The organism is Jannaschia sp. L-14R (genome assembly GCF_056857695.1).
Map to the genome: position 1 here is coordinate 337,884 of NZ_JBSXNP010000009.1, position 55,118 is coordinate 393,001.

Consider the following 55,118-nt stretch of genomic DNA (forward strand, 5'->3'; position numbering starts at 1 on the left):
GACCTCGGTCCGACATGCCAGATGGTCCGCAGACATCGAATGGAAGCCCGGATACGTGGTGTGCTTGGCGATGTCGTAGATGCCCAGCCCGACGTTGTTGGCCAGAGATGAGGCATCGGCGCCGTCGATGATGCCGGTTTCCAGTGCGGTGAAGATTTCGGTGAAATCCATCACGATGGGCGATGCACCCAGCTTGGCGAAAATTTCCGATTCCATCCCCGGAGGCGAGCGGAACTTGAACCCCTCCAAATCCGCGGGCCCGTTCAGCGGACGTGTCGAACTCAGCGATTCCTGCCCGCCGACAGCGGCCCCGATAAAGGTCATTCCAAAAGGATTATAGAGCGCATTTATCTGTTCCCGCCCGCCACCGACGTTAACCCAGGCTTGATATTCCAACGGTGAGTCATAGCCACCCATGGTGTCGGCGACAAACTGGAACGCCGGGTTCTTGCCGGTCTGATAGCTGCCGTTAGTCATGTCGCAGTCAAGGATGCCGGTCGCGGCGGCGTCGAACGTCTCGGCCGATTTCACAACCGAAGCCGAGTAGAACATCTCGATCTCGATGTCGCCGCCGGACATGCGGGTTACGTTTTCGACAAAGTCGGCGATCATCCGGCCCGATGTCGATTCGGGTGCCTGGTGGTTCTGAATGCTGAGTTTTGTCGTCTGCGCCGCAACGCCTCCCGCGGATAGCACAAGGCCGATGGCCGTGGCGGCCGCCAAACTATGTCTGGTCATGTTGAAGTTCCTCCCTTGGTATGAAGCATACGCACCATTCACTATCGGGGCGATGCAGGTTCGGACGGCAGGACGCCGCCCAATTCGTCGTCCACGTAAATCTGGATGATTTCGCGGAACGAGGTTTCAGCCTTGAAGCCCATGTCGCGGGCACGGGCAGTGTCGAGGTCACGTGGCCATCCGGCGACGATTCGGGCGATTGTCTCGTCGGGCTGACGTCGGATGTGGGCGACGGCCCCGTCACCCGCGACCGCGCGCAGCGCCGCGATCTGGTCGCCTACGGTGGCTGATACACCCGGCATCGTCAGGTTGCGCGCATGACCCAGACGCGCCGTATCCATGCTGGCAGCGTGTTCGATGAAGCCCACGGCGGCACGCGGGCTGGCGTGCCAATGGCGGACGTCGTCCGGGACAGGCAGCACTGCGTCCTGTCCGTTCAGCGGCTCGCGCAGGATTTCCGAAAAGAAACCGGAGGCCGCCTTGTTCGGCTTGCCCGGTCGGATGCAGATCGTCGGAAAGCGGATGCCGACTCCGTCGAGAAAACCGCGCCGCGAATAATCGTCCAGCAGCAACTCGCCTATCGCCTTTTGGGTGCCGTAACTGGTCAGCGGCGTCAGGTGGAAGTCATCGGGGATACGGTCCGGAAACGGCGCCCCGAAGACCGCCAGCGACGAGGCGTAGACGACGCGCGGGACATAGCCTTGAGTCAGCCGGATGGCGTCGAACAACATCCGCGTACCGTCGAGGTTGATGCGGTAGCCCTTGTCGAAATCCGCTTCCGCCTCGCCCGAAACGATGGCGGCAAGATGGACCACTACATCGGGCTGGTCCGCGATCAGGCGCCCTGCCGTACCATCCTGGGACAGATCCACGGCCATTGCCCGACGCTCACCGTCGAAGTCGGTCGCCGCTTCGGGTTCGATCACGTCTGCCAGGGTCAGTACGTCGACCTTCCGATCCCCGATCATTCCCGTCACCGCGACTTTTTCTGCCAGCTTGTGACCGATCATCCCAGCCGCTCCGATTATCAACAGGTGCATATCAGTCCTCCACCCGAATCCGCACCACGGCAAAGCCGTCGAGCGTGATTGGGCCCTCATGTTTCGTCAGATTGTCCATGTGATCGCGCGCGCGGGCTGCCTCCGCGAAACTGCCGGCATCCAAGACGGCGACTGTTAAGCGTCCCTGCCCCGCGATCGTCACCGTCGTGGGGTCCGCCCCGGCATTGGCGAGCCAGATTTCAGTCGCATCGGAAACGCGCAAGGCCAGTCCCGTCACCGGATCGGCGGGGCGCAGGTTCAGCGACAGGATCGGCACTTCCCGCTGGTGGGCCAACCCGCGCAGAACGTGAAATACCGGGTAAAGCCCGCCGTCGCCATCGTACCACGGTTCCGGATCGTCGGTCGGCGACGACAACACGCCGAACGGGCCGGTCGGTGCGCCCAAAGCGATGCCTGCCGCGCCCCCCCGCGCAAAATCGGCGATATATCCCAACGCCCAGGCCGCCCCCAGCAGGCCACGCTGGCGCGGATCGTTGCGGTTCATCGCCTGGCGGATATTGTTCGGATTATCCTTTGCCGATGCGCCATAGGGATTGTCCCGCACACCGATGGCCGACGGCCCGACCGCCCATGGTGTGTCCGCGGAAATGGCGTTGACCGATGCGACAATGGCCGGATGCGCCTCGCGCGTTTCCATCACCGACCGATCATCGCCCGCGTGCACCATCGGAGACGTGGTGAAACCGATCAGATCCAGCTCGTCCAGCGGTGGCCGCTTTCGGTTGAGTTCGGTGAAATAGCTGAACATACCTCCGCCGATACGAACGCCCGGAAATGCCGTGCGGGCGGCGGCGTAGAGCGTTGCCGCATCGGGCGCGGGCGGCCAGACCGATCCCGGCAACGTGCATTTCAGATCGGGCGCAGGCGACAGCAGTATCGTCCCGAATGGACGGTTCACGGCCTTTGCAAGCGCACCTAGGGCGCTCACCTCGGCCACAGCCCCAGCATCATCCGTAGACGTTATTACGGCTTCCAGCCACGGCTCCGCGCCGATTGCAGTTGCTGCCTCAAGCTGGCGTTCCAGCATGGCGCGGTCGTGCCCGGCGCGCGGGTCGTGGTGCAAAACCAGATAAGCGGGCCCCAGATCGCGGACCGCATCGGCGGCATTCATTGTTGTCTCGGCATTCTCGGGCCGAAGGCCCAGCCCCAGCGGCGGCATGCGCCCGGCAATCGCGCCAGGAGTCAGGATCAGCACACCACTGGCATCCACCGCCGCTGTCGCACCGGAGACGGTCACCGTGATTGTCTGGTCGATGATTTCGCCCGGCTCGATCCGATATGGCCACGGTAGCGCCAGCGGTCGCACATATGTCTTGTAGGAGGCATCGGTCCAGTTCCGCTGATCCTCCATCTCATAGGTGTCGCCCTCCATCAGGGTGTCGACATGCAGGCCGCCGGGTGTGGTGTGAGCCAGCGCGCGCAGGCCCATCATCGGCTGCACCGGGTCGATGATCTCGGGAAAAACCGTTTCGACCGTCATGCCGTCGGTATGGGTGACCGTCACCGGCGCACCGGCGATGCCATCGATCGGGTGAAGGATGACGAAGCCGGTGCGATTGGTCAGGAACCCGCTGTCCGTACCGCCCCGTCCGTGGAAGGTCAGCGTGCCGTCCGCCCGCCCTTCGATCCGCGCGTCATAGGCAAAGGCCTGATCGGCGTCGCCCGCGACGGCATGCAGCGTCACGACGAAGCGATCCGCCTCTTCCGTCACTTTCAGCCCGGAAATCTCGGGATTGTAGGTGCCCCAATCCTTGTCGCGCACGATGAAGGATACGGCACGCAGCACTTCTTCTCCGTCCCAGCGAATATAGCGCAGGTTGCCGGCCTCCAGCTCCGCCGAGAGCTTTCCTGCGCGTAGCACGCGCGGCGGCTTAATTGCTTCCTCGGTTCCATAGAGCGCAATGGCCCGCGATGGATTGTCCGTCATCCCCCTACCCCCGTGCCGACCGCATGTTGATCAGCCGTTCGGCCAAAAGTGCGATGATTATGATCGACCCGATGGCTGTACCCTGCCAGAATGGCGACACCCCCATCAGGTTCAAACCGTTGCGGATCATCACCATGATCAGCACTCCAAGCAGCGTTCCGATGATCGACCCGCGCCCGCCATATAGACTCGCCCCGCCGATCACGACGGCGGCGATGGCATCCAGTTCCAGCCCGTTACCCGCGAGCGGATCGGCGGACATCACCTGTGCCAGACTGAACGTCACGGCCACCGACGCCAGCGCACCGGACACCACGTAGGGCAGGATCGAATAGACCAGCGTCGACAGGCCTGCCGCGCGCGCTGCCTCGACGTTCGATCCGATGGCATAAATGGTGCGTCCGCCCTTGGTGTAGGTCAGATAACCCCAGGCTGCGAGATAGAGCGCCAGCAGGAACAGAACGTTCGCCGGGATGCCAAGGAACGTGGAATAGACGATTGCGTCCAGATCGGGTGGCAGACCCGATATCGACCTCTGCCCCGACAGGATGAAAGACAGGCTGCGCCCGATCGCCATGATCCCCAGCGTGACAACGAAGGGTGCCAGCCCGAATACCGCGATCAACACGCCGGAGAACAACCCGATCCCCGCCCCCGCCGCGACCGCAACCGGCACCGCCAGAACGATCGGCATCGCCTTCAGTGCCAGCGCCAATACGATGCCCGTCAAGCCGAACACCGCGCCCACCGACAGGTCGATGCCCCCGGTCAGGATGACAAACGTCATGCCTACCGCAACGATCCCGATGACGACAGACTGATCCAAAATGTTGAAGATGTTCCGTTCCGTCAGAAAGTACGGTGACGAGAGCGACAGAATGATCGCCAGCAACAGGGCCAGCCCCAGCATCCGGAATTCCAGACTGCGGACAATCCCGCCCAACGGGTTGGGACGGCGCGGCGTCGGGATGGTGTCAGTCATGCAGTCTCCTCTTCTGGGCCACGGGTCAGGGCACGGACGCGGCCACGGATTCCATCCGGCGGTGGCGGCGGCACGTCCCCCGGCAACGTTAGCCCGATCCAACCCAAATCGTGTCCGCGTCGGTCGGTCATCTGCACCAGAAGGGTTTGTCGCTGGCCGTCGGCCTCGGTCACAAAGACTCCGTCGCGCGCTGTCAGGGCTGCGGGAATATGCGTCTTCTGCGCCTCCGCCGCCTGTCCGGGGACCAGGCCTGCCAGCTCCGCTCCGGCCTGCGCCAGACAGATGATGCCGTCACCGTCCAGCAGCGTCCAGAAAGCATCGCCGCCGTGTTCCCGCGCCAGTTCGCGCAGAAGCGCCTGATTGCGTGCAGTCGAGGTGCGCGGCGCGGCGAGCAGTGTCAGCTTTTCCTCGGTCAGGCGGTCGGCGGGCAGATCGGCGATGGTGATACCATCGCTGACGACGATGATCCGTTCGCAGATGCCCAGCAATTCCTCGAAATCCGACGAGATCACGATCACCGCCAGACCGGCGTCGGCCGCGTCCTGTAACATCCGGTAGACCTGTGACCGGGTGCCGATATCCACCCCCTTGGTCGGTTCGTCCAAGATCAGGATTTCCGGTTCGGTCAGAAGCCAGCGGGCGATGATGATCTTCTGCTGCATTCCACCCGAAAAATTCAGAAGGCTCTGATCCAGCCGGTCGGCGGGCAGGCCAAGGTCGCGGAGCAGATCGGCCACCCGGTCGGCGCGCTTGCCGAAGCCGCGTCCGAAGCCGCGATGCTGCCCCATCTGCGCCAGCATCAGGTTCTCCCGCACACTCATGTCGGGGACGATGTTCTGGGCCCGGCGGTCTTCGGCGACGAACCCGATCCCCGCCCGCACCGCGTCGGCGGGGCGGCGCAGCGGCACTGTCTGGCCGCGCACAAGGATTTCGCCCGCCTGACGGACGCGCAGGCCCCAGATCGCCTCGACCGCCTCGGACCGCCCGGCCCCGACCAGCCCGCCCAGACCGAGAATTTCGCCCTTGCGGACTGAAAACGATACCTCGCGGACCCAGGGCATCGCACGCAATCCGCGCACCTCGAACACAGTCTCGCCGAGATTTTCAGTCGGCGTGCGCGCCGAATAGATCGCGCCGATGTCACGGCCAACCATATGCTGGATGATGTCGCCCTGAGTCAGGGTCGACGTGGCGATATCCTCGGCGACGCAATGCCCTTCACGCAGGACTGTAACGCGGTCGCAGATCGCAAAGACCTCCTCCAGCCGATGCGACACGAAGGCCAGCGCCCGGCCACCGTCGCGCAACCGTGCCATGATGTCGAACAACCGATCTACCTCAGTCGCGGACAGGGATGCTGTTGGCTCATCGAAGATCACCAGCCGCGCGTCCAGCGCCAGCGCCTTGGCAATCTCAACCAGTTGACGCTGCGCCGCCGACAGTCCGCGGACTTCGGCGTCGAGCGGAAGGACATGCTCGTGGCCCAGCATCCAAAGCAGGTCGGTCGCCTTGGACCGCATGCGGGCGAAAGACAGACGTCCCGGCGTCGCCAGATCGGGCAGGAATATGTTTTCCAGAACCGTCAGATCGGGTGCCAGTGACGTCTCCTGCGCCACAAGCGCGATACCTCGGCGCAATGCTTCGCGCGCCGACGTCAATGTCAGCGGTTCCCCGGCAAAGCGAACCTCGCCGCCCGATGGCTGGATATGGCCCGAGATGATCCGCGACAGGGTCGATTTGCCCGCGCCGTTGGCACCCAGCAGACCCACCACCTCACCGGGACGCAGGGTCAGCGCCGCATCGCTCAGCGCCTGTGTTCGACCGAACGCCTTGGAGACGCGGCGGGCGGTCAACAGCGCTTCGGCGCGGGTCTGGGCATTGGATTGAAGCATCAGATTCCGAATCGGCAATGGACCGGGGCGAACGCGCCGCCCCGGCCGGATGTCAGCGGATCATTCCATTTCGTTTGCGAAGACCGTCTCCTTGATCGTGGGCAACATCTCCTCGATGTTGTCCTTGGTCACGATCAGGATCGGCACGGTGATCTCCTTCTCGGGGGTGCCACCGGACAGATGCTCCACCATTGCCTCAGCGGACCGCACACCCATCAAGTAGGGCTGCTGCATTCCCGACACGACCAACTCGCCCGATTGCAGCAGGGGCACGAACTCCGGGATACCGTCGAACGCTCCGACCAGAATGTCGCCGTCCATCCGCGCCGCCTTGATCGCGCGCAGCGCGCCCAGCGTCGGCCCGTCGGTCTGCACGAACATGCCGGTCATGCCTGGGTTCGCTGTGATCATATCCTGAGTGAACTTGAAGGTCTCATCCGCGGTATAGGCCTGCATCTGCTGCAATCCCGCTTCACCGGTGATGCCCGCCTCGTTCACCGCGTCCTTGAAGCCCTTGGTCCTGGCCTGACCGTTTAGCCGTGCCTGGCTGATGCCGACGATGCCGATAGTACCGTCAGCCTTGCCCTCCTCCTGCATCGCTGCGGCCAATGCTGCGCCGACGCCGTTCGCGCCTTCGTAATTGTTTGACCCGATGACCGAAACGAACTCGCCCGAGTCGGTGCCGATATCGGCAATCACCACAGGAATTCCGGCGTTCTGCGCCAGCGTCAGCACCGCCGGGGCGGTGGAACTATCGGTCGGCGACAGCACGATGCCCGCCACGCCACGCGCGATGGCGTCCTGCGCGTTCTGCAACTGGGTCTGCGGATCATTGGTGCTGTCGAGCGCTGAAAAGCCGTAGCCATTCTCCTCTGCAACGCTTTTCACGCCTTCCGAAACATATCGCCAGAAGGCAAGGTCAAGGCCGGGCGTCATATAGACCAGCTCTCCCTTGCCCTGTGCGGCGGCGGGCGCAGCCAGTCCCAAAGTTGCGACAGTCAGCGTGGCCGTGGCCATCTGCGTGAATGTTCTGCGATTGATCATTTTCGGGGTCCTCCTCCGGTTGCTTCAGTTGTCGCCGGTCCTGCATCGACAAGGATCTGACGAGTCGTTTCGTAGATACGGTTTTCATGGACCTGAAAGGCCGCGACGGCCGCATCGCCATCGCGGGCCTCCAGCGCGGCCAGGATGGCGCGATGGTCTGCGATACTGTTGCCGATGGCACCGGGCTTCGAGACGACGCGGCGGCGGTGATCAAGCAGATGCGAATAAAGTGTAGCGGCAATGTCCGAGAAAACCGCGTTGCCACACGCGCGATAGATGCCGAGATGGAATTCCCGGTCCGAGATCAGATACCGCACAGGGTCATCGATCGTGGCTTCCTGAACATCGATCTGGTTGTGCAATCGGGTCAGGGTCGGCGTGTCGATACGCTCCGCCGCCATTCGCGCAACCCGCGCCTCGATCAGCAGGCGCGCATCGTGCACATCCCCCAACACCCAACCCGTCGCCCTCGCCGGCACCCCCGCCAGTGCCATGTCGCCCAGGTCGTCGGAGATCACGACTGTCCGTGCGCCCTGCACGACCGAAAGCACACCGCGCGTGGACAGGATCAGCAGCGCCCCCCTTATGGTCTCGCGACTGACACCCAAGGCCGCAGCCAGTTCACGCTCTGCCGGGAGGGCATCGCCCACCGATAGCACATTGGTGGCGATGAGCGTGGCCAGCTTGTCGGCAATAGTGTCCTTCATCGACTGGCGCGGGACGCGTCCCAGTCCGGGCCCATCCTTCGACAGAAGGGTACGTACGTCCATGCTCCCTCCTCCCCAGGCTGGCGCGACACCGGACACCGGCGTCGTTTGGACTACTGGTCTGGACAGTGGACCAATCTGAAATTCGAGTCAACGACCTCGCTCTGAACCGGGCTAAAGCGTCAGTGAGACAGCAATGGCAGTGCATTTCAGGTGGCTTGAGCCCACGCGTCGGCCCCTTGCTGCGCGCTTGACCGACATATGGCGAATATTCGGATTCGTGCGGTGTCTTTCAAAGAATTCCATCACGCATGGCATCGCCCGCAGCTTTGGCGCAGGATAAATCAGTAAGACAAACCGACACTAAGGGGGTTTCGTGGAGCGAGATGCCACGCTCAACTGGAGCACATTCGTCAATGTCGGCGCAGAGCAAGAGGGTAAATAAGTTACCTCTTCAGTGGCATCTGAATCAGAACATTTGCAGATTTCCACTCCATTTAATATGGCTTCCGCTTGGCTCCGGTGAAGGCGACCCCGGGCCACAAGCAGGCCAAGCCATACGGGGGCCGCTCTCGCGGCGATCGGCGCACAAGATCAGGCAGGAGTGAACCCAATGGCGCAGACATCGACCCTTTGCGTGAATGAGATTGACGTACTCGTCCCTAATTTCAAACGCCGCCTTTCCGGCGTCACGGCGACAATTGTTCGGCTCATCCCGCTTCAGGCCCGCGTGATGCGTGTCGCCGTTGTCGCCCCTGCGATGCCGCCCGAAATTCCGCAGGTTCCGGCCTTCGCATTGCTCACCATGTCGCGCCAGGGCCCATCTGGACAGCGCATCTGGCATGCCCGGCGCAATGTTGAGATGATTGCCGGCCTGGCCCTGCGCCATTTGCTGCGCAAGCGGCTCAAGTTGATCTTCACTTCCGCATCCCAGCGAAACCATACCGGGCTCACCCGCTGGCTCATTCGCCAGATGGACGCGGTCGTCTCCACGTCCGAAAAAACGGCCGCATATCTCGAACGCCCCTCACAGGTGATCTACCATGGTATCGACAACGCTACCTTTTCGCCGCCGGAGGACCGCAGAGCTGTCCGCGAAGCGCTGCGCCTGCCCCCCGATGGCCTGCTGATCGGCTGCTACGGTCGCATCCGGGCACAAAAGGGCACGGACCTTTTTGTCGAAGCTGCAATCGCGCTATGCAACCGAATCCCGTCCTTGCGGGCGGTCGCGGTTGGCCGTGCCGTGCCAAAGGATGAAGCTTTTCTCGCCGGGCTGATTGAGCGCGTGCGTGCGGCAGGACTGGAAGATCGCATCCTGTTTCGCGATGAAGTGCCGGTCTGGGAGATGGCGGATTGGTACCGGGCGCTGGACGTATACATTGCCCCGCAACGCTGGGAAGGATTTGGCCTGACCCCGATCGAGGCGATGGCCTGCGGCGTACCCGTAGTCGCCTCAGACGTCGGTGCGTTCAGCGAACTGGTGGTGGAGGGCAAAACAGGTTTTGTTGTTGAGCCAGGATCGGCGTCGCAGCTTGAGCAGGCGACGGCGGGGCTGCTTTCCGACCCGACCCGCCTTCATGCGTTTCAAAACGCGGCCCGCACGCATGTCGAACGACACTTTGATATCCGAACCGAAGCGGATGCGTTGATCCGCCTTTATCGAACGCAACTCGGGCATCCAAACGCCTGATCATTCAGGTGGTATGATGACTGACAGGCCGGTTTTTGGCCTGAGCAGGCCTGCGGTACACTGGTAATATTCCACATCCGCAGCCACCCTGATGATTATCCCCACGCCTCACCCAGGTGGTGGCGCGAGACCTTCCGCCGGACCGGCTTTTCGGTCCTGCAGCTTGTGCCACTGGCCTGGGGGGTTCCGCTCCACTGTGTCAGTCTTACCCGGCTTGTATGGACCCTTTCCACGGTTTCGGTTGCATATCGCGGTGCCAATCGACATCTTGGCCGCCAAATTGCTGCTGCGTAGCGATACGACTTTCAGGTCGCCGTGGGGATAACATCTGCGGAACATCGCCCGGCTGGTTCATGAGTGGGATGAAATGATGGCTGACGTGCTTACCGCCCCGAAGCCGCCTTTTTGCAACTTGCGCTTGCTTTGGCATCGGATGATAGGGCGCAAGGTGACAAAACTTGATGGGCTGCGACTTGTCTGTGACCCGGCCCTGGTGCATCGCTCTGTTTCCAGAGCCATCATTAAAGGCAGCTATGAGGCGCCGGAACGCGTGTTGGTGCGTGCGGCCTTGCGCCCTGGCGACAAGGTTGTTGAAGTCGGGACTGGCGTTGGTGTCGTCAGCCTTTTGTGCAATCATTTGGCGGGTGCGGGCAATGTAACCTCATTTGAGGCGAATTCCGCACTTGAGCCTATAATTCAGAGGAATTTCTCTCTAAATAGCATGACCCCACGCTTGCGATTGCGCGCGGTCACGGTTGATGGGTTGCCAATTAGCTTTTATCAGAATGAAAATGTTGTCTCATCCTCAATCTATGACCGGGGGTTGGAAGCGGAAAAAATAACAGTAGAAAGCGATCCAATTGATCAAATCCTTGCGGATGAATGTGCGACTGTGCTGGTGATGGACGTAGAAGGTGCCGAGATAGACCTGCTACGTGCGGCTGATCTATCCGGCTTGCGCGAAATCATCGTCGAGTTGCATCCCCACATCGTCGGCGAAGAGGCCACGCGAGCGATGATCGATGATGTCTGCGCAAGGGGTTTTGTCGATGCCGGGCGCATACGCAAAAACGTTCGACTGAGCCGTGTGCAATAATATGTGGCCAGTCTACGTCATCAACCTGGCAGACAACACGGCTCGTCTTGATGCAGTGAACGAAATACTTGGCGCGCAGGGCATTTCGTTTGAGCGTGTCGATGGGGTTAACGGTTGGGCGTTGCCAGAAGATGAGATCGCCCGCGTATATGATACCTCGCGCAACGCGAAGGATGGCCGCTACCCGCTCGTTCCCGCTGAAATCGGCTGTTATCTCTCGCATATTGCGGCATGGCAGCGCATAGCTGAAGGCGACGCGGCAGGCGGCTTCATTTTCGAAGACGATTTCGCTGCAACGTCCCAGCTTGCAAACGTAATGGCGGCCCTGAGCGCGGATACCGTGGGTGATTGGGATATGGTCAAGCTCTTCACGCTGGACGATCAGGTTTCCCTCGGTGCGTCACGTGCACTGCTGGATGGCGTACAGATCGGCATTCCCTACCGGGTGCCGACCTGCCTGATTGGCTATGCACTGACAAAAGACGCTGCCGCGCGGCTGGTGGCGCGGGTTCCGCCGTTTTTTCGCCCTGTGGACGAGGACCAGAAGTTTGTCTGGGAAACCGGGTTGCGGGTCGCCCTTGTCCTGCCTTCGCCCGTAGTGCTCGGTGATCAGCAAGCCGCAACTGGCACTGTTGGCGGCGCGCGACGCAGCGCACGGCGCAGCGGTTTCAGGCAGTTCCTGCACCAGGTTCTCTATGCGCTGGACTATCGCCGGGCCCTGGCGCGCCACCGCCGCCGCGAAGGCTGGGATGCATGACAGTAGAACGTGTCCTTCATATTCACTTCGGCAAAGAAGGCGGGGCAGAGCGGTTCTTCGTGAACCTTGCCCAGGCCTTTGCTGCCCGTGGTGTGGAGCAGCGTTTTGTCATCCGGCCCGGTCGGACGTGGGATGCGGACGTCGCGGCCCTGGGCCCGGTGATCCACAATAATTTCGGTCGTTTGTCGCCAATGGCCCTGGTTGCGCATGTCCAGGTGGACCGCATGGTGAAGCGTTGGAAACCGAATGCCGTGATGGCATGGATGCCACGCGCGGGTCGGCTTTTGCACAGATGGCCCGGTGTGGTGAAACTCGCCCGAATGGGTGATTTCCCTAAAAGTCTCAAGCATTTCGGAAAATGCGATACGCTTGTCGGCAATGTTCCTGGTATCGGCACACGCTGCCGCGATCTTGGCTGGACCAGACCGATGCTGACGATTTCGAATTTTCCACGCCAGATTGCCCCTGTACCGATTGATCGCGCCAGCCTTGATACCCCGGAAGATGCCTTCGTGGTGGCTGCCAGCGGTCGCTTTGTACATCGCAAGGGCTTTGACGTGCTGATCCGCGCAGTGGCCCAACTGCCCGGAGCTTACCTGTGGTTGCTGGGCGACGGACAAGAACGCGGCGCTTTGGAAGCCCTGACACATGAACTTGGCATTTCCGACCGCGTACGTTTTTCAGGCTGGGTAGCTGAACCCATTCACGCCATCGCAGCAGCCGATGCCTTCGTCATGCCCTCCCGCCACGAACCCCTTGGAAATACACTGCTGGAAGCATGGCAAGCCGGAGTGCCAACCGTCTCCAGCCGATCCGAAGGCCCGGAATGGTTCATGCGCGACGGTATTGATGGAATTATGACCGAGATTGACGATCACAACGCGATAGCCGCAGGTTTGGCCCGTATTCGCGATGATAAGGCCCTCGCTGCATCCTATGTGGCAGCCGCGCGCGAACGGCTGGAGCAATATTTCAGTAAAGATGCCGTGGTCGATGCGTATCTGCGCGTCTTCTCCGGAGATTTCGGCCACTAAGCCGATGCGCGCTCTGGTCATAAACCTTGCACATGAAACGAAGCGTTTGGCTTTTCAAACCGCTCAGGCGGAAAGCCTGCGGCTGGAATTGGAGATCGTGCCAGCTGTATCTGTGTCCCAGTTGCCAGGACTTGCCGGGGAAATGAACTGGGACCGCTGGCAAAGGCCATTGCGTGAGTCAGAAAAAGCCGCGCTCCTGTCGCACCGTTCGGCATGGCATCGGGTGATCGCATTGGGTGTACCCACCCTTGTACTCGAAGATGACGCTTGGCTCATGCCTAATGCGGTGCCGCTGCTTTTGCAGGCGGAACGGCTGCCCGGCTTAGAACACCTTAGTCTTGAAACGCGCGGTCGCATGAAACTGCTGGGCGCCCCGCATCCGCAATTGCCAACCGTGCGGCGACTTTGGCTAGATCGAACCGGCGCGGCCGCCTACCTGCTTTGGCCTGAAGGTGCGCGCAAACTGATTGACCGATCCAGCCAGGTCGCAGCACTTGCCGATGCTGTCCTGGTCGAAACACCGGGTCTTCTCCGCTGGCAGGCAGCCCCTGCGCAAGCCATCCAGATAGATATGGCCGCGCATTACGGCCTTGCCCCGCCGATCCCCATCAACAGCGCGATTTCCAGCGCGGAACGCCCCCAGAACAGCAGCCGACGTCAGCGCTTCACGCGCTTTGCACGTCAGGTTCAAATGGGGGTTGCCCTGTTGCGCCCCGGCACGGAACGCGTTGAGCTGCGCCCGCAAGTCGACTGATTCATCCGTCAAACCCCGAGCCCTCACGCTCGGCATCAATCGAAGGAGTCCAAAAATGACAGGTGCCCGTCCACAACAGGCCCTTTTGTCCCGCGACACGGATTTGTCCAGAACCGAATCCACCCGCGCGGTGATCGAAGGTATGGTGGACGGCTTGAACGACCACAGGATCGCCGACATCGGAGAGTTCTTTTCCGAAGGCTTTGGCTGGCACGGCAATCAGGGCTGCGGAAACAAGACCGGGCTGCGTGAATTTCAGGACAACTGGCAGAAGCCATTTCAGGCGGCCTTTGGCGACAAGGTCTGCATCGATGAGGCGCGTCTCTATATGGGCGAATGGGCCGCCGCTTTCGGGCGACAGGAGGCGACGCATCACGGGCCATTCATGGGCATTGCCGCAACGGGCAAGCGCGTCACGATCCGATACATGGATTTCTGGAAGGTGGTCGACGGCAAGATTGTCGACAATTGGGTAATGGTCGATTTCCCGCATGTTCTGGCGCAATTGGGTCGGGATGTTTTCAACGACGAGGGATGGGAAGCGTTCGACAGGGGCGAGAAGGTGCCGCCTGCGCCCTGACCGGCATCAACCCAATACGATTCCCACAATCAGAACCATCAGTCCCAGGCCTGATAACGCCAGCGCCCCTAGATTCAGTGCGACAAGGCGGCGCAGTTTCGCTTCCATCGCAGTCCCTTCAAGCCCCTGACGCCTGGCGCGGACGGCCACGACGATACAATACAGCAAAGCCAGTACGCCCAGGCCCGCCAGCAGTGCGCCGATCCAGATCATTGCGGCCATGTTCCATCCTCCCGATTGCATCACCTTCGCCCCGGCGGTAGCGAAGGCGCCAGACCCCGACAAGAGGAGCAGGGAAAAATGGCAGATCTACACGTCATCGCAGAAGGGGCCGACAGTGGTCCTGCGGATACCTATCGCGTTACCGCCGACGAGCTGCGTCAGTTCATCGAGCGGATCGAGCGGTTGGAACAGGAAAAAAAGGACATCGCCGAGCAGGTGAAAGAAGTCATGGCCGAAGCCAAGGGGCGTGGCTACGACACCAAGGTGATGCGCAAGGTCATCGCCCTGCGTAAACGCGAAGCCGATGACATCGCCGAGGAAGAGGCGATTCTGGACATGTACAAGGAAGCGTTGGGCATGAACTGACCACGCGGTCGCGCCTGCGATCAGGGGGCGATGAATGTGACGTCGCCCATCGCCTTCAGCCGGGCGATGTCCGCTTCATAAAGGTCCGACAGACCCGCGATCATCCCGTCGGTCCATCCAGGCAGGTCAATGTCGGGCGCGACGGCGGCCTCGTCGGCATATTTTCCCAGGAACGCCGTTACGACCTTGCGCCACGTCGGAAGGCCCTTGGCTGGATTGTCGCGCAGATATCCCTTGAGCCGCGTAAACCCGCCCGGTGTCATGATCTGACGCAAGATTGCATCCTCTCCCGTCATCTCTGCCTCGACACCGGAAATGATGCGCAGGACATCGGGCCAGATCAAAGGCAGATCCTCGTTACACCAGATTGTCAGTGGCACGTCGGGGCAGGCTGCGCGCAGAGCAGCGACGGGTTCGGACCACGTGACCTGCGACAGATCGTGGCCCGCGATGAAGCTCTTGAAATCCTCTATGGATGAGGCCTCGAAGATTGCGGGAATGAACGTGGCGGGGTTCCGGATGCCCAGAAAGAACTCGACCGTATGACCCGGAAACAGATCGCGCAGCATCTGAGCCCGTTTTCCGGCCCCCTCGTAGATCGATGCCCCGGACAACACCTTGGCATAGACGCCCAGAAACCCTTCGTAGCTCAGCACCAGACGATCCGCTGTTACCTTGCCCAGCAGGTCCGCGATCAGCGGATTGCCCATACCCGGCACCAGATTGCCGCCGCTCTGCAACGCTTTGCGGATCGCCGGACGGGCCTTGCCCGCAGGCGGAATGGCGACCGAATGCTTCTGCATGAGTTCCTGATTGTCTGACAGGGTCTTGAGGATCAAATCCTCGTCGGTGCAATGCGCTCCGAGATGAATGGCGATGTCCAACGGCCCAATTCCCTTCAGGTCTTTTAAAGCACGTTATCGTTCGGGCGCTGGACAGGCAAACGGCAATGATCTAGCGCAGTTGTCATGTCCGACGGAAACGCTCAGGCTCGTCTCTTGCGCTGGCCCGACCTCTGGTCTGCCGGGGCCTTGGCAATCGCGGGTCTGGTGCTGGTCCCGATCCTTGCAGTCATCTGGATGGCCATGAACCCGTCCGAAAACATCTGGCCGCACCTGATGGCGACTGTATTGCCTCGCTATCTGGCAAACACGCTTATCTTGATGACCGGGGTCGGAGCCTTCGCTGCCGTAGTCGGAACCGGCACTGCCTGGTTGGTCGCCATGCACGAGTTTCCGGGCCGCCGCTGGCTATCCTGGGCGATGCTGATGCCGCTGGCAATTCCGGCCTACGTAGGGGCTTATGCGCTGGTCAACTTCCTGGACTATGCCGGGCCGGTGCAGGTCGCCTTGCGGTCCACCTTCGGTTGGACGAACGCCGCGGATTATGCTTTTCCTGCAATACGATCCCTGCCCTTCGCAGTCCTCGTCATCGGTCTGTCGCTGTATCCGTATGTCTTTCTGCTGGCCCGCGCAGCCTTCGCCGAACAATCCGGCGCGGGCTATGAAGTCGCGCGCGCTCTGGGCGCTGGCCCATGGCGGCGGTTCGCCTCGGTCGGCCTGCCGCTGGCCCGGCCTGCGATCGCTGCGGGCGTAGCCGTCGTGATGATGGAGAGTGTGAATGATTTCGGTGTCGTCGATTTCTTCGGGGTGCAAACGCTGACGACCGGCATCTTCACCGTCTGGCTTCAGGGCGGCAACGCCGGTGGTGCGGCACAGATCGCCTGCGTTATCCTTCTGGTCATCGCCGGGCTGGTTTTGCTGGAACGAAAATCCCGCGCCCGTCGCCGGTTCTGGCAGGCCGCGCGGTCACAGCGCCCGGTTGAGCGGACGGCGATCACCGGTCCCAAGGCATGGCTGGCGACGCTCGCCTGTGTTCTGCCGCTGAGCTTGGGTTTCGGGTTTCCGGTCATGGTGATGGGCTGGCACGCTGTGTTTCAGGCCAACGGCTGGCTGGCACCAGGTCTGGCCGGTGCCCTGCTCAACACGCTGACGGTTGCAGGGACGGCAGCTATCCTGACAGTCGGCCTGGCACTGTTCATGACCTATGGAGTGCGCATGACGGGTCGCGCCCTGCCACGCCTGTTGCTGCCGGTCACGACAGTCGGCTATGCCGCCCCCGGTGCAGTATTGGGCTTGGGTGTTCTTATTCCGCTGGCGGCATTGGACAATCGTGTGGCCGACGGTATTCTGGCTGTTACGGGATGGGATCCGGGGCTGATCCTGACCGGAACGTCAATCGCCCTGATTTTTGCTTATGTCGTCCGGTTCTTCGCGATCGGACAAGGTGCCGCGGACGCTGCTCTGGGCCGCATCCCCCCGTCTTTGCCACTTGCCGCGCGATCCCTGGGACAGGGACCCGGCGGTGTATTGCGCAGAATTCACCTGCCGCTGATGCGCGGATCGGTGATGATGGCGCTGCTTCTGGTGTTTGTGGACGCGATGAAGGAGCTGCCGGCCACTTTGCTTTTGCGCCCTTTCGGTTTCGATACACTGGCCACCCGCGTCCATGACCAGGCCTCGCTGGAACGCCTTTCGCAAGCTGCTCCGGCGGCACTGGTGATCACAGCAGTCGGTCTTGTTGCTGTCCTCTTGCTTGCCCGCGCTGACGCCGCTAGATGATCGCCTGTGTGCCCCTATAGCTCAGCTGGTAGAGCAACTGATTTGTAATCAGTAGGTCCGCGGTTCGAGTCCGTGTGGGGGCACCATTTTTTGAAATAGACAATGACTCCGTCATACAGCCCGTCCAGAGCCATGGAGTCACGATGCGACTCCTCAGTGGGCCGACTTCTGCAATAACGCTGGTGTGATCCATCTGGTCGCTGCCGCGGCGATCTCCAGAAAGCTGATCTGTTCCCGTCACAAAGCGGATACCTGCCGCCCTTTCGACGTATCAAACCAGACGTTCGCCAGATTTGGCGTGGAACAAGTGACAGATCGAAGCTGGCACATGCGCGCCAAACGGGGCCTTTATCTCGGTTCGGTAGTCTTTCGCGGCCTTCACCGCGATCAATGCCCCTCCCGCGCGGACTGTTACCATCGTAGAATCGCCAAGCAATTCCATAGAATAGACCGGGGCCTGGATGTTCCCTTGCCCATCCCCGGCGACCCGCGCATCCTCGGCACGGAAGCCCAGCGTGACGCTTCCATTGACACCCGCGACACCGGGGATTTCCACACCCCCCGCATGGAAAGTTCCGTCAACCACCTCGCCATCAATCAGGTTCATCGCGGGATTGCCGATGAACCCGGCAACAAATGTATTCGCCGGGCTGTCGTAGATGTCAGTGGGGGTCCCGACCTGCTGCACGATCCCCTGTTTCATCACGACAACGCGGTCAGCCAGCGTCATCGCTTCGATCTGGTCGTGTGTCACGTAGATCGTGGTGACCTGCAATTCATGACTCAGGTTCTTGATCTGCGCACGGGTCGAGACCCGCAGCTTGGCGTCCAGATTGGACAGCGGCTCATCCATCAGGAACACCTTGGGTGTCCGTACGATAGCACGGGCCAAGGCAACCCGCTGCCGTTGACCGCCAGACAGGGCAGCGGGTTTGCGATGCAGGAAATCGTCCAGTTCGACCATGGCCGAAGCGCGCTTCACTCGCTCCTCATGTTCCGCTTCAGGTACCTTTCGGACCTTCAGGGGGAAGCGGATATTCTCCCAGACGTTCATGTTCGGATAAAGCCCGTAGGACTGGAACACCATCGCCACATCACGGTCCTTCGGGTCCAGGTCGTTGACGCGCTTGCCGTCGATCAGAATGTCGCCTGAGGTCGGATCCTCCAACCCCGCGATCATCCGCATCGTTGTCGTCTTGCCGCACCCCGAAGGCCCCAGCAGCACGAGGAACTCGCGATCTGCAATCTCCAGATCAAACTCCTGAACTCCGACAAAATCGCCCCAGCGCTTCGTCACCCGTTTCAGTTGAATTTCAGCCATTCGATGCCCGATCTGCAGCCAGTGCCCTCTTACCCTAGACACCGCCACGCCTCTGCGGCAAGCATTTTGCAAGCGTATGCAAGGAGAGGCCGATGCGACCTGACGATGCTGCTTTCCGGTTGCATGCCATGCAACGACTGAACGATCTGGCTCGGGGCCAGACCGATGTGATCGCGCCCGATGCGACTGCGGACGTCTCGCAGCCGTTCGGTCAGTCAGACGCGGCGGGTTATGCCACGCTGATGTCTGACCTGCGCCACGCCCTGCCCGACCTGGAACGGCGGGACGACATCTTTCTGGCGGGCGCGAACCGCGACGACGCGCGCTGGACCGCCTCACGGCCCGCGCAAATGGTTGCCGCGACCGGTGCCTATGTCGGCACGTTCCGCGCGCCCATCGCCGGGATTCCGCCGACCAATGGTGTCGTCACCCTGACTTATGGCGAAGCGCATCACATCGAGGGTGGACGCATCCGGCAATCCTGGCTGGTATGGGACATCGCGGGCCTGATGATGCAGGCCGGATGCTGGCCGATGGCCGCGCCGCTGGGGCACGCGGGTCTGTGGCCTGGACCGAAGGGGGGGCAAGGTCTGCGGATGCTACCGACGGATGACACCGACAGTCTGGACCGCGTTCTGGCGATGCATGATGCATTGCACCGCTTCGACGGGCGCGACCTGAATTCCATGCCGATGGAAGCTTGGGCCAAGGATTTCATGTATTATGCGGCAGGCAATATTGGCGCCAGTCGGGGGCTGTCTGGGTTTCGAGCGCATCATCAGATCCCCTTTCTGCGCGCCTTTCCCGATCGTGTCGGCGCAGGCCATTTCGTGCGACTGTCCGATGGTCCCTTTGCGGTGACCGGGGGCGACGTGGCGCTGACGCATACCGGCGCGGATTACATGGGCATCGCGGCAACCGGGCGGAAGCTGCGAATGCGGGTGATGGATTTTTACCGCCTCGACGACGACGGCAAGATTGTCGAGAACTGGTTGCCCAACGATACCATTGGGTTGATGAACCAGATGGGCGTCGACGTCATGTCCCGGATGCGACACCTGACCGGAAACCCAGACACCAGCCTGAGGTAAGGCACGCGCCTCAGGTCCAGCTTTCGCCCAGCGCGATCAACTCGGGCACCAGCGCGCCATAGGCCCTGCCCTGTTCCGGGTTCGAGGCATTTCCCGCCGCTGCCCGCGCGCCGACCCCTGCAAGGATTGCAGCCAGCCGATAGGCGGACAGAACAAGCCACGCTGACCAGTCGTCGACCCCCACCATCCCCCGGCGGTCACAATACCGCGCGACGTATTCCGCATCCGAAGGAAGCCCCAACGCCGCACGATCGCATCCACCGAGACCGCGCAACGGGCCGTCGTGTGGCAGATGCCACTGCATGCACTGATAGGCGAGATCGGCTGTCGGGTGCCCCAGCGTCGAAAGCTCCCAATCCAGAAGACCGATGACGCGGGGTTCGGACGGGTGGAAGATCATGTTGTCGAGGCGGAAGTCGCCATGCACGATGGCCGGTTGCGCCGGTTTGACTCGTTGCGATGCCAACCATTGGCCAAGGGCGATCATGCGAGGATCGGGCGTGGCAACGCTGGCTGCGTATTGCCGGGACCAGAGTGCGGTCTGGCGTTCGAAATATCCATCGGCGCGACCGAAGCCCGACAGGCCGACCCCGGCGGGATCAACCCGCGCCAGATCGGCAAGCACGCCGTTCATCGCATCATAGATCGCCCCCCGCTCCGGCACCTCTGGCAAGGTCGGGTCCCAGAAAATACGGCCCTCCAGACACTCCATAATATAAAAATCGCGGCCCATCGGGTTGGCCTCCTGATCCAGCAGGATCATCCGGGGCACTGGCACGGCACTGCCTGAAAGGGCGCGCATAACCCGGAATTCGCGATCGATCATATGTGCCTTGGGTAATAGCTTGCCAGCCGGTTTGGCACGGAGAACAAGAGGTTCCGCATCCGTCAATAGCACCCATGTCGGGTTCGACTGACCTGTGCCGAACCGGCGCGCGCCGGTGATACGGGGATGCCCCGGCAAGCGTTCCGTCAGATAGGATGCAAGGGTCTGAGGCAATCCGTCCATATTCGCAGGGTTGCGCGCCGCAGCGCCGCTGGCAAGAGTGGCGGCGAGGAGAACACACCATGGACCTTGGACTGACACCGCGCGGGCGGGAGCTGCGCGATGCCGTGGCGACGATGGTGCGCGAGGACATCGCACCGCTGGACGCACCGTTTCATGCCGAGACCGGGGGCACCGGCGATCGGTGGCAGCATACACCGCGCCAAACGGAAATTCTTGAATCTCTGAAAGAAAAAGCGCGCGAACAGGGGCTTTGGAACCTGTGGCAAACACATCTGCCGGGTGGGCCGGGGATTACCACGGTCGACTACGCCTGGATCGCCGAGGAGATGGGCCAAAGCTGGCTGGCACCCGAGGTCTTCAACTGCAATGCGCCCGATACCGGCAACATGGAGGTCTTTGCGCGCTACGGCACCGAAGATATGAAAAGCCTTTGGCTGGAACGCCTTATGGCAGGTGAAATTCGGTCTGCCTATCTGATGACCGAGCCGGAAGTGGCATCGTCGGATGCGTCGAACATTGCCCTGCGCTGCGAACGGGACGGCGACGAATGGGTTCTGAATGGCGAGAAGTGGTGGGCGACGGGGGCGGGGGATCCTCGGTGCGCGGTGCATATCGTGATGTGCCGCACTGCGGTAGACGGGCCGCGGCACAGGTCGCATTCGATGGTGGTTGTACCGACGGATAAAAAAGAGATCACCGTCTTGCGCGGGATGCAGGTCTTTGGCGATGACGAGGCGCCCCACGGACATATGCACATCCGGTACGATGATGTTCGGGTGCCGCTGGATGCGATGCTGCTGGGCGAAGGACGTGGCTTCGAGATTGCCCAAGGCAGGCTGGGTCCGGGACGTATCCATCACTGCATGCGGGCTGTGGGAATGGCCGAAAAATGCCTGACACTGATGGTCGAACGTGGCGCGGCACGTCAGGCGTTCGGAAGCGATCTCAATAGCTTGGGCGGCAATTCCGAACGGATCGCCGAAGCCAGGATCGGGATCGAGGCGTCGCGGTTACTCTGCCTCAAGGCGGCTTGGGCGATGGATCAGGGCGACATGAAAGCCGCCGCTCCGTTGATCTCGCAGGTCAAGATCATGGCACCCCGCGTGGCGCTGGAGGTCTGCGATGCGGCGATCCAGATGCATGGCGCGGCGGGGGTCAGCCAGGACACCGATCTGGCGCGCATATATGCCCATCTTCGCACGCTTCGACTGGTCGATGGGCCGGACGCCGTGCATCTCAGGACAGTGGCACGGGCGGAGATGCTAGCGCGCGGCTTGCGGTAACGGATGTATTATTCCCGTATTACCTCCGTATTATACGCGTATCACGGAACGCGGGGGCGGCGACCGGCTGCCTCCGCCCCCGCATTCCCAGGATCATGCATAGAGTATTGCCTCGATTTACGACCCTGAGAAGATGAGGGCGGCGGTTTCTCGGGTGGCCATGTGTGAAGCCTGTAACGGACGCCCCCGACGGATGCGAATTGGTGAGATGCGGGACAAGCGGTCGTTCGTGGCGGCGCTGAGCGTGTGCTTGTTCCGAGAACCGACCTTTCCGGAACTTTAACGGACCTTGGCCTGTTTGCTTCTTATCCATCATGTTTCGGTTGAAACGAGTTTTACACGACGCGGTCCCACAGATCTTGCCGCACAGTTCACAATAAAACGACGTGTATGCAGACGGTAAATGAACTTAGACAGGCCCATCTTACATTCCGTCCGTCCAGCGCATGTACAGGAAAAAGGAGATGTCCCATGATCCGAACCACCACCACTCTTGCCTTTGCGCTGATCTCAACGATGGCGACCGCACAGCAGCATACCGGCCGCGATGAAAACCGTGTCCTGTCGAGCGCGGGACCTATCCAGATCGAGGAACTCGCCACGCTCGAATTCCCATGGGGCATGGAAGCGTTACCCGAGGGCGGGCTACTGATCACCGAAAAGGTCGGCGCACTACGCCGCTGGTCCGAGGCGGACGGCCTGTCCGATCCCATCAGTGGACTGCCGGAAATCGAATATCAGGGCCAAGGCGGCCTGCTGGACGTAGCACTGCACCCGGACTTCGCCGAGAATGGCCTCGTTTATCTATATTACGTGATGGCCGCCGAAGACCAGCCCGAGGAACCGGCGCTCGACAACGACCCGCGGCTGGGGCCCTTCGTCAACACCGAGGATCGCGTGCTCAAAGGCGGTGTTGTCTGGCGCGCACGCCTGGACGGAGACACGCTGGTTGAGGGCAAGGAGCTTTGGCGGCAAGAACCTTTCTCGGTCGGCTTGGGCCAGTTCGGCGGCCGTCTTGTCTTTCGTGACGACGGCACACTCATCATTACCTCCGGCGACCGCCAGCGCTTCGAGCCGGCACAGTCTTACGAAACCAACCTTGGCAAGATCCTGCGCATCAACGATGATGGCTCGATCCCCGAGGACAACCCGTATTGGACAGCCGGATCGCCGCTGGATGCGGTTTGGTCGCTCGGCCACCGCAACCCGCTCGGCGCTGCGATCCGGCCCGAGACAGGGGAGCTCTACACCCATGAGATGGGGCCCCTTTACGGCGACGAGCTCAACGTGCCCGTGCCCAGCGGCAACTATGGTTGGCCCGAAGTGAGCAATGGCGAGAACTACAACCGGCAGCCGATCGCCCACCATGAAACCGCACTTGAGCGGTTCGAACGCCCGCTGTTCTATTGGCGGCCCGCCGTGTCGCCCTCGGGGCTGATGTTCTACAATGGTGACATGTTTGCGGACTGGAAGGGAAACGCATTCCTCGGCGGCCTTAGCGTACAGGCCCTCGTGCGCGTCAGCTTTGACGGGGAGAATGTAAGCGGGTCCGAACAGATCAACCTTTACCGCCGGGTGCGCGACGTTATGCAGGCAGATGATGGCGCGATCCTGATCCTGACGGATTACGAGGACGGCAAACTGCTGCGCCTGACCCCGGCGGAGTGATCGCCCAAAAGATCACAGCCTGAGGGCAGGCCGTAACCGACAAGCGCGGCCGATTTTCGAATGGGCCGCGCTAAAAGACGAAGTTCACGACGGCAGAATGATCCCACGGGCCTGATTTCCAATTTTGGAAAAGGCCTGAGAGCGGGCCCAAGCTCAGCAGACCGCGCAGCGCCGAGGCCGGAAAACTTGCGGAACCGACCATTCGTGGCGTTTGCAACATTGGCTGAAATGGGCGCTTCGGTAGTCTTCCCCGCGTTCTGGACGACCTGCAAGGGCATTGAGGGTTCCGATATTTGAGGTCTCCACGCTCAATGCCTCATGGCCACGTCGCGCCAAGATTTTGATCGAAAGTTCAGGTTAGAAATTTGCAGGACATGGATAGGAACCAGGGCCGCAGGATGCCGGTTTTCATGTAGGCAACGCGCGCAGGGAGGCACGACATGGCCAACTACACTGTCGGCGATACGGTGAAATGGAACTGGGGCAATGGCACTGGGACCGGCACCGTCGAAACGATCTATGAGAAGAAGATCACCCGGACATTGCAGGGGTCGGAGGTCACGCGGAACGGATCGGAGGATGATCCGGCGCTCTATATCGAACAGGACGATGGGCACGGGGTGCTGAAGCTGTCATCGGAAGTCGAGAAGACCTGAAGCGCAGTCGGGTTCGTCCGGAAAGCTCAGACGGGCCCGTCCGGCAACGGTATTGCCCCGCGCACAATCCATCCATATCCGGTGAAGGGTCGCGCGCCGCATTCCGCCGCCCGACCCTCTTGAAACCGATCAACCCCCGATCCCCATAGGTCCACTATGCCAATGGCCAATCACGATCATGATGCACCGGGGCACAGCCATGTGCCCAAAAACGAGTTCAAGATCGCCATTGCGGCGCTTCTGACAGGCAGCTTCATGTTCGCCGAAGTGATCGGCGGCGTCGTGTCCGGCTCGCTCGCCCTGATCGCGGATGCGGGTCACATGCTGACGGATTTCGCATCCCTGGTGCTGGCCTGGGGCGCGATCCGGCTGGGCAGACGGCCTGCGGACTGGAAACTGACCTTCGGGTTCGACCGCTTCTCGATCCTCGCAGCGCTGGTCAATGGACTGACCCTTTTCGCGATCGCGATCTGGATCACGATCGAAGCCATCAAGCGCATTTCTAACCCGCAGGAAATTCTGGGCGGAATGATGCTTTGGGTGGCGCTTGGCGGGCTTGCCGTCAATCTGGTGGCGTTCTGGGTCCTGACCCGCGGTGAGAGCGATAATCTGAACGTCCGCGCCGCCGCCCTGCATGTCGCGGGGGACCTGCTCGGGTCGGTGGCCGCCCTGGTTGCGGCGCTGGTCATCATCTTTACCGGCTGGACCCCGATTGACCCGATCCTATCGGTGGTGGTGGTGCTGATCATTCTGAGATCGGCCTGGGCCGTGGTTCGGGAGAGCGGACATATTCTTCTGGAAGGCGCGCCCGCAGGAATCGACCGGCGCGACGTCACCAAGGTTCTGATGAACGACGTGCCGGGCATCCGGAAGGTGGATCACATCCATGCCTGGTCCGTTACGCAGGAGCGGCCGATGATCACGCTGGAGATCGAGGTCAGTGCGGGCGAGGATGCACAGAAGGTCAAGTCGCAGGTGAAGGACGTCCTGAAATCGCGCTTCAAGATCGACCACTCCACGGTGGAGATCGTCCAGGATACCTGCCCGCGACGAACTGTGGCCGACCGATGCTAACCGTAGTGCGTCACCGGCGTTCCGGCCAGAGCACTGATGTTCAGAAGCCCCCGCGCGGTGATCGAGGGCGTCACGATATGCGCCTTGTTGCCCATGCCCATCAGGATCGGCCCGACCTCCAGCCCCCCGGCGCGGGCCTTGAGGATGTTGCGGGTCGCACCCGCCGCGTCGGTCGAGGCGAAGACGAGGGTGTTGGCCGCACCTTCCATCCGGCAATCGGCCAGGAAACGCGCGCGCAGGTCGGCGTCGAGGGCGGCATCGACGTTCATTTCGCCCTCGTACTGAAAATCGAGCTTCATCGCGTCGAGAATCGCCATCGTGGCCCGCATGGTGGTGCCGCTGGCCGACTCGAGGTTGCCGAACTGTGACCCGGAACAAAGCGCGATGCGCGGCTTCACCCCGAAGCGGCGAACGTGGCGCGCGGCGGCGATCACGGTTTCCGAAATCTGCACAGGCGTCGGATTGGCATGGACATGCGTATCGGCGATGAACAACGGCCCGTCTTCCAGGATCATCAGCGACAATGCACCGATGGGATGCAGCCCCCCCTGCCCCAGAATGTCTGCGATGTAGCGCAGGTGCCAGAGGAACTGGCCGAAGGTGCCGCAGATAAGGGAATCGGCCTCGCCCCGCTGCACCATGACGGCCCCGATGGCGGTGGTATTGGTGCGCATCGTGGCACGGGCGATGTCGGGTGCGACGCCACGCCGTGCCATCAGTGCGTGGTAGGTTTCCCAGTAATCGCGATAGCGTGGATCGGATTCGGGGTTCACGATCTGAAGGTTGCGCCCCGGCTCCAACGTCAGGCCCGCGCGATTGATGCGGGTGGCAATCACGTCCGGGCGCCCGATCAGGATCGGAATGTCGGTGGTTTCCTCCATCATTGCCTGTGCGGCGCGCAATACCCTCTCGTCCTCGCCCTCGGCGAAGACGATCCGGCGCTGGACCTGGGCCGCGGCGGAAAACACCGGACGCATGATAAGGGCGGATTTGAAGACCGAAGCATCGAGGTGGCGTTTGTAGGCCCCAAGGTCCTCGATCGGGCGGGTGGCCACGCCCGAGTCCATTGCCGCCTTGGCGACGGCGCTGGCGACAACGCCCATCAGGCGCGGGTCAAAGGGTTTAGGTATCAGATAGTCGGACCCGAAGGTCAGCTGCTCGCCTTGATAGGCGGCGGCGGCTTCGGCGGAGGTGGTGGCGCGGGCCAATGCCGCAATCCCCTCAACGCAGCCAACTTTCATGTCTTCGTTGATTTCGGTCGCGCCAACGTCCAGCGCGCCCCGGAAGATAAATGGGAAACACAGGACGTTATTGACCTGATTGGGATGATCGCTGCGACCGGTGGCAATGATCGCGTCGGGCGCGGTCGACTTGGCGAGGTCATAGGCGATTTCCGGGTTCGGATTGGCCAGCGCGAAGATAATGGGTTTCGCGGCCATCCGGGCGACCATCTCGGGTTTGAGGATGCCCGGACCGGACAGACCGAGGAACAGGTCCGCACCTTCGATCACATCGCCCAACTGGCGCGGGCCGCCGGGCTGCGCATAGGCGGCTTTCTGTTCGGTCATGTCGTCGGCACGGCCTTCGTGGACCAACCCGTGCAGATCGCATAGAAACACGTTCTCGCGCCGGACGCCCAGCGTCAGCAACATGTTGAGACAGGCAATGCCCGCAGCGCCCCCGCCCGTGCTGACGACCTTGATATCCGCCCATTTCCGGTTGGTCAGTTTGAGCGCGTTGAGCGCCGCCGCGCCGACGACGATCGCGGTGCCGTGCTGGTCGTCGTGGAAAACCGGGATGTTCATCCGCTCGCGGCACAGCCTTTCGACGATGAAGCAATCCGGAGCCTTGATGTCTTCGAGGTTGATGGCGCCGAAGGTCGGTTCCAGCGCGCAGACGATATCGGCGAGCTTTTCGGGGTCGGCTTCGTCAAGTTCGATATCAAAGCAGTCGATGCCCGCGAATTTCTTGAACAGGACGGCCTTGCCCTCCATCACCGGCTTGGAGGCCAGCGCGCCGATGTTGCCAAGGCCCAGAACGGCTGTGCCGTTGGTAACGACTGCCACCAGATTGCCGCGCGCGGTATAATCACGTGCGCTGTCGGGGTTCTGGTGTATGGCAGTGGAGGCGTCGGCAACACCGGGGCTGTAGGCGAGGGCCAGATCGCGCCCATTGGCCAGCGGCTTGGTCGCGCGAATTTCGAGTTTGCCGGGTTTGGGAAACTGATGATAGTCGAGCGCGGCCTGCCGCTGGGCCGCCTGGGCGTCGTCGTGGTTCTTGTCGCTCATCATAGTCTCCCTGCCGCGCATCCGAGATCGTTTAACATTAAACAATCTCGACCGACCAGAGCAGGCATCGGCCTGTCACAAGTCGGTTCGGTCCTTTGGTCCATGAACCGGGAAGATTTGACAACAGGGGAAATTGCGGACGGACAGAAGGTTGCGGCCTGACCGAAGTCAGATGTCGTCGTAGTTCGTCCGCAAGGCTGGCGGAACCAACTGATCAAGCTGCGTCGTCAGGCGGCGGCTTTCGGCAATGCACAGCAAAATCTGATTGCGGGTCAGGGCCGGGCCCTGGATTTCGCGGAAATCACTGGCGCGGGTCACGTAAAGACCGACGGAGGCGATCACGTCGGCATCCGAAAGGGTCAGCGCATCGCGCAGATACCAGGCCGTGACCTCGGCCTCGGACAGATCCAGAAGGCGGGCGTGGTCGTCCGCCCAGCCGTCCGGGCAGATCGCATCGTCGAACCCGGCTTCGGCCACGGCTTGACGCAATGCGGTCTCGGTCTCGAACACGGGGGGCAACGTGGCCTGCGCGACGGTCACCCCAAGGGCCAGTGCCATGCCACCCAGGCCGATGACCATACAGGCCGTTTCCAGCCCGGATGCCCCAGCCTGCCTGCCCCCGTCCGCTGCGTCCGAGCCGCTGAGACGAGCGGCGGCGGCGCTAAGACGGGAAAGGAACGAAACCGGCAGGGCAGGCAGAGGCATTACGGCAGAACTCCGGTAAGATTAAGACTTTGTTACAGCGGATTTAAGGCCAGACTGTGACGAATACGACAGAGTTCGTCCATTCTAGCGCGACAATTCAGGCCATCGCGCTGTTCTGTCCCCTTACCATAGGGAATGTTATGCAGATTTTGGGTCTGGCGAAGCGGCTGATGCCCGTGTCAGATGCCACAATGTCGCTTTGGATTGTTGCCACTTTGTTCGCCGCCTCGGTCCAGGCTTTGCGATTCCTGCTGCAAAAACGGCTGGCAATGTCCGGGCTGACGCCTGCCGCGGCGACCTTTGCGCGTTTCGTCCATGCACCCTTCGTGATCGCCGCCGGCTTGGCAATCTGGCTGGGCGTATCCGGACAAACACTGCCTGCGATCGGCACAGGCTTCTGGCCCTACGCGGTTGCGGGCGCGATCTCGCAGATTCTGGCGACGATATGCGTCGTGGCCCTGTTCGCCCGGCGCAACTTTGCCGTGGGAATCGCCTTTTCCAAAATCACCGTCCTGTTTACCGTCGCCGCCGGATTCATCGTGCTGGGCGAGACGGTAACATGGGCCGATCTTCTGGCCATGGGCGTCGGCCTGATCGGTGTCCTGATCCTGTCTGTTCCGGTGACGGGCGGGTGGCAGGTATTCAACCGTGCCTCGGCGCTCGGCCTTGCGTCAGGCGTGTTCTTCTCGATCTCCGCCGTGGGATACCGGGGCGCATCGCTGTTGATCGAAAGCGACGCGCCGGTCCTTCGCGCGGCGGTCACTCTGGGATTGGCGACGCTGGTGCAGGCTGTCTTGCTGGGTGCCTGGCTGGCCGCGCGCGACAGGGCCGGACTGATCGCAGTCGTGAGGCGGTGGCGGGCGACGGCGCTGATCGGGGCCACATCGATGGCCGGATCGCTGGGCTGGTTCACGGCCTATACCTTACAAACAGCGGCCTATGTGAACGCGGTCGGACAGGTCGAACTGATCCTGTCGATGGTCATTTCATGGACCGTGCTGGGCGAGCGGTTCAGCCGTCGCGAGTTGCTGGCCATCGTCTTGGTCGGCGTCAGCGTGATCGGGTTGGTCCTTTTGCAAGCCTGACGGGCGCAACTAGAGACGGTGAAACACTGACGTCGCGCCTGAATTGTCGAAAAACGGCGTCCCCGTCGCACCGGTCCCGGCGGCGATGGCCGAGATTTCGGCCAGCACGACTTCGGTGATGAACGGCATGTCGAGGGTTCGCGCCTCGGACAGGGGAACCCAGTGCAGATGGCCCAACTCGTCTTCGGCCTGGCTGAAATCGTCCGGATCGGTCAGCAGGGCATCGGCAGGGACCAGAAAGAACCGGGCGTCGAACCGGCGGGGACGGCCCGGCGGCGTGATCGCCCGGAAGACGAAACGCAAGGCGGATGCATCCGGCGACAGGTTGCGAAAGCCGGGCCAATCGCATCCGTCGCCGGGGCACGCGATGATCTGGCCCGTTTCCTCGGCCAGTTCGCGCAGGGCGGCGACCGCCAGCATGTTCGGCGGTGTGATGGATTTCACGGACAGGGCCGCGTGGGTCGCACGGTCCAGCGGACGCGCCAGCGGGACCCGGGCGTCGGCGGCATCGACCGCGCCACCGGGAAAGACGTATTTGTTCGGCATGAACGCCGCCCCTGCTCCGCGTTGGCCCATCAGTACAGATGGCCCTGCCGCGCCTTGGCGCAACAGAACGATCGTCGCGGCATCGCGCACGGGCATGTCGCGCAGGGACATTTCGGGCGGGGGCATGCCGGTCAGGTCCTGACGTCCGAACGCGCGTCGCCGTGGCCAAAGCCGTGCATCCGGGCGGCCCACTGAACGGCGACGATGACGCCCTTGAGCCGTGGCAGGAACCAAAGCGACAGCGCCACGGATGCGACCATGAAGATTGCCATGAAGGTATAGGGGTCCGGTTCGAAGGCAATGAAGAACCACAGCATGCCGGGGCCGATGATATGGGCCACGATCAGCAGCGTCAGATAGGGCGGACCGTCGTCGGCACGGTGGTGATACAAGGCTTCGTCGCAGACCGGACAGTTATCGCGGACCTTGAGATAGCCGCGCAACATGGGCCCGGACCCACAGTTCGGGCATCGCCGTCGCCAGCCCCGCAGCATTGCCTTCGGCATTTCGCGCGGGGGCTCGAGGGTCGGGTTCGGCATGCTGGAAGGCAGTGTGTCGGTCATGAAAGATCCTTTGGTCATCCACCTAATCACGCGGGCTTCGCGGGGGAAGGCCGCAGATGCCGTTGCGGCGCCATGTCGCTTTTTTCGGAACCGGCGCGACGGAATACCTGCGCGGCGGCGTGGAATGGAGGAACGCGGCGCCAATGAGGGCGATGCGTCATACCATAAAATCGAGCAGTTGGAGACTGACATGAAGAAGATCGCAATCCTTGGCCTGGCCATCGCCGCCGGCCTGTCGCTGAACTCGGTGGCCAATGCCCAGGGCACCCCCCCGGCTAAACCCGCCTTTTCCGAGGTCGACGCGAATGGTGACGGGTCCGTCACGCGCGAAGAGATGGCCGCCTTCCGCGAAAACCGCAGCACGGCACGGTTCACGTCCGCCGACACCGATGGCGACGGTCTTTTGTCTGCGACCGAACTGAGCGCCATGGCCGAAGCGCGTACCGAAAACCGCACCGCGCGTATGATCGAACGTCTGGACAGCGATGCAGACGGCATGCTCAGCATGGACGAGATGGAAGCCGGTATGGACAAGCGGGGCGGACGTGACGGCGCAAAGCGTAGCGGGCGTCACGGCGGCGAGCGCCACGGGTCGCGGGGCGGCGAGCGCCATGAACGTGGCGACCGGGGTGACAGCGATGGTCGCGGCGCGCGGTTCTTCGGACGGGCCGATGTCGATGACAACGGCAGCCTGAGCGCCGAGGAGTGGGACGCCATGGGCCCCCGCAAGGAACGTGACGAAAACTGAGACCCATGCGGGCGGCTCTGTCGCCCGCATATGCCGGGGGGGCCATGGAAGATGCACGCGAGATCGAGGCCGGGTTGCTGGCCCGCGCGGGTCAGGGCGACGGGGCGGCTGCGGCGGCCCTGCTCGACCGGCTGGGCCCGCGTCTGATGGCGTTCTCGCTGCGTATGACGGCAGGCGACCGCGCGCTGGCCGAGGATATCGTGCAGGAAGCGTTCCTGCGACTCTGGAAGCGCGCGGCCAGCTGGGATGCCGCCGGTGCCGCGCAGATGTCGACCTGGCTGGGCCGGGTGGCCGCGAACCTGGCGGTGGACGCCAAACGCCGGTCGGCACGGACCGCACCGCTCGACGATGCCGGGGAACCGGCGGACGACGCCATGCCGGTCCTGGCGGGGATGATCCGGGCCGAAGGCCTGTCTGCACTGGATGCGGCGCTGGCCTCCCTGCCCGACCGACAGCGGCAGGCGGTCGTGTTGCGGCACGTCGAAGGGTATTCGAACCCGGATATTGCCGCCATGCTGGGATGTGGGGTCGAAGCGGTGGAAAGCCTGACAGCACGTGGCAAGCGGCGGCTGGCGGACCTGTTGCGGGAGACGGAAGGGGATGACCATGGCCGATAAAGATCTGGACCTTATGCTGCGCGCCGCGCGGGACGACACGACGCCGCTGGGCGACGGGTTGAGGGCGCGTATCCTGGCGGATGCAGTTCCCGCCGCTGTTGCGCAGGCGGCCTCGGGTGCTGACCGGGTACGGGCTTGGATTGGCGGACTGGTCGGCGTGCCCGCAGCGGCGGTGCTGGGGTTGTGGCTGGGTATGGCACAGCCGACGGTCGTTCTGGAATTCGTTCCGGCGGATGTTGGCGTGGACACGGCGGACGCCGCGCTGATGGACGAGATTTTCGGGACCGTCTGGTCCGAGGAGGACGTAGGATGACCGCAAGGTGGATCAAATGGGCGCTGATCGCATCGCTGGCGGTGAACGTGGCCGTGGCGACCGCCGTGATCGGCGCGATGCTGACCGGCGAGCCGATCATGCACGACGACCGGCGTGGCTTCGGTGGCCCGCCTGAAATCGCGGCGCTGTCACGCGGGCTGGACCGCGACGCACGCCGTGCGCTGTTCATGGCGTTGCGCGCCGACGGCGGTCTGGGCGATGGGCGCGCGCGCATGCGAACGGCGCAAGCTGTCGTTGTCGACGCCCTGCGCGCCGAGCCATTCGACCGGGCAGCCTTCGAGACGGCGATGCGGATGCAGCGTGACCTGCAGGGCGAAATCGCCGGGCGCGGCATCACCATGCTGGGAAAGGTCATCGCTGATCTGTCAGTCGAGGATCGCGTGGCGCTGGCTGAACATCTCTCGCGACCGCGGACCCGCAAATAATCCGGCAACAGGCGCTGTCGTCAGTCCGGCGTCGCCAGTTGCACGCGATTGCGTCCGCCGTCCTTGGCGGAATAAAGGGCGCGGTCGGCGCGGTACAGAACCTCCGACCCTGCATCATCGCGATTTTCCAGCATTGCCACGCCCAGCGACAGGGTCACCGAAAGCGGCGCGCCGCCGGGCAGAGGCACCTGCATCGTCTCGACGGCCGAGCGCAGCCGTTCGGCAACGATGCGCACCTGCGCCAGATCGGCGTCGGGCAGGATAGCGAGAAATTCTTCCCCGCCGATGCGGGCGACCAGATCCTCGGACCGCAGACTGTCGCGCAGAACCTGTGCCACGCGGGCCAGAACGCTATCGCCAACGGGGTGTCCGTGGGTGTCGTTGACCTGTTTGAAGTGATCTATGTCCATCGCGATGACGCCTGCGCGGATGCCCTGTGCCCGGCAGCGTGTCGCGACCAGATCGAGGTGATGCAAGCCATAACGGCGATTGTGCAACCCGGTCAGCGGATCGAACATCGCCATCTTGAACCCGGTATCCAGCGTGTCGCGCATCTTGTCGGCACGACGCTTGCGGGCCAGTTGCGTGCGTATCCGCATCGCGATCTCGTCCACCGGGAACGGATGATAGCTGACGTCGGCGGCCCCCAGGTCCAGTGCGGTCGCGGCGCGTTCGCTGTCGCCCTGCGGTAAAAGCACGATGAAGGCGGCATGCCGTGTGGCATTGCGCGAGCGCAACTCGGACATCAGGCGCAGGCCTTCGTTGCGGGCGGCCAGGTCGGCCTCGATCAGGAACAGGTCCGGCACGTGATCTTCGCTGAGCGCCAACGCCACGTCGCGGCCCATGATCGACACCGCCTCGCGGAACAGGGGGCGCAGACGGTCGCGCTGCACCGGCAGCCATTTGGCTTCGGGTGCACCGATCAGGGCGATACGTCCGTCGACGGGCACGGGGCGCGGCTGGAACCCCGTCTGCCCCCCGGCTTCGGACAGGCCGGGGATCGACGTGCGGGCCATTTCCAGCATGTCGCCGCCGCGCGCGTGATAATCCCGCTCCTCCTCCCGCGAGCGCAGGAGCGAACGGACGCGGGCCAGCAGCGCCACTTCGTCAACCGGCTTGGAGAGAAAATCGTCGGCCCCGGCGGACAGGCCCTGCATCCTGGCCTCGACGTCGTCCGAGGCGGTCACGAGAATCACCGGGATCGTGGCGGTCAGAGGATCGGCCCGCAAAAGGCGACAGGCTTCGGCCCCGGTCATGCGCGGCATCATCATGTCCATGATGATGATGTCGATACCACCGGCGCGTGCGATTTCCAGAGCTTCGGCGCCGCTGACCGCCGGAACGACATCGTACCGCGCGGCCGATAGCTTGACCTTCATCACGATTCTATTCGTGGCAACGTCATCGACAACGAGGATGCGACCGGGCATGGCAGGGTTCTCGCAAGTGTTCATAAAATCGTCAAAGTCGATATGCAGGCCTTAAGGTTAACAAAAGGTTTCCAGCGGAGCGCTTTTCGTAGAGAGCGGGGGAAATATGCGACAGGATGACGCCGAAGTGATCGCCCTCGGGGCATTGGCATGGCTGGCCCAGGCCGAGTTGCTGGACACGTTCCAGAGCGCGACCGGGGCCGACCGCGAAACGATCCGTGGGGCTGCCGCCGATCCGGATTTTCTGGGTGCGGTGCTGGATTTCGTATTGCTGAACGACGATTGGGTGCAGGGCGTCTGCACGGCGCAATCCCTGCCCTTCGACCGTCTGTTGCAGGCCCGCACGGCACTGCCGGGTGGGCAACTGCCACATTGGACCTGACGGCGGGACGTTAATTTTCGAACCACCAGATATCGGGCTGAAATCCGATCCAGTCGCCATAGATCGGCAGCCGGTCCGCCGGATAGGTCAGCGCCTTGTCATGCGCGATCCAGCTGACGGGATTATGCCAGATCGGCACGACGTACCGCCCCGCCGTCAGCACCCGGTCCAGCGCGCGAATGGCGGCGACATACCCTTCCTGGGAGTCTGCGTTCAGCATGGCATCTATCATTTCCGATATCGCCGGATCGTCTGCACCCATCACATTGCGCGAGCCGGGCGCGGTCACGCCATCGGGACCCCAATAGGCCAGTTGCTCGTTGCCGGGCGATAACGACAGTCCCCACTGATACCAGACCATGTCGAAGTCGTAATTCGTGACCCGGTCGGTGAACTGGGCGCTGTCGATGGCCACGGCACGGGCGTCTATGCCCAGACCCTTGAGCGATTCGATGTAGATATCGGCAATGGACTGCACTTCGGATGACCCGGTCTGGACCAGGATATCGAAAGTCACCGGCCCGTTCGGCCCCGTCAGCACACCGTTTTCGACGGTATATCCGGCATCCTCCAGCAAGCGGCTGGCGGCGCGCAGACCCTTGCGGTTGGAGGCGCGCCCATCGGTTTCGGGCAGGTTGTATCCCTCGATGGTGCCAGGCAGCAGATTGTCCGCGAAAGGCTCCAGCAGGTCGGCAACTGCGCCCTGCGCCGGACCCGGCTCCATGCCAAGCGGCGAGTTCGAGTAATACGACGTGATCCGGGGCTGCGTGCCGCCGTTGATGACGTTGTTGATATAGTCGAAGTTGAAGACCTCGATCATCGCCTGCCGCACCCGCCAGTCATCGAACAGATCGCGCCGAGTATTCATCGCGAACCCGGTCATACCGGACGGGCGTTGATGAGGAATTTCCGACAGCACGATGTCGCCCGACCGGACCGCCGGAAAATCGTAGTCGCGTGCCCATTTGGCGGCATTGGTTTCGCGCATCGTCGACAGTTCGCCCGCCTTGAATGCCTCGAAATGCGCCGTCGCATCGCCGAAGAATTCCATCCGGATCGTGTCGATGACATTCGTGCCGCGACGGAACGGCAGGTCGGCCCCCCAGTAATCCTCATTGCGCGAAAGCTCAACGAAGCGGCCCGGATCGAAATCGGTGATGACATAGGGGGCAGTCGTGATGGGAATGTTGTTCAGACCCGAACGGAAGAAGGCGCTTTCGTCGTCGGCGTATTGCGCGGATTTCATGATCGGGCGCAATCCCAGAGTCATCAGCAGTTCCCGGTCGGGCGCACCGATGGTGAAACGGATGCCGCGATCACCGACCTTTTCGACGCTTTCAACCTTGGAGAAGGCGCTGCGATAACGTCCGTTCGCCCCCGCCTGCCCCAGGATGTTCCACGACCAGATCACGTCGTCCTGCGTGACCGGGGTGCCGTCGGAAAATTCCGCCGCCGGGTTCAGAGTTAATGTGATCTGGGTCTGCTCGTCGTTGACCTCGACCCGTTCGGCCAGAAGCCCATACAGGGTGAATGGCTCGTCATAGGCACGGCCCATAAGGCTTTCGTAGGCCAGAAAGCGCAATTGCCACGGCGTGTTGCCCTGCAGGATGTGAGGGTTGAGGCTGTCGAAGCTGCCGACCTGGCCGTCCACGAAGGTTCCACCAGTGGGCGCGTCCAGGTTCGCCTGCGGCAAATTCGTGTAATCGGAGGGCAGCGCAGGTTCGCCGTAAAGCGCAATTCCATGCCCGTCCGCGACCACCGGAAAGGCGATTCCCAGCCCTGCCATGGTTGCGAGTATCACGCCCCCGCAGAACCGGATTCGCGAGAAACACTTGTTCATCATTGTCTTGCCCAACAGTAACGTATTGTTCACTTTGAAGTTTATCTGAAACATTCAGTGAGCGCTCGTTAAACTTTAGCTTGGACTCCGTAACATGAAGGTCTATAACACACTTACTGCTCGATAGGTTTCTTGCCTGTATGAAACCTGCCTCAATGACTTAGCGCCCGCCTTGTGCGGGCGTTTTTTTTGGCTTTACCGATAGTTACGGGCTCGCTGCCGCGCCACTGGACTGTCATCATCGCAGAGCAGTCATGCAGATACACAAGGCGCCATTCGCAGATATTGCACCCATGGTCCATCCCGTAATCGTACAGCACACGGCACAATACGAGTGTCACTTCATAAAAAAATCGTTACCTTCACCGGCAGGAAAGTGGGTTCGGACTTGCCGCTGCGCGCCATTTCACTACTTGCGATGAACTGATCGGCACGGCGATGGTCCCGCGCTGCGATGGTGCGCTGCAGCCAGACGATTACATTGATCGGGGTCGATAGCAAAGGTCTGCCGCGTTCCCGGCATGACAACCCAAGGCGCGTTCGTCGTCGATCTCATCGCCTTGTAGGAGAAGACGCATGGCAACCGAACCCAAGGCGAAGCAGATCAATCTGGCCCTTCAGGGCGGCGGAGCACATGGCGCGTTCACCTGGGGCGTGCTGGACCGGATTCTGGCCGACGAGCGGATCGAGATCGCAGCCATTTCGGGGACCAGCGCGGGCGCGCTGAACGGCGCGGCGGTGAAATGCGGTCTGGCGCAGGGCAGCCGGAATCTGGCACTCGACACGCTGGAACAGGTCTGGACAGATATCGGTGCCCTGACGGACGAACGGCTGGCCCCCTGGCTTGCCGGCTTTTCGCCCCTGGCGGTCAGTCATATGATTGAAATGTCGCCCGGATATCAACTGATAGACGGCATGTCGCGGGCTGTGTCGCCCTATATGACAGGCGAATTCGCATCCAATGCCTTACGCAGGGTCGTCGAGGGGTTGAACTTCGATGCCATCTGTTCGGACGCGGGACCGGCATTTCACATCTGCGCAACCAATGTGCGCACCGGCAAGATCAAGCTGTTCAACCACGAGGCCATCGGGCCGGATTCCATCTTGGCATCGGCCTGTCTGCCGACCTTGTTTCCGGCGGTCGTGATCGACGGAGAATCCTATTGGGACGGCGGTTATACCGGCAACCCCGCATTGTTCCCGCTGTTCGCTGCGGATCTGCCGCGTGACATCCTGATCGTGAACATAAATCCGCTGGAACGCCCCATTCTGCCGGTCACCGCCCGTGAAATCCAGAACCGGATCAACGAGATCAGCTTCAATACATCGCTTTTTCGCGAATTGCGGGCCATCCACTTCGTGCAGCGTCTGGTGCGGTCGGGCACGATCCCCGAAGGTGCCATGAAGGATGTGCTGGTTCACATGGTTGCGGACGATGAGTTGATGCGCAAGCTGTCGGTTGCCACCAAGTCGGTTGCCAACCCGATCGTCATGGCGCAGCTTCGCACCGCCGGGCAAGCGGCGGCAGACGCCTTTCTGGAGCGTGATTTCGACGCCATCGGCGATCGGTCGAGCGTCGATCTGGCCGAGATGTTCGCCTGACCGGAACCGAGGCTGTCGGGTGTGCGTTTCCCAAAACCAAGGAAGGAAACCATCATGAGCCGTGAAGATTTCAGCCGCGACTGGGTCCCGTTCCGCGACCCCATACTGTCCGCGTATCCCGAACTGACGGACGAAGATCTGTCCGGTGCCGATGGCTCGACCGTCCTGCTGTCCAAGGTCATCGCCCACAAACAGGGGATACCGGCAGAGGAAGCCCAGCAGCGCCTGCATGAGTTTCTGTCCGGTCCCCTGCCCGCCGACGCCTATTCCGCGCCGGTTCATGACAACGCCTCGATCCAAGACAGTGGCGATTACATTGCCGAGGGCGAGGACGCGCTGTCGGACGACGCGCGCTTCGGCGACGACGCCAAGACCGAAAACCCGGTGGGGCGCGACCGATGAAGGCCGCCCTTCCCGGACTGATCGCCCTGATGCTGACCGCACCGGCGATCGCGCAGGAACGGCTCGATATTTCGGGCCACTACGATCCATCGTACCTGTGGTTCGACGCGCCGAACACAACAGACGCGGGCGACGCGCGCATCCGGATCGTGTTCGCAGGTCGCGAGGGTGCGGCCGCGCTCACGCCGAACCAATACTGGACCTACGGTCAATCCTATCGCCGTCATCTGGCGCGATTGTCGTTCCGTCAAACCGTCGCCAGCGCCGAGCCACGTGCACGATATGCGGCGTTCATGGACGTGTTGCGGGCCTATCCGAATCTGGCCGTGACCGGGTTCGATCTGGACCTGACCTATGACGAGACCGCTATCCCAGACTGGTGACCCACAGGATCACCGCGTCTTCGGGTGAGGTCGAGATCACGTTGTGACCCATCGATGCGTCATAATACGCGCTGTCGCCGCGACGCATCTCGACCGGCTCATAGAACTCCAGATACAGGCGGATCGTTCCGGTCAGGACCAGCAGGAACTCCTCTCCGTCGTGGCGCACCCATCCGTCGAATTCATCGAACCTGCGGGCCCGGACGCGGGAGCGATAGGGCAGCATGGATTTCTTCGTCAGCGTGCTGCCCAGCAGTTCATGCTCATATGTGGTCGTGACGTGGGTCTGCCCTTCGCCCGACATGGTGATATCGCGCCGACCGGTCACCTGCCCCTTGGTGGGCGGCGTGAACAGTTGCGGCACGCCGATCTCCAGCCCCGTCGCCAGCTTTTTCAAGGCATCGAAGGTGGGCGACATCTGCCCATTCTCGATCTTGGACAGCGTTGACCGCGCCAGCCCCGCCTGCCGCGCCGCCTGTTCCAGTGTCCAGCCGCGCGATTTGCGCAGATCACGGACGCGGCTTCCCAGATCAAGCGGCTCGGCCTGAATGTGGGCACCGCTCTCGCGGGCAAGCTGGATCAGGCTGGGTTCATCGGATTTCGACATGCTGCCTTGTAGGCGGCAGTCCGGGTCATCCACAAGCATCGCGATCGGGGCGCATGATGGCGTCAGACACCCTCCAGCAGCATGATCTGCGCCTCGCCCGCGCCGATCCTGTGGTTTCGCGCCGCCTGATATTCAGGCGAGTCATAGCAGGCACGGGCGGCCTGCATGCTCTCGAACTCGATAATCACGTTGCGCGGACTGCTCTGTCCCTCCAACGCGACGACCTCTCCTCCACGGGCCAGAACCCGCGCGCCATGCTTCTCAAACGCTTCCGTCGCACCCTTTGCATAGAGGGCATAAGGGTCGGGGTCCGTGACCGTCACATGGGCGATCCAATAGGCTTTGGGCATCGTTCGTCTCCTGCCGATTTTTTACCAGTTGATAAAATTTCACTTCGTGGCACTCTGTCCACCACAAAGTTCAATCGGAGAGTGACATGACAGAAGCGATGCGTCAGGACGGAATCCGCGCCGGACGGCTGGCTGCCGAAGATCTGGTCCGAAATTTCGGTGACCTGCATGCACCGCTGGGCGCGCATGAGGCGCTGGTCGCCGCAGACCGCTGTTATTTCTGCCACGATGCGCCCTGCGTGACGGCCTGTCCGACCGATATCGATATCCCGTTGTTCATCCGCCAGATCGCCACCGGGATGGAAGATGCGGCCGCCAAGACCATCTTCGACCAGAACATTCTGGGTGGCATGTGTGCCCGCGTCTGCCCGACAGAGACGCTGTGCGAAGAGGTCTGCGTGCGCGAAGTGGCGGAAGGCAAGCCGGTCGAGATCGGGCGTCTGCAACGCTTTGCCACCGATGCGATGATGGCAGCGGGGGAACATCCGTTCGCTCGCGCCGCCGACACCGGCAAGCGGGTCGCCGTCGTCGGCGCGGGGCCTGCGGGACTGGCCTGCGCGCACCGGCTGGCGATGCACGGCCACACGGTCACGATGTATGATGCACGCCCGAAACCGGGCGGCCTGAACGAATACGGGATTGCGGCCTACAAGACACCGAATGACTACGCCCAGGCCGAAGTGGACTGGCTGCTGAAGATCGGCGGCATCGCGGTCGAGACCGGCAAGGCGCTTGGCGACGGCCTGTCCCTGCAAGATCTGCGCGACGGTTTCGACGCTGTTTTTCTGGGCGTCGGTCTGGGTGGCGTCGGCGCGCTCGGGCTGGAGGGCGAGGCCCTGACCGGCACCGAAAACGCGGTCGATTTCATCGCGGCGCTGCGACAGGCCCCCGATCTGACCGCCCTGCCGGTCGGGCGGCATGTTGTCGTGATCGGCGGCGGAATGACCGCTGTGGATGCTGCCGTGCAGTCGAAACTGCTGGGCGCCGAGACGGTGACGATCGCCTATCGCCGCGGGCAGGACCGGATGCCCGCCAGCCGATGGGAACAGGATCTGGCCGCGACGCATGGTGTGCGCCTTATGTTCGGGGTTATCCCGCAGGCATTGCATGGCGATGATCGCCTTCGTGAAATCGAACTGGCCTACGTCGGGGCCGACATGACGCCGACCGGCGAGACGCAGCGCCTCTCCGCCGATCAGCTGTTCCGCGCCATCGGCCAGAAGCTGGAAACGGTGGACGGTCTGGCGCTGGACGGCGGCAAGATCGCCGTGACCGGCGCGGGGCGCACCAGCGTCGATGGCGTCTGGGCCGGAGGCGATTGTGCCTCGGGGGGCGAGGATCTGACGGTCACCGCCGTGGCGGAAGGCCGCGATGCTGCGATGGACATTCACGCGGCACTGACCCAAGGTCGCCTATGAAAAAATCAAAAGCGCAAAACGCCCCCGCCCCCAAAACCCTGAGTGAAAAAGAAATTTCCGAGCGCAATCACGCCGCGCTCGACCGCGTGGCCGAAATGGACGACCCCGACAAGCTGCGGAATCTTATGCTGAATGCCGAGCGCATGGGCGTCGATACCGTGCAGGAAGCCGCTTTTCGCCGCCTCGCTCTCGTTCAGACCGACGTGCAGACGGGTGCCTCGGATACCGAAGCGGGCAGCACTGAATACGATCTCTGGCAGACGATCTTCGCCTATGAGCAGCTTTTGCGCGAAGATCGCGGCAAAGCCGTCCGCCTGACCAAGACACGCACCAAGCTGACAAAATCCGGGGCCGTGAAAGCACTGGAAACCTTCGCCGATGCAACGGACGACACCGGCAGTTTCGATACACTGGTGGCCCGCGGCTGGTCGGACATGACAGGCGAAGCCGTTATCCTGCGCCATGCCGACGATTTCGACGCGGCCACCCGCGACGCCGCCTTCGCCCGGCTTGAAGCCGCCAGGAGCGAGCCGGAGACAAAGGGTGACCCCGAGACAGAGGACGCCTGATTGCGCGCGCGCCAGATCGCGCGAACCGACATGGCGAACCTGAACGCCACCCCGACCGGACAACAGACCGAGGAGAGACCAATGGCCAACCTGACAACCGACTTCATCGGGATCAAATCGCCTAATCCGTTCTGGCTGGCCTCGGCCCCGCCGACCGACAAGGAATACAACGTCCGCCGGGCGTTCAAAGCCGGTTGGGGCGGCGTCGTCTGGAAGACTCTGGGCGCGGAAGGCCCGCCGGTCGTGAACGTGAACGGCCCCCGATACGGCGCGATCTATGGCGCGGACCGGCGGTTGCTGGGGCTGAACAACATCGAGCTGATCACCGACCGCCCGCTGGAGGTAAATCTGCGTGAGATGAAGGCGGTCAAGCGCGACTATCCCGACCGCGCGATGATCGCGTCGATCATGGTCCCCTGCGAGGAAGATGCCTGGCGCGCCATCCTGCCGCGCGTCGAGGAGACGGGCGCTGACGGGATCGAGCTGAACTTCGGCTGCCCGCATGGCATGTCCGAACGGGGCATGGGTGCCGCCGTCGGCCAGGTGCCCGAATATATCGAGATGGTGACCCGCTGGTGCAAACAATACTCGCGCATGCCCGTCATCGTGAAACTGACGCCTAATATCACCGATGTGCGCAAACCGGCGGCGGCGGCCCGGCGCGGCGGCGCGGACGCGGTGTCGCTCATCAACACGATCAATTCCATCACCTCGGTCAATCTTGACACGATGTCGCCCGAGCCTTCGATCGACGGCAAGGGCAGCCACGGCGGCTATTGCGGCCCGGCGGTCAAGCCGATCGCCCTGTCGATGGTGTCGGAAATCGCCCGCGACCCGGACACCCATGGCATGCCGATCAGCGGCATCGGCGGCATCACCACATGGCGCGACGCAGCCGAATTCCTGTCGCTCGGCGCGGGCAACGTGCAGGTGTGCACGGCGGTCATGACCTACGGCTTCAAGATCATCGACGAGATGACGTCCGGTCTGTCGCGCTGGATGGACGACAAGGGCTATACCACTGTCGAAGAGGTCGTGGGCCGCGCCGTGCCGAACGTCACCGACTGGAAGCACCTGAACCTGAACTACATCGCCAAAGCCAAGATCGATCAGGACGCCTGCATCTCCTGCGGTCGCTGCTATGCCGCCTGCGAAGATACCTCGCATCAGGCCATCGCCATGTCCGCCGACCGCACCTTCACCGTGATCGACGAGGAATGCGTGGCCTGCAACCTGTGCGTCGACGTCTGCCCGGTCGAGGACTGCATCACCATGGAGGCAATGGCCCCCGGCATGACCGATCCGCGCACCGGTATCGTCGTCAAGGCGGAGCCTGCGGACTGGACGACGCATCCGAACAATCCGGGCGCGGTCGCGGCGGAATAGGCGTCAGCCCGTCAGCATCCGCGTGAACATCGTGGTCAGGTGGGCCTCGGCCTCCTCCCACGGGTCGCGGGTGTCGCCCAGAACGGCGCTGACCTGAACGGCGAAATCGGCATAATGCTGGGTCAGCGCCCAGACCGACATGATCAGGTGGTGCGGCTCCGACGGGGCAATCCGTCCCGCCGCCATCCAACCCGAAATGACGCGGGCCTGCGCATCGACCAGCTTGCGCAGATCACCCGACAGTTCCGGCGCCAACACCGGGGCACCGCGCAGAACCTCACCCGCGAACAGACGGCTTTCGCGCGGATAATCCCGTGCCAGGTGCAGCTTGCGGCGGACATAGGCCAGAAACTCCGGAACCGGGTCGCCATCCGGGTCCAGCACGCGCAGCGGGTCCAGCCAAGAGTCGAGCAAACGCTCCAGCAGGGCCAGATAAACCGCTTCCTTCGACGGGAAATAATAGAGCAGATTGGGTTTCGACAATCCGGCTGCCGCCGCCACCCCGTCCAGTGTGGCGCCGCCATAACCGTCGGTCGAGAACACCTCCAGCCCGGCCTCCAGAATACGCGCGCGGCGGTCGCGCTGGATACGGGTGTCGTCGTTCACCATGCATGGACCTCGGGCGGCAGGACAAAAGCACTGCCGCATATTTGAGCAAGTGCCGGAACGCCGCATCTGGACCCGCGTGCCGGTTGACTGAATTCGACCCTCTGATAGCGTTCATTTGACCAGACGGTCAAATACTCGGGGGACACATGGCAGCCAGCGCAGGACAGAATCTTCGTATCGACGCCGACCGGCTGTGGGACAGCCTGATGGAAATGGCCAAAATCGGCCCCGGCGTGGCGGGCGGCAACAACCGCCAGACCCTGACCGATGCCGACGCCGAAGGCCGCGCCCTGTTCAAGTCGTGGTGCGATGCGGCGGGCTGCACCATGGGCGTCGACAAGATCGGCAACATGTTCGCCACCCGCCCCGGCACCGACCCCGATGCCCTGCCGGTCTATGTCGGCAGCCATCTGGACACGCAGCCCACGGGCGGCAAATACGACGGCGTTCTGGGCGTGCTGTCCGGGCTGGAGGTCATCCGCACCCTGAACGATCTGGACATCAAGACGAAACATCCCATCGTCGCGACCAACTGGACCAACGAAGAAGGCACGCGGTTTGCGCCCGCAATGCTCGCCTCCGGTGTCTTTGCGGGCGTCCACACGCAGGACTGGGCCGAAGACAAGACCGACGCCGAAGGCAAACGCTTCGGCGACGAATTGGACCGCATCGGCTGGCGCGGCGACGAAGACGTCGGGGCCCGCAAGGACAAGATGCACGCCTTCTTCGAGCTGCACATCGAACAGGGCCCCATTCTGGAAGCCGAGGGCAAGGATATCGGCGTCGTCACGCATGGGCAGGGCCTGTCGTGGACGCAGATCACCATTCACGGCAAGGACAGCCATACCGGCTCGACCCCCATGCCGATGCGCAAGAACGCCGGGCTTGCGATGGCGCGCATCCTGCTGGAGGTAGAGGAGATTGCGCTGTCCCATGCGCCTCATGCCGTCGGTGCTGCGGGTCACATCGACGTCTACCCGAACTCGCGCAACGTGATTCCCGGCAAGGTCGTCTTCACTGTCGATCTGCGGTCTCCCACCCTGTCGGTGATCGAGGATATGGAGGCACGGCTGGACGCCGCGGCCCGCAAAATCTGCGACGACATGGGGATGGAGGTCGAGCTGGAAAAAGTCGGCGGCTTCGATCCGGTGACCTTCGACGAAGGCTGCGTGACGGCGGTGCGCAATGCCGCCGAACGTCTGGGATACAGCCACATGGACATCATCTCGGGCGCGGGTCACGACGCCTGCTGGATCAACCGCGTGACACCGACCGCCATGATCATGTGCCCCTGCGTCGACGGCCTGTCGCACAACGAAGCCGAGGACATCACCAGGGAGTGGGCGCAGGCCGGGGCCGACGTCCTGTTGCATGCGGTGCTCGAAACGGCGGAGGTTGTTGAATGAAAACCGGCTCTCTTACCCGCTCGGCCCTTATTTTCGCCCTGATCTTCTTCGTGGCGAACCTGGCCTTTGATGCGTATCGTGCGGGAGGCGTAACCGCAGGAGCCTTCGGGTCGGCTGTGGTCACGACACTGATCGCCACGGCCCTCTATGTGCTGTTCCTTCGCTTCATGTCCCGCAGGAAAGACCGCTCAAAATGATACGCTTCCTCCCGCTTTTCGTCCTCTCCGCCTGTGCCCTGCCCACGGCCAATGGTCCGGTCCCCGACCCCCAGGCTTACAGCGTCAGCACGGCCCCCGTCCCCTTCGCCGTCAACCGCCTTCTGCCACGTGGCGTCACCGTGCAGGACGTCCGCGTCGCCGACAATTGCTACGGCTATCAGTATCAGGGGCAGATCTACCCCGTGCTGATCCCGCGCGGGACGCAGTACTGCCTGTGATGCCAGGGCTGTCCCACATTGTGCTGATGCTGATTGTCTGGCCCGCCGTCGCGGTCGCCGGGGCCGGGGCGTTCACGGCGGGACAAAGCTGGGACTGGCAGCTTACGGAACCCTTTGACATGACCCGCGACGTGGCAGTCATGGACATCGATCCCGACAACCACGACCCTGCGGAAATCGCGGCGCTGACGGCGCGCGGTATCGCCACCATCTGCTACGTCAGCGTCGGCACGCTCGAGGCTTGGCGCGACGATGTGGGCGCCTTCCCGCCCGACGTCGTCGGTCGCACCTATGACGATTGGCCGGACGAGCGGTTCCTCGATATCCGCCGCCTCGACATCCTGGTCCCGATCATGGAGGCGCGGATTGCCCGCTGCGCCGCGCTCGGCTTCGACGGGGTGGAGCCGGACAATATGGACGTCTACGACAATGCCTCCGGCTTCCCGCTGACCGAAGACGACGCCGTGACCTATATTCGCGCGCTGGCCGATAGCGCGCATCGCCTCGGCCTAGCCATCGGACAGAAGAACGCCCCCGGCCTGACACCCGCGCTGATTTCAGATATGGATTTCGCCATCACCGAAGGCTGCGCACAGGACGGCTGGTGCAGCGCCATGTCGCCCTACATCGCCGCAGGAAAGCCGGTTTTTGCCGCAGAATACACCGACCGTCCGCTGGACGTGGCCGACGTCTGCGCCCAATCTGCAAGCCTCGGCCTGTCGACCATCATCAAGGATCGGGATCTGACCGCCACCCGCCGCGGCTGCCCCGAATGAGGAGGTTTCCATGACCAAAGTCATCAAGAACGGCACCATCGTCACCGCCGACCGGCAATGGAAGGCCGATGTGCTGATCGAAGGCGAAAAGATCGCGCAGATCGGCGAAAATCTTTCGGGCGACGAGGTGATCGACGCCTCCGACGCCTTTGTCATCCCCGGCGGCATCGACCCGCACACGCATCTGGAAATGCCCTTCATGGGCACCACCGCCGCCGAGACGTTCGAGTCCGGAACCTTCGCGGCGGCAGCGGGCGGCACCACCATGCTGGTCGATTTCTGCCTGCCGGGCGAAGACGGCTCCCTGCTGAACGCGATCGACGAGTGGGACCGAAAATCGCGCGACCAGATCTGCACAGACATCAGCTATCACATGGCGATCACCGGCTGGAACGAGAAGATCTGGGGCGAAATGGAAGCCGTCGTCAAAGACCGCGGCATCAACACCTTCAAGCACTTCATGGCCTACAAGGGCGCGCTGATGGTGGAGGATGACGAGATGTTCGCCTCCTTCCGCCGCTGCGCCGAACTGGGCGCGCTGCCGCTGGTCCATGCCGAGAACGGCGACATCGTGGCCGCCAAGCAGGAACAACTGCTGGCCGACGGCATTACCGGCCCCGAAGGCCACGCCTATTCCCGCCCGCCGGAAGTGGAGGGCGAAGCGGCCAACCGCGCCATCATGATCGCCGACGCCGCCGGGACGCCGCTCTACATAGTCCACGTCTCCTGCGAACAGGCGCACGAGGCCATCCGCCGCGCCCGCCAGAAAGGCATGCGCGTCTATGGCGAACCGCTGATCCAGCACCTGACGCTGGACGAATCCGAGTATTTCAACAAGGACTGGCAGTATGCCGCCCGCCGTGTCATGTCCCCGCCGTTCCGCAACAAGATGCATCAGGACAGCCTCTGGGCCGGCCTCGCCTCCGGGTCGTTGCAGGTCGTCGCCACCGACCACGCCGCCTTCTCGGACGAACAGAAACGCATGGGGCTGGACGATTTCACCCGCATCCCGAACGGAACCGGGGGCCTTGAGGAACGCATGGCCATGCTCTGGACCAAGGGTGTCGACACCGGCCGCCTGACGCCCGAAGAATTCGTCGCCGCCACCTCCACCAACATCGCCAAGATCCTGAACATCTACCCGATGAAGGGCGGTCTGACCGTGGGCGGCGATGCCGACGTCGTGGTCTGGGACCCGTCGATCAAGCGCACTGTGTCCGTCGCCACGCAGAAATCCATCATCGATTACAATGTCTTCGAAGGCATGGAATTGTCCGCCGCGCCGAGGTTCACGCTGAGCCGAGGCGAGGTCATCTGGGCCCACGGCCAGAACTCGCAACCGCAGCCGGGACGGGGGAAATTCGTGCGGCGCAAGCCGTTTGCGTCGGCCTCGACGGCGCTGAGCAAATGGAAGGCGCTGAACACGCCGCGCAAGGTCGAGCGCGACCCGATGAACATTCCGGCGGGGGTTTGATGGACGAGAATTTAGCCAAATCCCAAGAGTTCGTTGGCGCACCTCTGAAAGACCTTGCACGCCTAGAACATCCCTTCACTCCATTGTTGAGAGGAGATTTTGGATGACCACAATCTCCGCCCACTCCCTCGACCTCACCTTCCCGTCCCCCGACGGTCCGGTCCACGCGCTCTCCGACATCTCGCTGGACATAAACGAAGGCGAATTCGTCTCCTTCATCGGCCCCTCGGGCTGCGGCAAGACGACCTTTCTGCGCTGCGTCGCCGCCCTCGAGACCCCCACCGGCGGCACCCTCACCGTCAACGGCATGACCCCCGACGAGGCACGGAAAGCGCGCGCTTACGGATACGTGTTTCAGGCCGCGGGCCTCTACCCGTGGCGGACCATCGGCAGGAACATCTCCCTGCCGCTGGAAATCATGGGTTACTCCAAGTCGGACCGCACCAAGCGCACCCAAGATGTCCTCGAACTGGTCGAACTGGACAAGTTTGCCAACAAATACCCGTGGCAACTGTCGGGCGGGATGCAGCAGCGCGCCTCGATTGCCCGCGCGCTGGCTTTCGATGCCAAGGTCCTGCTGATGGACGAACCGTTCGGCGCGCTGGATGAAATCGTCCGCGACCGCCTGAACGAAGAACTCCTCGCCCTGTGGAAGCGCACCAACAAGACAACGCTCTTCGTCACCCACTCGATCCCCGAAGCCGTCTACCTGAGCACGAAAATCGTCGTCATGTCCCCGCGCCCCGGCCGCATCACCGACATCATCGACAGCCCCCTGCCCCACGACCGCCCCCTCGATATCCGCGACACGCCCGAATTCCTCGCCATCGCCCACCGCGTCCGCGAAGGCCTGCGCGAAGGGATGGAGGTCGCATGACCCGCGACACCTGGCAGACCATCGCGGACATCATCGTCATCGCGATCTCGCTCTGGTTCCTGTTCTCGGGCAATTTCGATGACATTCCCGCGCGGCGGGTGGTCAGCGCCGTGGCCCTGTTCGTGATCGCCACCTCGGCCTGGCGCATCTTGCGGCGCTGGCGGGCCAGATCGTGACGGATACGCAGATCTCTGCCCCCGGCGCGGGCATCGGGCGGTCCGGCAGGGTCGCGCTGGCGATGCGCGGGATGCACCATCGGCTTGGCCCCGTTCTTGCCGTCGTCGCCGCGCTGATTGCACTCTGGTATCTGGCCGCCATTCCGATGAACGCGCAGAACAGCCTGATGCTGGCCGAACGCGAGGGCATCGCCCTGACCCCTGCCACCGCGTCCGAGCGGCGCAACATGAGCGGCCTCGCCCTGACGCTGGCCGAACCATCCCAGGCCGTGGCCCGCGCCTTTGCGCAGGACCGACCCCGCCTGCCCTCGCCGCATCAGGTGCTGGCGGAATTGTGGGACAGCACGGTCAACCAGAGCGTCACCTCCAAACGCAGCCTCGTGCGCCACGCGGGCATCACGCTGGCCCCCACGCTCTTGGGTTTCGTGATCGGATCGCTGGCGGGTATCGCGTTGGCCGTGGGCATCGTGCATTCCCGTCTCATGGACCTCAGTGTCATGCCCTGGGCCATCGCATCGCAGACCATCCCGATCCTGGCCATTGCGCCGATGATCATCGTCGTTCTCAATTCCATCGGCGTGCAGGGGGTGCTGCCCAAGGCGATCATATCGGCCTATCTGTCGTTCTTTCCGGTCACGGTCGGCATGGTGAAGGGGTTGCGCGCGCCCAGTCCCTCGGACCTCGACCTGATGCGCACATGGAATGCCTCGGCCACCCGCACCCTGCTGTCGCTGCGCCTGCCGGCGTCGCTGCCCTATCTGTTCGCCTCGCTGAAGATCGCGGTTGCCGCCGCGCTCGTCGGTGCCATCGTGGGCGAATTTCCGACCGGCGCCGTGTCGGGCCTCGGCGCGCGGCTTCTGGCGGGCAGCTACTACGGCCAGACGGTGCAGATCTGGTCGGCTCTGTTCGGCGCGGCCATCGTCGCGGCGGCACTGGTGGCGGCCATCGGGCTGGCGCAGCGCGTGACCCTGAAACGCATGGGCTTGTCATGACTGTCGCCGCGCACAGGCCCGCTCGACTGGCCCCGTGGGGTCTGGCCCTCGGCGGGTTCGTCCTGATCGGCGTCGCGTTCCTTGTGGGATGGCAACTGGCGCTTGTGCTCGCGGTCTGGCTGGCACTCTGGGCGGTCAACGTCGGCGTGGCCCGGACGACGGCGGGCACATGGGCCGCGCCTGTTCTGTTTGGCCTGACGCTCCTGATCTTGTGGGAACTGACCGTCCGGCTGTTCAACGTGCCCGGCGTCATTCTGCCCGCCCCGACACAGATCGCCGTGGCGCTTGCCGAAAATACCAACACGCTCCGGGCCGATTTCGTCCAGACCGTGCTCAAAGGCGCACTCGGCGGCTGGCTGATAGGCAGCGCCGCCGGCATCGCTACGGCCCTTCTGGTGGCGCGCTCCGATTTCCTGCGCCGTGGCCTTCTCCCGGTCGGAAACTTCGTCGCGGCCCTGCCGATCGTCGGCACCGCGCCCATCCTTGTGATGTGGTTCGGCTTCGGCTGGGAGAGCAAGGCCGCCGTCGTCGTCGTCATGGTCTTCTTCCCGGTGCTCGTGAACACCGTCGCGGGCCTTGCCGACACGACGTCCATGCAGCGCGACCTGATGCGCACATACGGCGCCTCTGCCGGACAGGACCTGCGCTACCTCCGCGCGCCCTCCGCCCTGCCCTTCGTGTTCAACGGCCTGAAAATCGCCACCACGCTTGCCCTCATCGGGGCCATCGTCGCCGAATTTTTCGGCAGTCCCACCTTCGGCCTGGGCTTTCGCATCTCGACAGAGGTCGGACGCCTGAACCTGCCGGTCGTCTGGGCCGCAATCGTCGTTGCCGCCGTGACCGGAAGCCTCTGGTACGGGGCCATCGCCATGTTGGAAAAACGCCTGACGTTCTGGCATCCTTCACAAAGAGGGCGGAGATGACATCCGCCCCTGACAAGCGCACGGTCCAACCCGTCCGCACAACAGCAGAGAGAGAGACATGAAACATCTGATAGCTTCCGCAGGACTTGCCGTCGCAGGCCTGACCGCCCCGGCCTTCGCCGACGCGCACGCGAACGCGGTAACCCTGCAATTGCAGTGGGTCACGCAGGCGCAGTTCGCCGGATATTACGTCGCCAAGGACAAGGGCTTCTACGAGGAAGAAGGCCTCGACGTCACGATTCAGCCCGGCGGACCCGACATCGCGCCCCCGCAGGTTCTTGCCGGCGGCGGGGCCGACGCCATGCTCAACTGGATGCCGTCTGCCCTGTCGGCGCGCGAAAAGGGTCTGCCCGTCGTCAACATCGCGCAACCCTTCAAGACCTCCGGCCTGATGCTGACCTGCTGGAAGGACACCGGCATCACCGGCCCGCAGGACTTCAAGGGCAAGACTATCGGCGTCTGGTTCTTCGGCAACGAATACCCGTTCCTGTCGTGGATGTCGCAGGAGGGCATCCCGACCGACGGCGGCGACGACGGCGTGACCGTGCTGAAACAGGGCTTCAACGTCGACCCCCTGCTGCAACGTCAGGCCGACTGCATCTCGACCATGACCTACAACGAATACGGTCAGGTGCTCGACGCGGGCGTCTCCGAGGATGAACTGATCACCTTCAAATACGAGGACATGGGCGTCGCCACGCTGGAAGACGGCATCTGGGTGCTGGAAGACAACCTCGAGGACCCTGCCTTCGTCGACAAGATGACCCGCTTCGTCCGCGCCTCGATGAAAGGCTGGAAATACGCCGAGGAGAACCCGCAGGAGGCCGCCGAGATCGTTCTGGAAAATGACGAAACCGGCGCCCAGACCGAGGCGCATCAGGTTCGCATGATGGGCGAAATCGCCAAGCTGACGGCGGGCTCGAACGGCGCATTGGACGAGGCCGACTACCAGCGCACGGTCGATACCCTGCTGGCAGGCGGGTCCGATCCGGTGATCTCGAAAGCGCCGGAAGGGGCCTGGACGTCGGTGATTACGGATCAGGCGCTGAACTGAGGCTTGGTGTTTGGTGAAGGAGGGGGCGTCTCGCGGGGCGCCCCTTTCCGTTCGGCGGATATGCGCGGCTAATTCGATGACGGCCGGTCTCCGGCTCCAGTGGATCAGGGCGAACGCATGAAAGGAACAAAAAGCCGAAAGCAAGGGTTCCGTCCGAGGGCCGGCAAAATCACAACCAACACCGATAATTGTTCCATCTAAGCGACCCCTGAGGACACCACGCCATGGAAGATCCAATCGTTCCATTCGATTTGATGCGTATGTTCTTCGGGACAGATCCGGCGCTGTTCTACCTTGAGATCGTATTCCGAACTTTCGTGATCTATGCCTATGCCCTTCTTCTGATCCGCTGGGTCGGCGGGCGAGGCATCGCGCAGATGTCGGTAGTCGAATTCCTGCTTGTCATCGCGCTGGGCTCAGCGGTGGGCGATGCGATGTTCTACCCGGAGGTGCCGATACTGCACGCCATGCTGGTCATCACCATCGTGGTGCTCATAAACAAGTTCCTCGATGTTCTGATATTTCAATACAAGCCGATAGAAGAAATCATCGACGGCGTAACGTCAGAGGTAGTCAGCGATGGCGTGATCAATATGGAGACCCTGCGTAAAAGCAAACTCGGCAAAAGCGAACTCTTCGAGGGTCTGCGCGAGCAGGGCTATGTCAACCTTGGCGCCGTGCGGCAGGCATATCTCGAGTCCTCCGGACGGTTAAGCACCTTTCGCGCCAGGCCCCCACGCCCCGGACTGCCGATCGAACCCGCATGGAGTGTATGTCCTCCGGAAAAATTCGGCCCCGGCACGGTCGTTACCGGAACAGGGGCGGCCTGCTGCAAATGCGGCACGGTCATACAAGACTCTGGCAGGACACTGACTGCATGCCCCCGTTGCGGCAACAAGACCTGGACACATGCCGTGCTGGCTGAACAGAACGGCTCTTGACTGCAAATCCGGCTCACAGCCAAAAAATGGCACCGCCGGGTGCCATTTTTCCGCTTCGGGGGGTGAACCTGACGTCATCGCCTCTCCCATAGCTGAAAGACGATCTCAGGCCTCAGGCTCCAACGGGCGATTTCGCTGCATCGTTGACCGTCTTGTCCGCAAGTTTGGTCAGATCGGCGTCGGTCTTCCATTCCTGCTGCAACGTTTCATCCAGCAGTTTTGCCGCATCACCCATGTTCAGTTCCTTCGCCCAACGGTGAAGGGTCCCGTAGCGCGTAATCTCATAGTGCTCGACGGCTTGAGCGGACGAGATCAGGCCCGCATCCAAGGCCGGACTGCCCTTGAACTCTTCGATGATTTCTTCGGCCTCCGAGATGATCCCCTCGATTGCATCGCATGTCTTGCCACGCGCGGGCTTGCCGAGGATTTCGAAAACCTTCTGAAGGCGTTCGATCTGTTCTTCCGTTTCGCCAAGGTGCTTGTCGAACGCCGCGGCCAACTTCTCGTTGGTCGCCGCGCGTTTCATCTTGGGCAGAGCCTTCAGGATCTTGCGTTCGGCATAGTAGATATCCTTCAACGTATCGAGAAACAGATCTTCAAGTGTCTTGACCTTGGCCATCGTCGCGTCCTCTCCGATGATGAAATTGTTTTACGAACGGCATCACGTGCCGCGCAGGCCAACACCTGTCTCGATCAAACGTTCCATTCGCTGGGAAACCGCCGCCATCGTCCCGGGCAACGACGAGACCGCGGCCCACCAAGTCCGCATGATGGGCGAAACCGCCAAGCTGACCGCCGGGTCGGACGGATCGCTGGACGAGGCCGATTATCAGCGTACGGTCGATAGATTGCTGGCCGGCGGCTCCGACCCAGTAATTTCGGAAGCGCCCGAGGGGGCTTGGACGTCGGTGATTATGGATCAGGCGCTGAACTGAGGCTTGGTTCTTCGGTGAAGGAGGGGGCGTCCGGGAGGGCGCCCTTTTTGACAATGCCCCTATCCGCCCCCACGCCGGGCGCGCGCCTGTCCGTGGGATGGTGCCGCACCGCCCGTGAATCCCACTTTATCCCCGTTCCACCCCTCTGCCGTCACGTTCCGCACCACGGCAGCACCGCGCCAAGCCGCCCGGACGGGCAGGCGCGCGCCCGGTGGCCGCACGCGGCCTTGTTCCGGGCGGGTTGGCGACACCGACAAGCCGTTGCACAGCGGCGACTGGCATGGCTGTTTCGCCGGTGACGTCCGCAGCCTACTCGACAGTCTGGAGATCGAGACTGGTACGGTTCTGGCCCGTGCCTCCGCCTATGCCCCCAACGCCTTGAGCCGTGCAATCAGGCTCGATGTATCCCATCGTCCGCCCCCCATCGCCTGCACATCCTTGTAATACTGATCGATCAGAGCCGTGCCCGGAAGCGGCGCTCCGATGTTCTCAGCTTCCGACAGGCAAATCCGCAAATCCTTACGCATCCAGTCGACGGCGAAGCCATGATCGAACTTGCCCTCCAGCATCGTCTTGTGGCGGTTGACCATCTGCCACGATCCGGCGGCACCGCCCTGAATGACATCAACCACCGCTTCGCCGTCCAGTCCGGCCTTCTGCGCGAACAGCATCGCTTCGGACAAGCCCTGCACCAGTCCCGCGATGCAGATCTGGTTAACCATCTTGGTCAATTGGCCCGCACCCACGTCACCCATTCTGCGCGAAACCTTGGCGAAGGCAGCCATTACCGGCTCGGCCCGATCATAGTCGTCCTGCGCGCCGCCGCACATGATGACCAGCTGGCCATTCTCCGCGCCCGCCTGTCCGCCGCTGACCGGCGCGTCGACCCAGGCGATGCCCTTCTCGGCCGCCGCCGCCGCCAATTCGCGTGTCACCTCGGCGGATACGGTCGTGTGATCGACGAACAGCGCCCCTTCCGCCATGCCCGCGAAGGCCCCGTCGTCGCCCAGGCAGACACCGCGCAGATCGTCGTCATTGCCGACGCAGGCCATCACGATGTCGCGACCCGCCGCAGCGGCGCGGGGGGTTTCGGCTGATGTCCCTTCATGAACTTCGACCCAGGATTCCGCCTTGGCGGACGTGCGGTTGTAGACGCAGACATCGTGTCCGGCCTTTGCCAGGTGGCCCGCCATCGGTGCCCCCATCACACCCATTCCCAGAAACGCGACATTTGCCATGATGGCCTCCCTTTGCATCTACTCGTCG

58 protein-coding genes, 1 tRNA gene and 1 pseudogene (1 of these 60 only partly in view) are annotated in these 55,118 nt (G+C 62.7%); 38 read left to right on the plus strand and 22 right to left on the minus strand.

What is annotated here, in order from left to right:
* The 7 genes in view from AC13C2_RS06015 to AC13C2_RS06045 are tightly spaced (at most 60 nt apart) and all read right to left on the minus strand, a layout consistent with a single transcriptional unit that may run on beyond the window.
* On the minus strand, positions 1–738 hold the 5' portion of the coding sequence (locus AC13C2_RS06015) for a TRAP transporter substrate-binding protein (protein ID WP_092762087.1). Its footprint begins 279 nt before the window's first position; 738 of the gene's 1,017 nt are visible here — the first part of the coding sequence; it begins with the start codon at positions 736–738; its stop codon lies beyond the left edge, outside the window.
* Positions 739–779: 41 nt separating this feature from the next.
* The gene (gene denD / locus AC13C2_RS06020; RefSeq protein WP_482886230.1) at positions 780–1,778 is read right to left on the minus strand and encodes a D-erythronate dehydrogenase; all 999 of its coding nucleotides are present in this window, start codon (positions 1,776–1,778) and stop codon (positions 780–782) included.
* Between the two features lies 1 nt (position 1,779).
* Positions 1,780–3,726, minus strand: a complete 1,947-nt coding sequence (locus tag AC13C2_RS06025; RefSeq protein ID WP_482886231.1) for a D-apionate lactonase family protein — start codon at positions 3,724–3,726, stop codon at positions 1,780–1,782.
* A gap of 4 nt (positions 3,727–3,730) precedes the next feature.
* Entirely contained in the window at positions 3,731–4,708 is a 978-nt protein-coding gene (locus AC13C2_RS06030; protein ID WP_339645937.1) for an ABC transporter permease, read from the minus strand.
* Positions 4,705–6,600: a sugar ABC transporter ATP-binding protein gene (locus tag AC13C2_RS06035; protein ID WP_482886232.1), complete on the minus strand. Its 1,896-nt coding sequence runs from the start codon at positions 6,598–6,600 to the stop codon at positions 4,705–4,707. Before AC13C2_RS06035 ends, AC13C2_RS06030 begins: the two co-directional genes overlap by 4 nt.
* A 60-nt stretch (positions 6,601–6,660) precedes the next feature.
* The gene (locus AC13C2_RS06040; RefSeq protein WP_175495827.1) at positions 6,661–7,644 is read right to left on the minus strand and encodes a substrate-binding domain-containing protein; all 984 of its coding nucleotides are present in this window, start codon (positions 7,642–7,644) and stop codon (positions 6,661–6,663) included.
* Complete coding sequence (locus AC13C2_RS06045; RefSeq protein WP_339645941.1) at positions 7,641–8,414, minus strand: FadR/GntR family transcriptional regulator; 774 nt, start codon at positions 8,412–8,414, stop codon at positions 7,641–7,643. The genes AC13C2_RS06040 and AC13C2_RS06045 overlap by 4 nt, the downstream gene beginning before the upstream one ends.
* A gap of 550 nt (positions 8,415–8,964) precedes the next feature.
* Here AC13C2_RS06045 and AC13C2_RS06050 point away from each other — a divergent pair.
* The 6 genes from AC13C2_RS06050 (at position 8,965) to AC13C2_RS06075 (ending at position 14,262) form a co-directional block, all read left to right on the plus strand.
* On the plus strand, positions 8,965–10,041 hold the full coding sequence (locus AC13C2_RS06050; RefSeq protein ID WP_482886233.1) for a glycosyltransferase family 4 protein: 1,077 nt from the start codon (positions 8,965–8,967) through the stop codon (positions 10,039–10,041).
* 370 nt (positions 10,042–10,411) lie between these two features.
* Positions 10,412–11,137: an FkbM family methyltransferase gene (locus AC13C2_RS06055; protein ID WP_482886234.1), complete on the plus strand. Its 726-nt coding sequence runs from the start codon at positions 10,412–10,414 to the stop codon at positions 11,135–11,137.
* A 1-nt stretch (position 11,138) separates the two neighbouring features.
* Positions 11,139–11,894 carry a glycosyltransferase family 25 protein gene (locus AC13C2_RS06060; protein WP_482886235.1) on the plus strand — a complete coding sequence of 252 codons (756 nt, stop codon included), beginning with the start codon at positions 11,139–11,141 and terminating at the stop codon, positions 11,892–11,894.
* Positions 11,895–12,196: 302 nt separating this feature from the next.
* Entirely contained in the window at positions 12,197–12,928 is a 732-nt protein-coding gene (locus tag AC13C2_RS06065; protein WP_482886236.1) for a glycosyltransferase, read from the plus strand.
* Positions 12,929–12,932: 4 nt separating this feature from the next.
* Positions 12,933–13,682 carry a glycosyltransferase family 25 protein gene (locus AC13C2_RS06070; protein ID WP_339643682.1) on the plus strand — a complete coding sequence of 250 codons (750 nt, stop codon included), beginning with the start codon at positions 12,933–12,935 and terminating at the stop codon, positions 13,680–13,682.
* 55 nt (positions 13,683–13,737) lie between these two features.
* The gene (locus AC13C2_RS06075) at positions 13,738–14,262 is read left to right on the plus strand and encodes an ester cyclase (RefSeq protein WP_339643679.1); all 525 of its coding nucleotides are present in this window, start codon (positions 13,738–13,740) and stop codon (positions 14,260–14,262) included.
* A gap of 6 nt (positions 14,263–14,268) precedes the next feature.
* Here AC13C2_RS06075 and AC13C2_RS06080 read toward each other — a convergent pair whose 3' ends face one another.
* Positions 14,269–14,484, minus strand: coding sequence for a hypothetical protein (locus AC13C2_RS06080; protein WP_092762063.1), 216 nt, complete (start codon positions 14,482–14,484; stop codon positions 14,269–14,271).
* Between the two features lie 78 nt (positions 14,485–14,562).
* Between AC13C2_RS06080 and AC13C2_RS06085 the strand changes: the two genes are divergently transcribed.
* Entirely contained in the window at positions 14,563–14,850 is a 288-nt protein-coding gene (locus AC13C2_RS06085) for a DUF2312 domain-containing protein (protein ID WP_092762061.1), read from the plus strand.
* Between the two features lie 20 nt (positions 14,851–14,870).
* On the opposite strand, the gene AC13C2_RS06090 is transcribed toward AC13C2_RS06085, so the two are convergent.
* Positions 14,871–15,734 (minus strand): hypothetical protein, encoded by an 864-nt coding sequence (locus tag AC13C2_RS06090; protein ID WP_482886237.1) that lies wholly within the window; start codon positions 15,732–15,734, stop codon positions 14,871–14,873.
* 84 nt (positions 15,735–15,818) lie between these two features.
* Here AC13C2_RS06090 and AC13C2_RS06095 point away from each other — a divergent pair, with 84 nt between their 5' ends.
* Both AC13C2_RS06095 and AC13C2_RS06100 read left to right on the plus strand, forming a co-directional pair.
* The gene (locus AC13C2_RS06095) at positions 15,819–17,471 is read left to right on the plus strand and encodes an ABC transporter permease (protein WP_482886238.1); all 1,653 of its coding nucleotides are present in this window, start codon (positions 15,819–15,821) and stop codon (positions 17,469–17,471) included.
* A gap of 10 nt (positions 17,472–17,481) precedes the next feature.
* Positions 17,482–17,557, plus strand: a tRNA-Thr gene (locus AC13C2_RS06100).
* A 185-nt stretch (positions 17,558–17,742) separates the two neighbouring features.
* Here AC13C2_RS06100 and AC13C2_RS06105 read toward each other — a convergent pair.
* Complete coding sequence (locus AC13C2_RS06105; protein WP_424338002.1) at positions 17,743–18,792, minus strand: ABC transporter ATP-binding protein; 1,050 nt, start codon at positions 18,790–18,792, stop codon at positions 17,743–17,745.
* Between the two features lie 128 nt (positions 18,793–18,920).
* Here AC13C2_RS06105 and AC13C2_RS06110 point away from each other — a divergent pair, with 128 nt between their 5' ends.
* Positions 18,921–19,883, plus strand: coding sequence for an ester cyclase (locus tag AC13C2_RS06110; RefSeq protein WP_482886239.1), 963 nt, complete (start codon positions 18,921–18,923; stop codon positions 19,881–19,883).
* 10 nt (positions 19,884–19,893) lie between these two features.
* On the opposite strand, the gene AC13C2_RS06115 is transcribed toward AC13C2_RS06110, so the two are convergent.
* Positions 19,894–20,892, minus strand: coding sequence for a phosphotransferase family protein (locus tag AC13C2_RS06115; protein WP_482886240.1), 999 nt, complete (start codon positions 20,890–20,892; stop codon positions 19,894–19,896).
* A 59-nt stretch (positions 20,893–20,951) separates the two neighbouring features.
* Between AC13C2_RS06115 and AC13C2_RS06120 the strand changes: the two genes are divergently transcribed.
* The 4 genes from AC13C2_RS06120 (at position 20,952) to AC13C2_RS06135 (ending at position 25,573) form a co-directional block, all read left to right on the plus strand.
* Entirely contained in the window at positions 20,952–22,175 is a 1,224-nt protein-coding gene (locus AC13C2_RS06120) for an acyl-CoA dehydrogenase family protein (RefSeq protein WP_482886241.1), read from the plus strand.
* A 471-nt stretch (positions 22,176–22,646) separates the two neighbouring features.
* The gene (locus AC13C2_RS06125) at positions 22,647–23,843 is read left to right on the plus strand and encodes a PQQ-dependent sugar dehydrogenase (RefSeq protein WP_482886242.1); all 1,197 of its coding nucleotides are present in this window, start codon (positions 22,647–22,649) and stop codon (positions 23,841–23,843) included.
* Between the two features lie 440 nt (positions 23,844–24,283).
* Positions 24,284–24,499, plus strand: coding sequence for a hypervirulence associated TUDOR domain-containing protein (locus AC13C2_RS06130; RefSeq protein ID WP_339643634.1), 216 nt, complete (start codon positions 24,284–24,286; stop codon positions 24,497–24,499).
* A gap of 156 nt (positions 24,500–24,655) precedes the next feature.
* Positions 24,656–25,573 carry a cation diffusion facilitator family transporter gene (locus AC13C2_RS06135; RefSeq protein ID WP_482886243.1) on the plus strand — a complete coding sequence of 306 codons (918 nt, stop codon included), beginning with the start codon at positions 24,656–24,658 and terminating at the stop codon, positions 25,571–25,573.
* On the opposite strand, the gene AC13C2_RS06140 is transcribed toward AC13C2_RS06135, so the two are convergent.
* A complete protein-coding gene (locus AC13C2_RS06140) occupies positions 25,570–27,861 on the minus strand; it encodes an NADP-dependent malic enzyme (protein ID WP_482886244.1) in 2,292 nt (763 codons plus the stop codon). The two genes, AC13C2_RS06135 and AC13C2_RS06140, sit on opposite strands and share 4 nt — an antisense overlap.
* Before the next feature lie 168 nt (positions 27,862–28,029).
* Positions 28,030–28,566, minus strand: coding sequence for a hypothetical protein (locus AC13C2_RS06145; RefSeq protein WP_424338238.1), 537 nt, complete (start codon positions 28,564–28,566; stop codon positions 28,030–28,032).
* Between the two features lie 191 nt (positions 28,567–28,757).
* On the opposite strand from AC13C2_RS06145, the gene AC13C2_RS06150 reads away from it, so the two are divergent.
* Positions 28,758–29,651, plus strand: a complete 894-nt coding sequence (locus AC13C2_RS06150) for an EamA family transporter (RefSeq protein WP_339643620.1) — start codon at positions 28,758–28,760, stop codon at positions 29,649–29,651.
* 9 nt (positions 29,652–29,660) lie between these two features.
* On the opposite strand, the gene AC13C2_RS06155 is transcribed toward AC13C2_RS06150, so the two are convergent.
* Positions 29,661–30,323: an NUDIX hydrolase gene (locus tag AC13C2_RS06155; RefSeq protein WP_474520686.1), complete on the minus strand. Its 663-nt coding sequence runs from the start codon at positions 30,321–30,323 to the stop codon at positions 29,661–29,663.
* A gap of 5 nt (positions 30,324–30,328) precedes the next feature.
* A complete protein-coding gene (locus AC13C2_RS06160) occupies positions 30,329–30,760 on the minus strand; it encodes a DUF983 domain-containing protein (RefSeq protein WP_425431636.1) in 432 nt (143 codons plus the stop codon).
* Positions 30,761–30,950: 190 nt separating this feature from the next.
* Between AC13C2_RS06160 and AC13C2_RS06165 the strand changes: the two genes are divergently transcribed.
* From AC13C2_RS06165 to AC13C2_RS06180, 4 genes are read left to right on the plus strand one after another with little or no spacing between them, the layout of a single operon-like run.
* A complete protein-coding gene (locus tag AC13C2_RS06165; protein ID WP_482886245.1) occupies positions 30,951–31,508 on the plus strand; it encodes an EF-hand domain-containing protein in 558 nt (185 codons plus the stop codon).
* 44 nt (positions 31,509–31,552) lie between these two features.
* Positions 31,553–32,125 (plus strand): sigma-70 family RNA polymerase sigma factor, encoded by a 573-nt coding sequence (locus AC13C2_RS06170; RefSeq protein WP_092764344.1) that lies wholly within the window; start codon positions 31,553–31,555, stop codon positions 32,123–32,125.
* Positions 32,115–32,438: a hypothetical protein gene (locus AC13C2_RS06175; protein WP_482886246.1), complete on the plus strand. Its 324-nt coding sequence runs from the start codon at positions 32,115–32,117 to the stop codon at positions 32,436–32,438. Before AC13C2_RS06170 ends, AC13C2_RS06175 begins: the two co-directional genes overlap by 11 nt.
* The gene (locus tag AC13C2_RS06180) at positions 32,435–32,884 is read left to right on the plus strand and encodes a periplasmic heavy metal sensor (protein ID WP_092764243.1); all 450 of its coding nucleotides are present in this window, start codon (positions 32,435–32,437) and stop codon (positions 32,882–32,884) included. The genes AC13C2_RS06175 and AC13C2_RS06180 overlap by 4 nt, the downstream gene beginning before the upstream one ends.
* Before the next feature lie 20 nt (positions 32,885–32,904).
* Here AC13C2_RS06180 and AC13C2_RS06185 read toward each other — a convergent pair whose 3' ends face one another.
* The gene (locus tag AC13C2_RS06185; RefSeq protein WP_482886247.1) at positions 32,905–34,314 is read right to left on the minus strand and encodes a diguanylate cyclase; all 1,410 of its coding nucleotides are present in this window, start codon (positions 34,312–34,314) and stop codon (positions 32,905–32,907) included.
* A 106-nt stretch (positions 34,315–34,420) separates the two neighbouring features.
* Here AC13C2_RS06185 and AC13C2_RS06190 point away from each other — a divergent pair, with 106 nt between their 5' ends.
* Complete coding sequence (locus AC13C2_RS06190) at positions 34,421–34,696, plus strand: DUF3572 domain-containing protein (RefSeq protein WP_092764239.1); 276 nt, start codon at positions 34,421–34,423, stop codon at positions 34,694–34,696.
* A 10-nt stretch (positions 34,697–34,706) separates the two neighbouring features.
* Here the strand turns inward: AC13C2_RS06190 and AC13C2_RS06195 are convergent, their stop codons facing one another.
* Positions 34,707–36,497: an extracellular solute-binding protein gene (locus AC13C2_RS06195; protein WP_482886248.1), complete on the minus strand. Its 1,791-nt coding sequence runs from the start codon at positions 36,495–36,497 to the stop codon at positions 34,707–34,709.
* 615 nt (positions 36,498–37,112) lie between these two features.
* Here AC13C2_RS06195 and AC13C2_RS06200 point away from each other — a divergent pair.
* The 3 genes from AC13C2_RS06200 to AC13C2_RS06210 are packed head-to-tail and all read left to right on the plus strand — an operon-like array spanning position 37,113 to position 38,923.
* A complete protein-coding gene (locus tag AC13C2_RS06200; RefSeq protein WP_482886249.1) occupies positions 37,113–38,138 on the plus strand; it encodes a patatin-like phospholipase family protein in 1,026 nt (341 codons plus the stop codon).
* 54 nt (positions 38,139–38,192) lie between these two features.
* Positions 38,193–38,540 (plus strand): hypothetical protein, encoded by a 348-nt coding sequence (locus tag AC13C2_RS06205; RefSeq protein ID WP_339645690.1) that lies wholly within the window; start codon positions 38,193–38,195, stop codon positions 38,538–38,540.
* A complete protein-coding gene (locus AC13C2_RS06210; protein ID WP_092764233.1) occupies positions 38,537–38,923 on the plus strand; it encodes a hypothetical protein in 387 nt (128 codons plus the stop codon). Before AC13C2_RS06205 ends, AC13C2_RS06210 begins: the two co-directional genes overlap by 4 nt.
* Here AC13C2_RS06210 and AC13C2_RS06215 read toward each other — a convergent pair.
* Positions 38,907–39,530, minus strand: a complete 624-nt coding sequence (locus AC13C2_RS06215; RefSeq protein WP_092764231.1) for a helix-turn-helix domain-containing protein — start codon at positions 39,528–39,530, stop codon at positions 38,907–38,909. The two genes, AC13C2_RS06210 and AC13C2_RS06215, sit on opposite strands and share 17 nt — an antisense overlap.
* Positions 39,531–39,592: 62 nt before the next feature.
* Complete coding sequence (locus tag AC13C2_RS06220) at positions 39,593–39,880, minus strand: DUF1330 domain-containing protein (RefSeq protein WP_092764229.1); 288 nt, start codon at positions 39,878–39,880, stop codon at positions 39,593–39,595.
* Between the two features lie 86 nt (positions 39,881–39,966).
* Here AC13C2_RS06220 and AC13C2_RS06225 point away from each other — a divergent pair, with 86 nt between their 5' ends.
* From AC13C2_RS06225 to preA, 3 genes are all read left to right on the plus strand, one after another.
* Positions 39,967–41,298, plus strand: a complete 1,332-nt coding sequence (locus AC13C2_RS06225) for an NAD(P)-dependent oxidoreductase (protein ID WP_482886250.1) — start codon at positions 39,967–39,969, stop codon at positions 41,296–41,298.
* Positions 41,295–41,867 (plus strand): hypothetical protein, encoded by a 573-nt coding sequence (locus AC13C2_RS06230; protein WP_482886251.1) that lies wholly within the window; start codon positions 41,295–41,297, stop codon positions 41,865–41,867. Before AC13C2_RS06225 ends, AC13C2_RS06230 begins: the two co-directional genes overlap by 4 nt.
* 81 nt (positions 41,868–41,948) lie before the next feature.
* Positions 41,949–43,253, plus strand: a complete 1,305-nt coding sequence (gene preA, locus AC13C2_RS06235) for an NAD-dependent dihydropyrimidine dehydrogenase subunit PreA (protein ID WP_482886252.1) — start codon at positions 41,949–41,951, stop codon at positions 43,251–43,253.
* A gap of 3 nt (positions 43,254–43,256) precedes the next feature.
* On the opposite strand, the gene AC13C2_RS06240 is transcribed toward preA, so the two are convergent.
* Positions 43,257–43,862 (minus strand): TetR family transcriptional regulator C-terminal domain-containing protein, encoded by a 606-nt coding sequence (locus tag AC13C2_RS06240; protein ID WP_482886253.1) that lies wholly within the window; start codon positions 43,860–43,862, stop codon positions 43,257–43,259.
* A 146-nt stretch (positions 43,863–44,008) separates the two neighbouring features.
* Between AC13C2_RS06240 and AC13C2_RS06245 the strand changes: the two genes are divergently transcribed.
* The 11 genes from AC13C2_RS06245 (at position 44,009) to AC13C2_RS06295 (ending at position 52,917) form a co-directional block, all read left to right on the plus strand.
* Complete coding sequence (locus AC13C2_RS06245; protein ID WP_482886254.1) at positions 44,009–45,268, plus strand: Zn-dependent hydrolase; 1,260 nt, start codon at positions 44,009–44,011, stop codon at positions 45,266–45,268.
* On the plus strand, positions 45,265–45,465 hold the full coding sequence (locus AC13C2_RS06250; protein ID WP_092764220.1) for a hypothetical protein: 201 nt from the start codon (positions 45,265–45,267) through the stop codon (positions 45,463–45,465). Before AC13C2_RS06245 ends, AC13C2_RS06250 begins: the two co-directional genes overlap by 4 nt.
* Entirely contained in the window at positions 45,462–45,704 is a 243-nt protein-coding gene (locus AC13C2_RS06255) for a hypothetical protein (protein ID WP_092764218.1), read from the plus strand. Before AC13C2_RS06250 ends, AC13C2_RS06255 begins: the two co-directional genes overlap by 4 nt.
* A 26-nt stretch (positions 45,705–45,730) precedes the next feature.
* A complete protein-coding gene (locus tag AC13C2_RS06260; RefSeq protein ID WP_339646222.1) occupies positions 45,731–46,480 on the plus strand; it encodes an endo alpha-1,4 polygalactosaminidase in 750 nt (249 codons plus the stop codon).
* Positions 46,481–46,490: 10 nt separating this feature from the next.
* Complete coding sequence (gene hydA / locus AC13C2_RS06265) at positions 46,491–47,954, plus strand: dihydropyrimidinase (protein ID WP_482886255.1); 1,464 nt, start codon at positions 46,491–46,493, stop codon at positions 47,952–47,954.
* Between the two features lie 103 nt (positions 47,955–48,057).
* Positions 48,058–48,831 carry an ABC transporter ATP-binding protein gene (locus AC13C2_RS06270; protein WP_482886256.1) on the plus strand — a complete coding sequence of 258 codons (774 nt, stop codon included), beginning with the start codon at positions 48,058–48,060 and terminating at the stop codon, positions 48,829–48,831.
* Complete coding sequence (locus tag AC13C2_RS06275; protein WP_092764208.1) at positions 48,828–49,007, plus strand: hypothetical protein; 180 nt, start codon at positions 48,828–48,830, stop codon at positions 49,005–49,007. Before AC13C2_RS06270 ends, AC13C2_RS06275 begins: the two co-directional genes overlap by 4 nt.
* Before the next feature lie 71 nt (positions 49,008–49,078).
* Positions 49,079–49,999 (plus strand): ABC transporter permease, encoded by a 921-nt coding sequence (locus AC13C2_RS06280; protein WP_482886515.1) that lies wholly within the window; start codon positions 49,079–49,081, stop codon positions 49,997–49,999.
* The gene (locus tag AC13C2_RS06285) at positions 49,996–50,922 is read left to right on the plus strand and encodes an ABC transporter permease (protein ID WP_482886257.1); all 927 of its coding nucleotides are present in this window, start codon (positions 49,996–49,998) and stop codon (positions 50,920–50,922) included. Before AC13C2_RS06280 ends, AC13C2_RS06285 begins: the two co-directional genes overlap by 4 nt.
* Positions 50,923–50,980: 58 nt before the next feature.
* The gene (locus AC13C2_RS06290) at positions 50,981–51,976 is read left to right on the plus strand and encodes an ABC transporter substrate-binding protein (RefSeq protein ID WP_339646214.1); all 996 of its coding nucleotides are present in this window, start codon (positions 50,981–50,983) and stop codon (positions 51,974–51,976) included.
* 224 nt (positions 51,977–52,200) lie between these two features.
* Positions 52,201–52,917: a DUF421 domain-containing protein gene (locus tag AC13C2_RS06295; RefSeq protein WP_474520702.1), complete on the plus strand. Its 717-nt coding sequence runs from the start codon at positions 52,201–52,203 to the stop codon at positions 52,915–52,917.
* A gap of 112 nt (positions 52,918–53,029) precedes the next feature.
* Here the strand turns inward: AC13C2_RS06295 and AC13C2_RS06300 are convergent, their stop codons facing one another.
* Positions 53,030–53,536: a YciE/YciF ferroxidase family protein gene (locus AC13C2_RS06300; RefSeq protein ID WP_092764201.1), complete on the minus strand. Its 507-nt coding sequence runs from the start codon at positions 53,534–53,536 to the stop codon at positions 53,030–53,032.
* Positions 53,537–53,630: 94 nt separating this feature from the next.
* On the opposite strand from AC13C2_RS06300, the pseudogene AC13C2_RS06305 reads away from it, so the two are divergent.
* A pseudogene (locus tag AC13C2_RS06305) lies at positions 53,631–53,852 on the plus strand (ABC transporter substrate-binding protein); the annotation flags it as partial.
* Between the two features lie 362 nt (positions 53,853–54,214).
* Here AC13C2_RS06305 and AC13C2_RS06310 read toward each other — a convergent pair.
* Complete coding sequence (locus AC13C2_RS06310) at positions 54,215–55,090, minus strand: NAD(P)-dependent oxidoreductase (RefSeq protein ID WP_092764199.1); 876 nt, start codon at positions 55,088–55,090, stop codon at positions 54,215–54,217.
* Positions 55,091–55,118 lie beyond the last annotated feature (28 nt).

Coding starts and splice junctions, on each gene's coding strand:
- denD (WP_482886230.1), bottom strand. CDS start 1,778: ATGCACCTGTTGATAATCGGAGCGGCTGGGATGATCGGTCACAAGCTG.
- AC13C2_RS06025 (WP_482886231.1), bottom strand. CDS start 3,726: ATGACGGACAATCCATCGCGGGCCATTGCGCTCTATGGAACCGAGGAA.
- AC13C2_RS06030 (WP_339645937.1), bottom strand. CDS start 4,708: ATGACTGACACCATCCCGACGCCGCGCCGTCCCAACCCGTTGGGCGGG.
- AC13C2_RS06035 (WP_482886232.1), bottom strand. CDS start 6,600: ATGCTTCAATCCAATGCCCAGACCCGCGCCGAAGCGCTGTTGACCGCC.
- AC13C2_RS06040 (WP_175495827.1), bottom strand. CDS start 7,644: ATGATCAATCGCAGAACATTCACGCAGATGGCCACGGCCACGCTGACT.
- AC13C2_RS06045 (WP_339645941.1), bottom strand. CDS start 8,414: ATGGACGTACGTACCCTTCTGTCGAAGGATGGGCCCGGACTGGGACGC.
- AC13C2_RS06050 (WP_482886233.1), top strand. CDS start 8,965: ATGGCGCAGACATCGACCCTTTGCGTGAATGAGATTGACGTACTCGTC.
- AC13C2_RS06055 (WP_482886234.1), top strand. CDS start 10,412: ATGGCTGACGTGCTTACCGCCCCGAAGCCGCCTTTTTGCAACTTGCGC.
- AC13C2_RS06060 (WP_482886235.1), top strand. CDS start 11,139: ATGTGGCCAGTCTACGTCATCAACCTGGCAGACAACACGGCTCGTCTT.
- AC13C2_RS06070 (WP_339643682.1), top strand. CDS start 12,933: ATGCGCGCTCTGGTCATAAACCTTGCACATGAAACGAAGCGTTTGGCT.
- AC13C2_RS06075 (WP_339643679.1), top strand. CDS start 13,738: ATGACAGGTGCCCGTCCACAACAGGCCCTTTTGTCCCGCGACACGGAT.
- AC13C2_RS06080 (WP_092762063.1), bottom strand. CDS start 14,484: ATGGCCGCAATGATCTGGATCGGCGCACTGCTGGCGGGCCTGGGCGTA.
- AC13C2_RS06085 (WP_092762061.1), top strand. CDS start 14,563: ATGGCAGATCTACACGTCATCGCAGAAGGGGCCGACAGTGGTCCTGCG.
- AC13C2_RS06095 (WP_482886238.1), top strand. CDS start 15,819: ATGTCCGACGGAAACGCTCAGGCTCGTCTCTTGCGCTGGCCCGACCTC.
- AC13C2_RS06105 (WP_424338002.1), bottom strand. CDS start 18,792: ATGGCTGAAATTCAACTGAAACGGGTGACGAAGCGCTGGGGCGATTTT.
- AC13C2_RS06110 (WP_482886239.1), top strand. CDS start 18,921: ATGCAACGACTGAACGATCTGGCTCGGGGCCAGACCGATGTGATCGCG.
- AC13C2_RS06115 (WP_482886240.1), bottom strand. CDS start 20,892: ATGGACGGATTGCCTCAGACCCTTGCATCCTATCTGACGGAACGCTTG.
- AC13C2_RS06120 (WP_482886241.1), top strand. CDS start 20,952: ATGGACCTTGGACTGACACCGCGCGGGCGGGAGCTGCGCGATGCCGTG.
- AC13C2_RS06125 (WP_482886242.1), top strand. CDS start 22,647: ATGATCCGAACCACCACCACTCTTGCCTTTGCGCTGATCTCAACGATG.
- AC13C2_RS06130 (WP_339643634.1), top strand. CDS start 24,284: ATGGCCAACTACACTGTCGGCGATACGGTGAAATGGAACTGGGGCAAT.
- AC13C2_RS06135 (WP_482886243.1), top strand. CDS start 24,656: ATGCCAATGGCCAATCACGATCATGATGCACCGGGGCACAGCCATGTG.
- AC13C2_RS06140 (WP_482886244.1), bottom strand. CDS start 27,861: ATGAGCGACAAGAACCACGACGACGCCCAGGCGGCCCAGCGGCAGGCC.
- AC13C2_RS06145 (WP_424338238.1), bottom strand. CDS start 28,566: ATGCCTCTGCCTGCCCTGCCGGTTTCGTTCCTTTCCCGTCTTAGCGCC.
- AC13C2_RS06150 (WP_339643620.1), top strand. CDS start 28,758: ATGTCGCTTTGGATTGTTGCCACTTTGTTCGCCGCCTCGGTCCAGGCT.
- AC13C2_RS06155 (WP_474520686.1), bottom strand. CDS start 30,323: ATGCCCCCGCCCGAAATGTCCCTGCGCGACATGCCCGTGCGCGATGCC.
- AC13C2_RS06160 (WP_425431636.1), bottom strand. CDS start 30,760: ATGACCGACACACTGCCTTCCAGCATGCCGAACCCGACCCTCGAGCCC.
- AC13C2_RS06165 (WP_482886245.1), top strand. CDS start 30,951: ATGAAGAAGATCGCAATCCTTGGCCTGGCCATCGCCGCCGGCCTGTCG.
- AC13C2_RS06170 (WP_092764344.1), top strand. CDS start 31,553: ATGGAAGATGCACGCGAGATCGAGGCCGGGTTGCTGGCCCGCGCGGGT.
- AC13C2_RS06175 (WP_482886246.1), top strand. CDS start 32,115: ATGGCCGATAAAGATCTGGACCTTATGCTGCGCGCCGCGCGGGACGAC.
- AC13C2_RS06180 (WP_092764243.1), top strand. CDS start 32,435: ATGACCGCAAGGTGGATCAAATGGGCGCTGATCGCATCGCTGGCGGTG.
- AC13C2_RS06185 (WP_482886247.1), bottom strand. CDS start 34,314: ATGCCCGGTCGCATCCTCGTTGTCGATGACGTTGCCACGAATAGAATC.
- AC13C2_RS06190 (WP_092764239.1), top strand. CDS start 34,421: ATGCGACAGGATGACGCCGAAGTGATCGCCCTCGGGGCATTGGCATGG.
- AC13C2_RS06200 (WP_482886249.1), top strand. CDS start 37,113: ATGGCAACCGAACCCAAGGCGAAGCAGATCAATCTGGCCCTTCAGGGC.
- AC13C2_RS06205 (WP_339645690.1), top strand. CDS start 38,193: ATGAGCCGTGAAGATTTCAGCCGCGACTGGGTCCCGTTCCGCGACCCC.
- AC13C2_RS06210 (WP_092764233.1), top strand. CDS start 38,537: ATGAAGGCCGCCCTTCCCGGACTGATCGCCCTGATGCTGACCGCACCG.
- AC13C2_RS06215 (WP_092764231.1), bottom strand. CDS start 39,530: ATGTCGAAATCCGATGAACCCAGCCTGATCCAGCTTGCCCGCGAGAGC.
- AC13C2_RS06220 (WP_092764229.1), bottom strand. CDS start 39,880: ATGCCCAAAGCCTATTGGATCGCCCATGTGACGGTCACGGACCCCGAC.
- AC13C2_RS06225 (WP_482886250.1), top strand. CDS start 39,967: ATGACAGAAGCGATGCGTCAGGACGGAATCCGCGCCGGACGGCTGGCT.
- AC13C2_RS06230 (WP_482886251.1), top strand. CDS start 41,295: ATGAAAAAATCAAAAGCGCAAAACGCCCCCGCCCCCAAAACCCTGAGT.
- preA (WP_482886252.1), top strand. CDS start 41,949: ATGGCCAACCTGACAACCGACTTCATCGGGATCAAATCGCCTAATCCG.
- AC13C2_RS06240 (WP_482886253.1), bottom strand. CDS start 43,862: ATGGTGAACGACGACACCCGTATCCAGCGCGACCGCCGCGCGCGTATT.
- AC13C2_RS06245 (WP_482886254.1), top strand. CDS start 44,009: ATGGCAGCCAGCGCAGGACAGAATCTTCGTATCGACGCCGACCGGCTG.
- AC13C2_RS06250 (WP_092764220.1), top strand. CDS start 45,265: ATGAAAACCGGCTCTCTTACCCGCTCGGCCCTTATTTTCGCCCTGATC.
- AC13C2_RS06255 (WP_092764218.1), top strand. CDS start 45,462: ATGATACGCTTCCTCCCGCTTTTCGTCCTCTCCGCCTGTGCCCTGCCC.
- AC13C2_RS06260 (WP_339646222.1), top strand. CDS start 45,731: ATGCTGATTGTCTGGCCCGCCGTCGCGGTCGCCGGGGCCGGGGCGTTC.
- hydA (WP_482886255.1), top strand. CDS start 46,491: ATGACCAAAGTCATCAAGAACGGCACCATCGTCACCGCCGACCGGCAA.
- AC13C2_RS06270 (WP_482886256.1), top strand. CDS start 48,058: ATGACCACAATCTCCGCCCACTCCCTCGACCTCACCTTCCCGTCCCCC.
- AC13C2_RS06275 (WP_092764208.1), top strand. CDS start 48,828: ATGACCCGCGACACCTGGCAGACCATCGCGGACATCATCGTCATCGCG.
- AC13C2_RS06280 (WP_482886515.1), top strand. CDS start 49,079: ATGCACCATCGGCTTGGCCCCGTTCTTGCCGTCGTCGCCGCGCTGATT.
- AC13C2_RS06285 (WP_482886257.1), top strand. CDS start 49,996: ATGACTGTCGCCGCGCACAGGCCCGCTCGACTGGCCCCGTGGGGTCTG.
- AC13C2_RS06290 (WP_339646214.1), top strand. CDS start 50,981: ATGAAACATCTGATAGCTTCCGCAGGACTTGCCGTCGCAGGCCTGACC.
- AC13C2_RS06295 (WP_474520702.1), top strand. CDS start 52,201: ATGGAAGATCCAATCGTTCCATTCGATTTGATGCGTATGTTCTTCGGG.
- AC13C2_RS06300 (WP_092764201.1), bottom strand. CDS start 53,536: ATGGCCAAGGTCAAGACACTTGAAGATCTGTTTCTCGATACGTTGAAG.
- AC13C2_RS06310 (WP_092764199.1), bottom strand. CDS start 55,090: ATGGCAAATGTCGCGTTTCTGGGAATGGGTGTGATGGGGGCACCGATG.